This window comes from Ornithinimicrobium cavernae, assembly GCF_003121625.1.
In the GTDB taxonomy this organism is placed as follows: Bacteria; Actinomycetota; Actinomycetes; order Actinomycetales; family Dermatophilaceae; genus Ornithinicoccus; species Ornithinicoccus cavernae.
In genome coordinates, this window is sequence record NZ_QDDJ01000005.1 from 169,809 (window position 1) to 227,479 (window position 57,671).

The 57,671-nt window shown below is 71.8% G+C and carries 48 protein-coding genes (2 of these 48 cut by a window edge); 26 read left to right on the forward strand and 22 right to left on the reverse strand.

The annotated features are described in order from the left end of the window. Positions 1-704, forward strand: the 3' portion of a protein-coding gene (locus DA085_RS07065) for a sensor histidine kinase (protein WP_109472244.1). It extends 346 nt beyond the left edge of the window; 704 of the gene's 1,050 nt are visible here — the last part of the coding sequence; its start codon lies off the left edge, out of view; its stop codon occupies positions 702-704. Positions 705-728: 24 nt separating this feature from the next. Here the strand turns inward: DA085_RS07065 and DA085_RS07070 are convergent, their stop codons facing one another. The 3 genes from DA085_RS07070 to DA085_RS07080 are packed head-to-tail and all read right to left on the reverse strand — an operon-like array spanning position 729 to position 3,451. Then, positions 729-1,973 carry an MFS transporter gene (locus tag DA085_RS07070; RefSeq protein WP_109472245.1) on the reverse strand — a complete coding sequence of 415 codons (1,245 nt, stop codon included), beginning with the start codon at positions 1,971-1,973 and terminating at the stop codon, positions 729-731. Then, the gene (locus DA085_RS07075) at positions 1,970-2,944 is read right to left on the reverse strand and encodes a threo-3-hydroxy-L-aspartate ammonia-lyase (RefSeq protein WP_109472246.1); all 975 of its coding nucleotides are present in this window, start codon (positions 2,942-2,944) and stop codon (positions 1,970-1,972) included. The genes DA085_RS07070 and DA085_RS07075 overlap by 4 nt, the downstream gene beginning before the upstream one ends. Positions 2,945-2,953: 9 nt before the next feature. Beyond that, complete coding sequence (locus tag DA085_RS07080; protein ID WP_237565359.1) at positions 2,954-3,451, reverse strand: GtrA family protein; 498 nt, start codon at positions 3,449-3,451, stop codon at positions 2,954-2,956. 37 nt (positions 3,452-3,488) lie between these two features. On the opposite strand from DA085_RS07080, the gene DA085_RS07085 reads away from it, so the two are divergent. Both DA085_RS07085 and purE read left to right on the forward strand, forming a co-directional pair. Beyond that, positions 3,489-4,697 (forward strand): 5-(carboxyamino)imidazole ribonucleotide synthase, encoded by a 1,209-nt coding sequence (locus DA085_RS07085; protein ID WP_237565360.1) that lies wholly within the window; start codon positions 3,489-3,491, stop codon positions 4,695-4,697. Continuing rightward, positions 4,694-5,230, forward strand: coding sequence for a 5-(carboxyamino)imidazole ribonucleotide mutase (gene purE / locus DA085_RS07090; protein WP_109472248.1), 537 nt, complete (start codon positions 4,694-4,696; stop codon positions 5,228-5,230). The genes DA085_RS07085 and purE overlap by 4 nt, the downstream gene beginning before the upstream one ends. Before the next feature lie 58 nt (positions 5,231-5,288). Here purE and DA085_RS07095 read toward each other — a convergent pair whose 3' ends face one another. Then, positions 5,289-6,605, reverse strand: a complete 1,317-nt coding sequence (locus DA085_RS07095; RefSeq protein WP_161958439.1) for an aminotransferase class V-fold PLP-dependent enzyme — start codon at positions 6,603-6,605, stop codon at positions 5,289-5,291. 62 nt (positions 6,606-6,667) lie between these two features. Further along, positions 6,668-7,144 carry a Rid family detoxifying hydrolase gene (locus DA085_RS07100; protein ID WP_237565361.1) on the reverse strand — a complete coding sequence of 159 codons (477 nt, stop codon included), beginning with the start codon at positions 7,142-7,144 and terminating at the stop codon, positions 6,668-6,670. 556 nt (positions 7,145-7,700) lie between these two features. Between DA085_RS07100 and DA085_RS07105 the strand changes: the two genes are divergently transcribed. The 4 genes from DA085_RS07105 (at position 7,701) to leuS (ending at position 15,818) form a co-directional block, all read left to right on the forward strand. Further along, positions 7,701-9,530, forward strand: coding sequence for a methylmalonyl-CoA mutase family protein (locus DA085_RS07105; RefSeq protein ID WP_109472250.1), 1,830 nt, complete (start codon positions 7,701-7,703; stop codon positions 9,528-9,530). Between the two features lie 116 nt (positions 9,531-9,646). Then, positions 9,647-11,710: a methylmalonyl-CoA mutase gene (gene scpA / locus DA085_RS07110; protein ID WP_237565373.1), complete on the forward strand. Its 2,064-nt coding sequence runs from the start codon at positions 9,647-9,649 to the stop codon at positions 11,708-11,710. Beyond that, positions 11,710-12,687: a methylmalonyl Co-A mutase-associated GTPase MeaB gene (gene meaB / locus DA085_RS07115; RefSeq protein WP_109472252.1), complete on the forward strand. Its 978-nt coding sequence runs from the start codon at positions 11,710-11,712 to the stop codon at positions 12,685-12,687. The genes scpA and meaB overlap by 1 nt, the downstream gene beginning before the upstream one ends. Before the next feature lie 254 nt (positions 12,688-12,941). Beyond that, complete coding sequence (gene leuS / locus DA085_RS07120; protein WP_109472253.1) at positions 12,942-15,818, forward strand: leucine--tRNA ligase; 2,877 nt, start codon at positions 12,942-12,944, stop codon at positions 15,816-15,818. Positions 15,819-15,864: 46 nt separating this feature from the next. On the opposite strand, the gene DA085_RS07125 is transcribed toward leuS, so the two are convergent. Then, positions 15,865-16,731: a DegV family protein gene (locus DA085_RS07125; RefSeq protein ID WP_109472254.1), complete on the reverse strand. Its 867-nt coding sequence runs from the start codon at positions 16,729-16,731 to the stop codon at positions 15,865-15,867. Positions 16,732-16,922: 191 nt separating this feature from the next. Between DA085_RS07125 and DA085_RS07130 the strand changes: the two genes are divergently transcribed. After that, on the forward strand, positions 16,923-18,008 hold the full coding sequence (locus DA085_RS07130) for a ComEA family DNA-binding protein (protein WP_161958440.1): 1,086 nt from the start codon (positions 16,923-16,925) through the stop codon (positions 18,006-18,008). Positions 18,009-18,202: 194 nt separating this feature from the next. Continuing rightward, positions 18,203-20,596 carry a ComEC/Rec2 family competence protein gene (locus DA085_RS07135; protein WP_237565362.1) on the forward strand — a complete coding sequence of 798 codons (2,394 nt, stop codon included), beginning with the start codon at positions 18,203-18,205 and terminating at the stop codon, positions 20,594-20,596. A gap of 80 nt (positions 20,597-20,676) precedes the next feature. On the opposite strand, the gene DA085_RS07140 is transcribed toward DA085_RS07135, so the two are convergent. Further along, positions 20,677-21,546: an NAD-dependent protein deacetylase gene (locus DA085_RS07140; protein WP_237565363.1), complete on the reverse strand. Its 870-nt coding sequence runs from the start codon at positions 21,544-21,546 to the stop codon at positions 20,677-20,679. Between the two features lie 10 nt (positions 21,547-21,556). Continuing rightward, positions 21,557-22,501, reverse strand: a complete 945-nt coding sequence (locus tag DA085_RS07145; protein WP_109472257.1) for a LysR family transcriptional regulator — start codon at positions 22,499-22,501, stop codon at positions 21,557-21,559. Positions 22,502-22,650: 149 nt separating this feature from the next. Here DA085_RS07145 and DA085_RS07150 point away from each other — a divergent pair, with 149 nt between their 5' ends. After that, positions 22,651-23,718, forward strand: coding sequence for a pyridoxal-phosphate dependent enzyme (locus DA085_RS07150; protein ID WP_109472372.1), 1,068 nt, complete (start codon positions 22,651-22,653; stop codon positions 23,716-23,718). A gap of 194 nt (positions 23,719-23,912) precedes the next feature. Further along, on the forward strand, positions 23,913-24,689 hold the full coding sequence (locus DA085_RS21930; RefSeq protein ID WP_109472258.1) for a VOC family protein: 777 nt from the start codon (positions 23,913-23,915) through the stop codon (positions 24,687-24,689). Between the two features lie 30 nt (positions 24,690-24,719). Here the strand turns inward: DA085_RS21930 and DA085_RS21305 are convergent, their stop codons facing one another. Next, positions 24,720-25,142 carry a hypothetical protein gene (locus DA085_RS21305; protein ID WP_109472259.1) on the reverse strand — a complete coding sequence of 141 codons (423 nt, stop codon included), beginning with the start codon at positions 25,140-25,142 and terminating at the stop codon, positions 24,720-24,722. A 107-nt stretch (positions 25,143-25,249) separates the two neighbouring features. Between DA085_RS21305 and DA085_RS07165 the strand changes: the two genes are divergently transcribed. The 5 genes from DA085_RS07165 to DA085_RS21560 all read left to right on the forward strand — a co-directional run bounded on the left by DA085_RS07165 (position 25,250) and on the right by DA085_RS21560 (position 31,441). After that, entirely contained in the window at positions 25,250-25,960 is a 711-nt protein-coding gene (locus DA085_RS07165; protein WP_109472260.1) for an AIM24 family protein, read from the forward strand. Positions 25,961-26,036: 76 nt separating this feature from the next. Next, positions 26,037-27,101: an aminotransferase class V-fold PLP-dependent enzyme gene (locus tag DA085_RS07170; RefSeq protein ID WP_109472261.1), complete on the forward strand. Its 1,065-nt coding sequence runs from the start codon at positions 26,037-26,039 to the stop codon at positions 27,099-27,101. A 130-nt stretch (positions 27,102-27,231) separates the two neighbouring features. Next, positions 27,232-28,566, forward strand: a complete 1,335-nt coding sequence (locus DA085_RS07175) for a patatin-like phospholipase family protein (protein ID WP_237565364.1) — start codon at positions 27,232-27,234, stop codon at positions 28,564-28,566. A gap of 138 nt (positions 28,567-28,704) precedes the next feature. After that, positions 28,705-29,481: a helix-turn-helix transcriptional regulator gene (locus tag DA085_RS07180; protein ID WP_154402125.1), complete on the forward strand. Its 777-nt coding sequence runs from the start codon at positions 28,705-28,707 to the stop codon at positions 29,479-29,481. 289 nt (positions 29,482-29,770) lie between these two features. After that, positions 29,771-31,441: a PRC-barrel domain-containing protein gene (locus DA085_RS21560; RefSeq protein WP_237565365.1), complete on the forward strand. Its 1,671-nt coding sequence runs from the start codon at positions 29,771-29,773 to the stop codon at positions 31,439-31,441. A 176-nt stretch (positions 31,442-31,617) separates the two neighbouring features. Here the strand turns inward: DA085_RS21560 and lexA are convergent, their stop codons facing one another. After that, complete coding sequence (gene lexA, locus DA085_RS07190) at positions 31,618-32,373, reverse strand: transcriptional repressor LexA (RefSeq protein WP_109472263.1); 756 nt, start codon at positions 32,371-32,373, stop codon at positions 31,618-31,620. Positions 32,374-32,605: 232 nt separating this feature from the next. On the opposite strand from lexA, the gene DA085_RS07195 reads away from it, so the two are divergent. After that, positions 32,606-33,025 (forward strand): LysM peptidoglycan-binding domain-containing protein, encoded by a 420-nt coding sequence (locus tag DA085_RS07195; RefSeq protein WP_109472264.1) that lies wholly within the window; start codon positions 32,606-32,608, stop codon positions 33,023-33,025. A gap of 24 nt (positions 33,026-33,049) precedes the next feature. Here DA085_RS07195 and DA085_RS07200 read toward each other — a convergent pair whose 3' ends face one another. The 3 genes from DA085_RS07200 to DA085_RS07210 are packed head-to-tail and all read right to left on the reverse strand — an operon-like array spanning position 33,050 to position 36,880. Next, positions 33,050-33,583 carry a hypothetical protein gene (locus DA085_RS07200; protein WP_109472265.1) on the reverse strand — a complete coding sequence of 178 codons (534 nt, stop codon included), beginning with the start codon at positions 33,581-33,583 and terminating at the stop codon, positions 33,050-33,052. Between the two features lie 49 nt (positions 33,584-33,632). Beyond that, on the reverse strand, positions 33,633-36,161 hold the full coding sequence (locus DA085_RS07205) for a glycoside hydrolase family 65 protein (protein ID WP_109472266.1): 2,529 nt from the start codon (positions 36,159-36,161) through the stop codon (positions 33,633-33,635). Beyond that, positions 36,158-36,880, reverse strand: a complete 723-nt coding sequence (locus DA085_RS07210; protein ID WP_109472267.1) for an HAD family hydrolase — start codon at positions 36,878-36,880, stop codon at positions 36,158-36,160. The genes DA085_RS07205 and DA085_RS07210 overlap by 4 nt, the downstream gene beginning before the upstream one ends. A 123-nt stretch (positions 36,881-37,003) precedes the next feature. Between DA085_RS07210 and DA085_RS07215 the strand changes: the two genes are divergently transcribed. Next, positions 37,004-39,109, forward strand: a complete 2,106-nt coding sequence (locus tag DA085_RS07215) for a RecQ family ATP-dependent DNA helicase (RefSeq protein ID WP_109472268.1) — start codon at positions 37,004-37,006, stop codon at positions 39,107-39,109. 52 nt (positions 39,110-39,161) lie between these two features. On the opposite strand, the gene DA085_RS07220 is transcribed toward DA085_RS07215, so the two are convergent. The 4 genes from DA085_RS07220 to DA085_RS07235 form a co-directional block, all read right to left on the reverse strand. After that, a complete protein-coding gene (locus tag DA085_RS07220) occupies positions 39,162-39,770 on the reverse strand; it encodes a mismatch-specific DNA-glycosylase (protein ID WP_109472269.1) in 609 nt (202 codons plus the stop codon). Between the two features lie 4 nt (positions 39,771-39,774). Beyond that, positions 39,775-41,025 (reverse strand): amidohydrolase family protein, encoded by a 1,251-nt coding sequence (locus DA085_RS07225; RefSeq protein ID WP_109472270.1) that lies wholly within the window; start codon positions 41,023-41,025, stop codon positions 39,775-39,777. A 99-nt stretch (positions 41,026-41,124) separates the two neighbouring features. Further along, positions 41,125-43,152: an AMP-binding protein gene (locus DA085_RS07230; protein WP_109472271.1), complete on the reverse strand. Its 2,028-nt coding sequence runs from the start codon at positions 43,150-43,152 to the stop codon at positions 41,125-41,127. Continuing rightward, positions 43,145-43,930, reverse strand: a complete 786-nt coding sequence (locus DA085_RS07235; protein ID WP_109472272.1) for an IclR family transcriptional regulator — start codon at positions 43,928-43,930, stop codon at positions 43,145-43,147. Before DA085_RS07235 ends, DA085_RS07230 begins: the two co-directional genes overlap by 8 nt. 175 nt (positions 43,931-44,105) lie before the next feature. Between DA085_RS07235 and DA085_RS07240 the strand changes: the two genes are divergently transcribed. The 8 genes from DA085_RS07240 (at position 44,106) to DA085_RS07275 (ending at position 53,241) form a co-directional block, all read left to right on the forward strand. Beyond that, positions 44,106-45,068: an ABC transporter ATP-binding protein gene (locus DA085_RS07240; protein WP_109472273.1), complete on the forward strand. Its 963-nt coding sequence runs from the start codon at positions 44,106-44,108 to the stop codon at positions 45,066-45,068. 175 nt (positions 45,069-45,243) lie between these two features. Then, positions 45,244-47,193: an AMP-binding protein gene (locus tag DA085_RS07245; protein ID WP_109472274.1), complete on the forward strand. Its 1,950-nt coding sequence runs from the start codon at positions 45,244-45,246 to the stop codon at positions 47,191-47,193. Continuing rightward, entirely contained in the window at positions 47,190-48,062 is an 873-nt protein-coding gene (locus DA085_RS07250; RefSeq protein ID WP_109472275.1) for a branched-chain amino acid ABC transporter permease, read from the forward strand. The genes DA085_RS07245 and DA085_RS07250 overlap by 4 nt, the downstream gene beginning before the upstream one ends. Positions 48,063-48,069: 7 nt before the next feature. Continuing rightward, on the forward strand, positions 48,070-49,140 hold the full coding sequence (locus tag DA085_RS07255) for a branched-chain amino acid ABC transporter permease (protein ID WP_109472276.1): 1,071 nt from the start codon (positions 48,070-48,072) through the stop codon (positions 49,138-49,140). A gap of 90 nt (positions 49,141-49,230) precedes the next feature. Then, positions 49,231-50,436: an ABC transporter substrate-binding protein gene (locus DA085_RS07260; protein ID WP_109472277.1), complete on the forward strand. Its 1,206-nt coding sequence runs from the start codon at positions 49,231-49,233 to the stop codon at positions 50,434-50,436. Further along, positions 50,433-51,278: an ABC transporter ATP-binding protein gene (locus tag DA085_RS07265; RefSeq protein WP_337189765.1), complete on the forward strand. Its 846-nt coding sequence runs from the start codon at positions 50,433-50,435 to the stop codon at positions 51,276-51,278. Before DA085_RS07260 ends, DA085_RS07265 begins: the two co-directional genes overlap by 4 nt. Positions 51,279-51,292: 14 nt before the next feature. Beyond that, a complete protein-coding gene (locus tag DA085_RS07270) occupies positions 51,293-52,510 on the forward strand; it encodes a phenylacetate--CoA ligase family protein (protein WP_202619133.1) in 1,218 nt (405 codons plus the stop codon). A gap of 140 nt (positions 52,511-52,650) precedes the next feature. Then, the gene (locus tag DA085_RS07275; protein WP_109472278.1) at positions 52,651-53,241 is read left to right on the forward strand and encodes a CueP family metal-binding protein; all 591 of its coding nucleotides are present in this window, start codon (positions 52,651-52,653) and stop codon (positions 53,239-53,241) included. 20 nt (positions 53,242-53,261) lie between these two features. Here DA085_RS07275 and DA085_RS07280 read toward each other — a convergent pair whose 3' ends face one another. The 5 genes in view from DA085_RS07280 to DA085_RS07300 are tightly spaced (each overlapping or abutting the next) and all read right to left on the reverse strand, a layout consistent with a single transcriptional unit that may run on beyond the window. Beyond that, positions 53,262-54,626, reverse strand: coding sequence for an amidase (locus tag DA085_RS07280; protein WP_109472279.1), 1,365 nt, complete (start codon positions 54,624-54,626; stop codon positions 53,262-53,264). Then, positions 54,623-55,471 (reverse strand): ATP-binding cassette domain-containing protein, encoded by an 849-nt coding sequence (locus tag DA085_RS07285; protein ID WP_109472280.1) that lies wholly within the window; start codon positions 55,469-55,471, stop codon positions 54,623-54,625. Before DA085_RS07285 ends, DA085_RS07280 begins: the two co-directional genes overlap by 4 nt. Continuing rightward, a complete protein-coding gene (locus DA085_RS07290; RefSeq protein ID WP_109472281.1) occupies positions 55,464-56,471 on the reverse strand; it encodes an ABC transporter ATP-binding protein in 1,008 nt (335 codons plus the stop codon). Before DA085_RS07290 ends, DA085_RS07285 begins: the two co-directional genes overlap by 8 nt. After that, positions 56,468-57,340 (reverse strand): ABC transporter permease, encoded by an 873-nt coding sequence (locus DA085_RS07295; protein ID WP_109472282.1) that lies wholly within the window; start codon positions 57,338-57,340, stop codon positions 56,468-56,470. Before DA085_RS07295 ends, DA085_RS07290 begins: the two co-directional genes overlap by 4 nt. Then, positions 57,337-57,671 carry the final stretch of an ABC transporter permease gene (locus DA085_RS07300; protein WP_109472283.1) on the reverse strand. The gene runs 616 nt beyond the window's last position, so only the last 335 of its 951 coding nucleotides appear in the window; the start codon falls outside the window, past its right edge — the gene reads right to left on this strand; it ends in the stop codon at positions 57,337-57,339. Before DA085_RS07300 ends, DA085_RS07295 begins: the two co-directional genes overlap by 4 nt.

Below are 57,671 nucleotides of genomic sequence, written 5' to 3' on the forward strand. Positions count from 1 at the left end.
TGGAGGAGATCGACAGCCTCTCCCGCGTCCTCGACCGCAACCACCACGCGCTCATGCGTGCTCTCACGGCAGAACGCTCCTTCGCGGCCGACGCGTCGCACCAGCTGCGCACCCCTCTCGCCGCCCTCCTGCTGCGGCTGGAGGAGATCAGCGAGTCCGACGACCTGGAGACCGCGCGCCACGAGGCGGACATCGCGATCGGCCAGACCGAGCGCCTGGCCGGGGTCGTGGACGACCTGCTGCACCGCACCCGCGCCGGGCACGCCGACGGCGGCCGGTCGGTGTCCGTGGACACGGTGCTGACCCAGCTGCTCAAGGAGTGGGAGCCGTCGTTCGCCGGGACCGGCCGCGCCCTGCACTCCACGATCGAGCGGGGGATGATCGTCCGCTCCAGCGCCTCCGCGATCTCCCAGATCCTCAACACGCTGGTCGAGAACTCGCTGGCGCACGGGGACGGTGATGTCGACATCCGGGCGCACCGCAGCGGTCCGTCGGCCGTGATCGAGGTGACTGACCAGGGCCCGGGCATCCCGCCGCGCCTGGCCCGGGTGATCTTCGAACGGGGCACCACGACCGGCACCGGCACCGGGCTGGGGCTGGCCGTCGCCCGGGAGACCGCCGAGTCCTTCGGCGGACGCCTGGAGCTCACCCAGGCCGAGCCGGCGGTCTTCACGCTCTATGTCTCGATGTCGCCGGTGCGCTGACCGGACCCCACGCGGGTGCCGGGATCAGTCGCGGGAGGGCGGCGGCGCGTGGTGCACCATCGGCTCGGGCGCCCGGAGCCACGCCATGGCACCGACCAGACAGATCAGCCCGGTCACGGCGAACGCGGTGGCGAACCCGAGCTGGTCGGCGACCAGCCCGACGAGGACCGGGCCCACGATCGCCCCGCCGTCCTGCGACATCTGGAAGGTGGACAGCACGGTCCCACCGTTGTGGTCCTGGCCGACGACGTCCGCCACGGACGCCTGCTGGGCGGGGTTGACCAGACCGGCGCCGATCCCCGACGTCAGCGACAGACCGAGGAGCACGGTCAGGCCCGCGGTTGTCGACAGCGCCGGGTGCAACGCCAGCCCGAGGAGCGCGAAGGACGCCGCCATGACCAGCAGACCGGCGATCACCAGGGGCCTGCGGCCCAGGTGGTCCACCCAGCGTCCGGACAGCTGCAGCGTCCCCGCGGTGCCGACCGCGCCCACCGCCAGGACCGCCCCTGCCACCCAGGGCCGGTCCAGCACTGCTGCGGCGAGCAGCGGTAGCACCGCCATCCGGACACCGAAGTTGGTCCAGCCGTTGGCGACGCCGGACACCAGCACGGCCCGGTAGACCGGTGACCCGAGGGCCTGGCGCACCGTCATCGTCGGGCGCGACGCCCGGTCCGGCGCGGGTCGCAACCGCGCCCCACCCAGCCCGACGGCGACGACGCCGGCAGCGATGACGAGCGCCACGCCATACACGATGAAGGGTGCGCGCAGCCCCAGGCCGGCGAGCAGACCGCCCAGCACGGGACCGACCATGCCGCCGATGAGGAAGGCCGACCCGTAGGCCGAGGAGACCCGGCCACGGGCGGTGGGCGGTGCCAGCCGGACGAGCAGTGCCATCGCCGAGACGGTGAACATCGTCGAGCCGATGCCGCCGAGGCCGCGGAAGAGCAGCAGCTGACCGTAGGACTGGGCGAAGGCCGTCGCGAAGGAGGACAGGGCCACGATGAGCAGCCCGAGGAGGTAGACGGGTCGCTCACCCAGCCGCGCGACCAGCATCCCGCCGGCCGGCGCGAAGACGAGCCGGAAGAACGCGAACGCCGAGACGATCACCGAGGCGGCGGCCACCCCGACGTCGAAGGAGCGCGCGTAGGCGGGCAGCACCGGCGCGACGATCCCGAAGCCGATCGCGATGACGAACGCGGCGCCGACCAGGATCCAGATCTCGCGCGGGATGGCCGGTCGGGGGACCCGCTGTGGAGTGGTCCTGGTCAGGGTGCACCCACCAGCTCGGCGAAGCGGTGCAGGTCGACGTTGCCACCGGACAGCACCACACCGACGCGGGCGCCGCGGGTGTCCTGCACCGCGCCCGAGAGCACCGCGGCCAGGGCCAGCACCCCGGTCGGCTCGACGACCTGCTTGAGGTCCGCTGCGACGACGCGCATGGCCTCCACGAGCTCCTCGTCCGTGGCGGTCACGACCCCGGTGACACCGTCCCGGATGATCGGGAAGGTCAGCCGTCCCAGATGGGTGGTCTGCGCGCCGTCGGCGAGGGTGCGCGGGGTCTCGATGGTGACGATCCGCCCCTCGCGCAGTGATCGGAGCCCGTCGTCACCGGCCGCCGGCTCCACGCCGTAGAGGCGCGCCCCCGGTGCCAGGGCACCGGCCGCCAGGATGCTGCCGGCCAGGAGGCCACCGCCGCCGAGCGGGGTCACGATGACGTCCAGCTCCCCTGCGTCCTCGATCAGCTCCCGGACGGCAGTGCCCTGCCCGGCGATCACCTTCGGGTGGTCGTAGGGCGGGATGACGGTCATGCCTCGCGAGGCGGCGAGCTCGTGCGCGAGCTGCTCCTGGTCCTCGGTGTAACGGTCGTAGCGCACGACCTCGGCGCCGTAACCCTGCGTCGCCGCGACCTTGAGGGCCGGGGCGTCGTGCGGCATCACGATGACCGCGGGCAGGCCGAGCTCGCGCGCGGCCAGGGCAACCGCCTGGGCGTGGTTGCCGGAGGAGAACGCGACGACCCCGGCGTGCCGCTGGTCGGCGTCCAGGGACGAGAGGGCGTTGAGGGCGCCACGGAACTTGAAGGCACCGACGCGCTGCAGGTGCTCGGCCTTCAGGTGGACCTCGCACCCGGCGCGCTCGTCCAGCCGACGGGAGCGCAGGACGGGCGTCCGGTGGGCACGGCCCGCGACGACCGCGGCGGCCGCCTCGACGTCGGCGTAGGTGGGCAGGGAGTCACTCGACACGGACTCAGGCTAGGCCAGGGCGTCGCCCTTGAACACGTAGGTGCGGTAGGCCCAGAACCGGAACAGCGTGCCGAGCACCAGTCCGACCCCGTTGGCCGAGACGTTGTCGGCCAGCTGGCTGTCCAGGCCCAGCACGTAGCGGGAGAAGCCCAGGCAGGCCACGGCGATCAGCAGACCGAGGATGTTGAACCAGATGAAGAGCAGGAACTCGTGCGCCACCGCGGCCCTGCGCCGGTGTCGGAAGGTCCAGTAGCGGTTGCCCAGCCAGGAGAAGACCATCGCGATCGAGGTGGCCAGGATCTTGGCCCGCAGCGGGATGTCGTGCAGCGGACCCATGGCCTCGGCCCCGGGGACGCCGAACACGAAGTAGTTGTAGAGCGTGGTGTCGAGGATGAAGGCGAGCAGCCCGATGGTGCCGAACTTGGCGACCTCGCGGGCCAGCACCTCATAGGCCCCCCGGATCCGCCCGACGAGCCCGGTCTCGCTCGTCGAACGGGTTTGGGTCACCACGGGAGTGTACGGCCCATCCCTTAGGGTGACGTGCGTGACGAAGGCATCTGGACCGCTGCGCGCGGAGGGCGGGTTCCCGGTCGTGGGCATCATCGGCGGCGGTCAGCTCGCCCGGATGAGCCAGCAACCGGCGATCGCCCTCTCCCTCACCCTCTCGGTGCTGGCCGAGTCCGAGACGGCCTCGGCGGCACTCGTCGTGCCGCACGCGCCGGTCGGTGACCACACCGACCTGGAGACGGTCCGGTCCTTCGCGAGCGACGTGGACGTGGTGACCTTCGACCACGAGCACGTGCCGCCGGAGGTCATCTCCGCGCTCCTCGCGGACGGTCACCCGGTCCACCCCGGCCCCGACGCGTTGCTGCACGCCCAGGACAAGATCGTCATGCGCCGGCGGCTCACCGACCTGGGCATCCCCTGCCCCCGGTGGACCGCCGCCACGACCGCCGAGGAGGTCACGGCGTTCGGTGACGAGGTGGGTTGGCCGGTCATCGCCAAGACCCCCCGGGGCGGGTATGACGGCAAGGGCGTCCGGCGGATCGGCTCGGCGGGGGAGGTGGCTGAGTGGCTCGAGGCCGTCGGCCAGGACGGCCCGATGCGGGAAGGGGTCCTGCTCGAGGAGGCGGTCGCCTTCACCCGCGAGCTGGCCGTGATGGTGGCGCGCAGCCCCAGCGGGCAGGCGGCCACCTGGCCGGTCGTGGAGACCGTGCAGACCGACGGCGTCTGCACCGAGGTGCTGGCCCCGGCCCCGGGGCTGGACGACGACCTGGCGACCACCATCGGGGAGGCCGCCCTCCGGGTCGCCGGAGAGCTCGGCGTCACCGGCGTCATGGCGGTCGAGCTGTTCGAGGTGACGGACCCGCGGACCGGCGCCCCCGCATACCTCGTCAACGAGCTCGCGATGCGGCCGCACAACTCCGGGCACTGGAGCATCGACGGCGCCGTCACCAGCCAGTTCGAGCAGCACCTGCGCGCCGTGCTCGACCTGCCGCTGGGTGACCCGTCGGCCCGGCAGGAGTGGACGGTGATGGCCAACGTGCTCGGCGGGGAGCACCCGGACCTCTACCCGACCTACCGGCACCTCATGGCGCGCGACCCCGGGCTGAAGATCCACCTCTACGGCAAGGGCGTCCGGCCCGGCCGCAAGCTCGGGCACGTCACCGTCACCGGTGACGGCGACCTCGAGGCGCTGCGCGAGCGTGCCCGGCACGCCGCCGACTACCTGCAGGGAGTGATCGACGAATGAGCGACGCCACAGCGACCCCGGCCCCCGCGCCCGTCGTCGGGCTGGTCATGGGCAGCGACAGCGACTGGCCGGTCATGGAGGCCGCCGCCCAGGTGCTGGAGGAGTTCGGCGTGGCCTACGAGGCGGACGTCGTCTCGGCGCACCGGATGCCGACCGAGATGATCGACTACGGCCGCTCCGCCGAGGAGCGCGGGCTGCGGGTCATCATCGCCGGGGCGGGGGGAGCGGCGCACCTGCCCGGGATGCTCGCCTCCGTCACGGTGCTGCCGGTCATCGGCGTGCCGGTGCCGCTGAAGCACCTGGACGGCATGGACTCGTTGCTCTCGATCGTGCAGATGCCCGGCGGGATCCCGGTCGCGACCGTGTCGGTCGCTGGAGCCAAGAACGCCGGTCTGCTCGCCGTGCGGGTGCTCGGTGCCGGGGACGGCACCGAGGCGACCCGCCTGCGGGAGGCCCTGTCGGCATACGCGGTGGAGCTGCGCGACCAGGCCCACGCCAAGGGCGAGAAGCTGCGCCAGCGCCGCCACGGCTGAGCGTGAGTTCCTGCGACAGGACCCGCGCCAGCCGCGGCGGCCCGGCACCCGCCCGCGGTCAGGCCACTTGCTGGGAGACCTGCCAGGCGGCCTCGACCACCCGGTCCACGTCGCCCGCGTTGTGGAACAGGTGCGTGGAGACCCGCATCGGGTAGTAGACGTCACCGCTGGGCGCGGGCGTCGTGGTGTTGCGGATGACGATGCCGTGCTGGTCCTTGAGCCGGGCCACGAACTCCACGGACTTCTCCTGGTTCATGACGTCGGTCGCGTCCTGGAACGGGTTGAACGAGGTCAGCGCGCACCGCAGCCGCTCGTCGGAGACGGGGGAGTACAGCGCCTGGCGACCCCACCGTTCCACGATCTGCTCCTTGAGTGTGGTGCTGAGACCGACGACATAGTCCTGGATCCGCTCCCGACCGATCTCCTCCCACATCCGGTGCGCCGCCAGGAAGCCGTCGTAGACGACACGCTGGCCGTTGCCGCAGCTCTGGAGGGTCTTGCCGATGTCGTAGGAGCCGGGCGCGTCCGCGGTGCGCGCACCCTGTCCGGAGTACCCGGACGAGATCGTCGGCCAGAAGGTCGGCAGCGGGTTGGGGTTGGCCGCCGTGACACGGTTGCGGACGTAGAGGACTCCCGAGCCCGCCGGACCGCACTGCCACTTGGCTCCGGCTCCGGCGATGAAGTCCGCCCCCAGGTCGCGGAAGTTGTAGGCCATCATCCCGGGCACGTGCGCTGCGTCCACGAGGGTGGGGATGCCGTGCTGCTGCGCCAGCTCGCACAACAACCGGATCGGGAGCATCGTGCCCGTCAGGTAGGTCGGTGCCGAGAACATGATCAGCTTGGTCCTCGAGGTGATCCTCTCCTCGAAGAGCGCGACATAGTCCTCGGCGGTCTGGTCGTCGCCCACCGGGAGCGTGACCCGGACCGTGGTCACCCCGTGCCGGTCCTCGGCCACCCGCAGGGGAGAGTTGCCGCCGCTGTGCTCATGGTTGGTCGTCAGCACCTCGTCTCCGGGCCCCAGGTTGAGACCGGCGAAGATCTTTGCCATCCCGTCGGAGGTGTTGTCGCTGATCGCGAACTCATCCGTGTCGACGCCGTAGGCCATCGCCAGCTCGGCGCGGATCTCGTCGAACGAGCCGTAGCCGGAGATCGCGTCGCGGGAGACCTCCTCGGCCCGCACCTGCAGCTCGCGCAGGACGTCCTTCGGAGGTGAGCCCACCGTGCCGACATTCATGAACAGGACGTTCTTGTCCAGGATGAACTCGCGCCGGACCGCCCGCCAGAAGTTGGCGTCCCGGGCCGGGGCGGTGAAGGCAGGAGCGGTCTGCGCGGCAGCGGGTGAGGCGACCGCGAGGGAGGCCGCACCCACCCCCATGGCCTGCAGAATGCCGCGACGGGAAAGCTTTGTTGACGAAAGTGTCATGATCAGCCTACTCCTTACTTGATGGCGATTACTGAGATCTCAACCAGGGCGTCCTTGGGCAGTCGTGCGACTTCCACGGTGGCCCGGGCAGGGGCGGCGTCCTCACCGAAGTGGCGGGCGTACTCCTCATTGAACGCGGCGAAATCATCCATGTCCGCGAGGTAGACATTGCTCATGACGACATGGTCCAGGTCGATGTTTTCAGCGGCCAGAACGGCCTTGATGTTCTCGATGGAGAGGTTGGTCTGCTCCGTGATGCCGTGGGAGGGGTCGATGTCACCGACCTCCGGGTCGATCGGCAGCTGACCTGACACATAGATGGTCTGACCTGCCCGAATTCCCTGGGAGTAGGGGCCGATCGCCGCAGGCGCGTCCTCGCTGTGGATCACCTTCTTGGCCGGAGCCCCCGCATCCGCCGTGAGTGGACTCACGGCCATCAGTCCCCCCGCCCCGAGTGCCAGTCCCGCGGCGAGAGCCACGACCGGCGTCATTTTTTGTTGCTTAGGCATACGCATAGAAAGTCCTTCCGGAGGGAGGCGGTTTTGTGAAGCGTAGTGACGGACATCCTCTTTTCTCAACGCCTAACTGGTATACCTTCGGGGTGCGACGGGTCATCGGGCTGTAAAGAGTGCATGCGTCATCTAAAATACGCGCCAGTAATTGCGATGGCATTACCCGTCGTTACTGCCGTGAGGGCGCCAGCCACGCCGCCGTGAGGCCGCGACGGCGCCAGCCACACCGCCGTGAGGCCGAGACGGCGGAACAACTCGGCGTCAGGACCGGGACCGTCAACCGACTCGGTGCCCTCCCGGGTCGACAGCGAGAGCATCCGACCGACGGCTGGGCCGGTCCGGTCTCCCAGAAGGCGCGGGGGCCGGGCCGATCTTCCCCAAAGAGGCGCGAGGGCCGGTCCGGTCTTCCCCAAGAAGGCGCGAGGGCCGGTCCGGTCTTCCCCAAGAAGGCGCGAGGGCCGGTCCGATCCTCCCCAAGAAGGCGCGAGGGCCGGTCCGATCCTCCCCAAGAATTGGGGGGAACTACGATCGGGGCATGTCGACCCCTCCCACTGCCGAGTCCCTGCCGCTGGCTCCGGGTGAGGGCGCGTCCCAGGAGGTCTGGGAAGCCGCTGTCGCCGCGGTGCTCCGCAAGAGCGGTCGACTCACGGGCGCGGATCCGGACTCCGCGGCCTGGGGCGCCCTGACGCGGACCACGCTGGACGGCATCCCCGTGCTGCCGCTGGGCACCCCACAGACCGCCGCCGAGGTGCCCGACACCGGCTTTCCGGGTCAGGCCCCGTTCACCCGCGGTGCCACGGCGACCAGGCCGTTCGGCGCGTGGGACATCCGGGCCAGGTTCGAGGACCCGGACGCCGAGCTGACGGCGCAGCACGTGACCGAGGACCTCGAGAACGGCGTCACGTCCCTCTGGCTCGTGCTCGGTGAGGCGGGCATCGCCATCGAGTCCCTCGACACCGTGCTCGAGCCGGTGCTGCTCGACCTCGCGCCGGTCGTGCTGGACGCCCCCGAGCAGCCTGTGCGCGCGGCCTCGGAGTTCGTCCGGCACCTGGTCCACCGGGGTGTCCAACCCGCCCCCGGCACCAACCTCGGCGCCAACCCGATCGGCCACCGCGACAAGCGCCCGATGGCCAAGGAGGTCGTGCGCGACGTCGCCGACCTGGCCGTGCGTGAGGGTCTGCGGGCGATCACGGTCGACGGCACCGCCGTCCACGACCGGGGCGGCTCCGACCTGCAGGAGCTGGCCTACACGATCGCGGCCGGCGCGGAGTACCTGCGCCTGCTGGCCCAGGCGGGACACGACCCCAGCACTGCTGCCGGACTGATCGAGTTCCGGTATGCCGCAACGGCGGAGCAGTTCCCGACCATCGCCAAGTTCCGGGCCGCACGACGGCTCTGGGCGCGGGTGCTCGAGCTGAGCCACGTCGAGCCGGAGCTCCGCGGGCAGTCCCAGCACGCGGTCACGTCGCGGCCGATGATGACCCGCTACGACCCCTACGTGAACATGCTGCGCACCACGGTCGCGGCCTTCTCCGCCGGCGTCGGGGGAGCCGCGGCAGTGACCGTGCTGCCGTTCGACGAGCCGCTCGGCCTGCCCGAGTCGTTCAGCCGCCGGATCGCCCGCAACACCTCCAGCCTGCTGGTCTCGGAGTCGCACGTCGCAGAGGTCACCGACCCGGCCGGGGGGTCGCACGCCGTCGAGCGACTCACCGAGGACCTGGCGGTGGCCGCCTGGGACCTGTTCACCCGGGTCGAGGAGACCGGCGGCCTGATCCACGACCTGAAGGACGGCAGCTGGGACCGGGCCATCGCCGAGGTCGTCAGCAGGCGCCGGGCGCAGGTGGCCCGGCGCGAGCGTCCCCTCACCGGCCTCAGCGAGTTCCCCCAGGTCGCCGAGACGCTGCCGCAGCGCCGCGCCTACCCGGTCCCCCGGGACGTGGTGCGCAACGGTGCCGACTTCGAGGCCATGCGTGACCAGCCCGCGACGACCCCGGTCCTCGTGGCCACGATGGGGACTGTCGCCCAGCACACCGCCCGAGCCACCTTCCTGACCAACCTGCTGACCGCGGGCGGCATCACCGCCCGCACCATCGGTGCCACGGCGGACGTCGAGGAGGTGCTCGCCGCCTATCGCGGTGAGGCCGTCGTCGCGCTGGCCGGGGCGGACAGGGCCTATGCGGACTGGGGCGCCGACCTGGTGACGGCCCTGCGGGCAGCGGGTGCCCAGCACGTCGTCCTGGCCGGCGCACCGGTCGACGGCGTCGAGGTCGACGACCACGCGGCCCTGGGCCTGGACGCCCTGGCGTTCCTGCACCGCACCCGGGAGCGACTCGGCGTCGGCACGAGCACGGAGGTGGCGCAGTGAGCATCCCGAAGTCTTTCGCCGGGTTCCCCCTGAACAGTCAGCACCCCACCCCACCCGACCCCGCGGCATACCACCAGGCTGTCGCCGACACCCAGCCGTGGGCCGCCCCGGAGGGGATCGACGTCAAGCCCCTCTACACCGCTGCAGACCTGGCCGGGTTGGATGCGCTCGACACCTACCCGGGTCTCGCGCCGTTCCTGCGCGGACCCTACCCGGGGATGTACGCCACCCAGCCGTGGACGGTCCGGCAGTATGCCGGGTTCTCCACCGCCGAGGAGTCCAACGCCTTCTACCGCCGCAACCTGGCCGCCGGGCAGAAGGGGCTGTCGGTCGCCTTCGACCTGGCCACCCACCGCGGCTACGACTCCGACCACCCGCAGGTGCGCGGCGACGTCGGCATGGCCGGGGTGGCGATCGACTCGATCTATGACACCCGCACCCTGTTCGACGGCATCCCGCTGGACCAGATGAGCGTGTCGATGACGATGAACGGTGCCGTGCTGCCGGTGCTGGCGCTCTATATCGTCGCGGGCGAGGAGCAGGGCGTCGCGCCGGAGCAGCTGTCCGGGACCATCCAGAACGACATCCTCAAGGAGTTCATGGTCCGCAACACCTACATCTACCCGCCGGCGCCGTCGATGCGCATCATCGGCGACATCTTCCAGTACACCGCCGCGAGGATGCCGCGGTTCAACTCGATCTCGATCTCCGGCTACCACATCCAGGAGGCCGGCGCCACGAACGACCTCGAGCTGGCCTACACGCTGGCCGACGGGGTCGAGTACCTCCGCGCCGGGCTGGACGCCGGGCTCGACATCGACGCCTTCGCCCCGCGGCTGTCCTTCTTCTGGGCGATCGGGATGAACTTCTTCATGGAGGTCGCCAAGATGCGGGCGGCCCGGGCGCTGTGGGCGCGGTTGGTCAACGACTTCAACCCACAGAACCCCAGGTCGCGCTCGCTGCGCACGCACAGCCAGACCTCCGGCTGGTCCCTGACCGCGCAGGACGCCTACAACAACGTGCAGCGCACGGCGATCGAGGCCATGGCAGCGACCCAGGGACACACCCAGTCCCTGCACACCAACGCCCTGGACGAGGCGATCGCCCTGCCGACCGACTTCTCCGCGCGGATCGCCCGCAACACCCAGCTGCTGATCCAGCAGGAGACCGGGACCACCGAGATCATCGACCCGTGGGGCGGCTCCTACTACGTCGAGCGGCTCACCCACGACCTGGCCGCCCGCGCCTGGGCGCACATCCAGGAGGTCGAGGCCGCCGGCGGCATGACCAAGGCCATCGAGGAGGGCATCCCCAAGATGCGCATCGAGGAGTCGGCCGCGCGCACCCAGGCGCGCATCGACTCCGGCCAGCAGGCCGTCATCGGCGTCAACACCTACCAGGTGAGCGACGAGGAGCCCTTCGAGGTGCTCAGGGTGGACAACGACGCGGTGTATGCCGCTCAGCTGGCCAAGCTGGAGCGGTTGCGTGCCGAGCGGGACCAGTCCGCGGTGGACACCGCGCTGCACGCGCTGCGCGCGAGCGCCGAGCAGGGCGGCGGCACGGACGGCTCGCTCGACGGCAACCTGCTGGCGCTCTCCGTGGACGCCGCCCGGGCCAAGGCCACGGTCGGGGAGATCTCGCACGCGCTGGAGCAGGCCTACGGTCGGCACCGCGCGGTGATCCGTACCATCTCGGGCGTGTACCGCCAGGAGGCCGGGGGAGCCGGCAACGTCGAGCAGGTCGTCGCCGCGACCGAACGGTTCGAGGCCGCCGAGGGTCGCCGTCCGCGCATCCTGGTCGCCAAGATGGGCCAGGACGGGCACGACCGCGGCCAGAAGGTCATCGTCACCGCGTTCGCCGACATGGGCTTCGACGTCGACGTGGGTCCGCTGTTCTCCACGCCGGAGGAGGTCGCCCAGCAGGCGGTCGACGCCGACGTGCACGTGGTCGGTGTCTCCTCCCTGGCCGCCGGGCACCTGACGCTGCTGCCCGCCCTGCGCCGGTCCCTGGCCGACCTGGGCCGGGAGGGCATCATGGTCGTCATCGGTGGGGTGATCCCGCCGGACGACGTGGCGTCCCTGCGCGAGATGGGGGCGGCCGAGGTGTTCCTGCCCGGGACGGTCATCGCGGACAGTGCGCTGTCGTTGCTGGAACGGCTCAGCGCGAACCTCGGGCACTGATGGCCATCGACGCCGCAGCGCTGGCGCGCGAGGTGGTCGCGGGCAACCGCACCGCGCTCGCCCGGGCGATCACCCTGGTGGAGTCCCGCCGGCCCGACCACCGTGACAGCGCGCGTGAGCTGATGGCCGGGCTCGCCCCGCACGCCGGCGGCGCGGTCCGGGTCGGCATCTCCGGGGTGCCGGGCGTCGGCAAGTCGACCTTCATCGAGGCGCTCGGCACCTGGCTCATCGGTCAGGGCAAGCGCGTCGGGGTGCTCGCCGTCGACCCCTCCAGCGTCCGTACCGGAGGCTCGGTCCTGGGCGACAAGACCCGGATGGGGCAGCTCTCAGCCAGCCCCTCGGCATACATCCGTCCCTCGCCGAGCGCCGGGACCCTGGGTGGCGTCGCGCGAGCCACGGCGCAGTCGATCACCGTCCTGGAGGCCGCCGGGTTCGACGTGGTCCTGGTCGAGACGGTCGGCGTCGGGCAGTCCGAGGTCACCGTCGCCGGGATGGTCGACACCTTCCTCTTCCTGACCATCGCGCGCACCGGCGACCAGCTGCAGGGCATCAAGAAGGGGATCCTCGAGCTGGCCGACGTCGTCGCCGTCAACAAGGCCGACGGCGACCGGGTCCGCGAGGCCGAGGTGACCGCCAAGGACCTGGCCGGGACGCTGCGCCTGGTCTACGCCGGCACCCACTCGTGGGTGCCGCCCGTGCTGACCTGCTCGGCGGTGGAGCAGACCGGGGTCGACACCGTCTGGCACCGGATCCTGCGGCACCGCGAGTTCCTGGGCCGTCGTGGCCTGGCGGACAAGCGGGCCAGCCAGCAGATGGAGTTCACCTGGGCGCTGGTGCGCGACGAGCTGGCCACGCGGCTGGCCGCGAGTGAGTCGGTGGCGCGCGTGCGCGACGAGGTGCGGGAGCAGGTGATCGCCGGCGAGCTGACCGCGGTGAGCGCCGCCGACCTGATCCTGGCCGCCTACGACCGCGGCTGAGTCCCGGCCGCTCCGCGAGGCGTGACACGTGCCCGGGGTCTACCCACGATCCGGGCCTGCGATGGGTAGACGTCGTGCACGTGCCGGCGACTGTCCCGGCCTGGCCGGCCTGCGGTAACCTGACCACATGCGCTGTATGACGCTCCTTCTTATGCAGCCGCGCTGAGCGCCCGACACGAGCCAGCGCGGCTGACCCCTCCTGGGCGAGGGGCTTTTTTGTGTCAGCAGCCAGCAGGCACCTACCCGAGGACGAGATGACGACCGACAGCACGAGCGACACGAGGGCCAGCGAGACCCCGCACCGTTACACGGCGGAGCTGGCCAACCAGATCGAGGACGCGTGGCAGGACCGGTGGGAGCGCGAGGGGACCTTCCACTCGGCCAACCCGGCCGGACCCTGGGCCGAGCCCGACGACCCGCGCCTGGGCCGTGGCCACGTCATGGTGATGGACATGTTCCCCTACCCCTCGGGTGCGGGACTGCACGTGGGGCACCCGCTGGGGTTCATCGCCACCGACGTCTTCAGCCGCTACCAGCGCACCACCGGGCGCAACGTCCTGCACACCATGGGCTTTGACGCCTTCGGCCTGCCGGCCGAGCAGTATGCCGTGCAGACCGGTCAGCACCCTCGCGTCACCACCGAGGCCAACATGGTGACGTACCGCCGGCAGCTGCGGGCCCTGGGGATGGGGCACGAGCAGCGCCGCTCCATCGAGACGATCGACCCGGACTTCTACCGGTGGACCCAGTGGATCTTCCTGCAGATCTTCAACTCCTGGTATGACGAGTCGGCAGTCCGCGCGGACGGCCAGCTGGGTGCGGCGCGGCCGATCAGCGAGCTGGTGGCCCAGTTCGCCGCGGGCGACCGCCTGACGCCGACGGGGCAGCCGTGGGCCCAGCTGACCCCGACCGAGCGCGAGCAGGTGCTGGCCGAGCACCGGCTGGCCTACGTCTCCTCGGCGCCGGTCAACTGGTGCCCCGGGCTGGGCACCGTGCTGTCCAACGAGGAGGTCACCAACGAGGGCAAGTCCGAGCGCGGCGACTTCCCGGTCTTCAAGCGCAACCTGAGCCAGTGGAAGATGCGGATCACCGCCTACGCCGACCGGCTGATCGACGACCTGGACCGGTTGGACTGGCCCGAGAAGATCAAGATCCAGCAGCGCAACTGGATCGGGCGCAGCCAGGGCGCCAACGTCTCGTTCCCGGTCGTGGGCCACGACGAGCAGATCATGGTCTTCACCACCCGCCCGGACACCATCTTCGGTGCGACCTTCATGGTCCTCGCTCCCGAGCACCCGCTGCTGGAGCACATCGTCCCGGAGACCCACCGCGAGGATGTGGCGGCCTACCGCCGCCAGGCCTCGACCAAGTCCGACCTGGAGCGGCAGGCCGACACCAAGGCCAAGACCGGTGTGTTCACCGGTGCGCACGCGATCAACCCGGCCACCGGCGAGGCCATCCAGGTCTGGGTCGCCGACTACGTCCTGATGGGCTACGGCACCGGCGCGATCATGGCCGTCCCCGGACAGGACGAGCGCGACTGGGCCTTCGCCACGGCATACGACCTGCCCAGGATCCGCACCGTGCACCCGCCCGAGGGCCACCCCGAGGACGAGGCCTTCACGGGTGAGGGCCCGGCGATCAACTCGGCCAACGAGGAGATCGACCTCAACGGCCTCCCGGTGGACGAGGCCAAGGCCGCAATCATCGAGTGGCTGGCGGACCGTGGCCTGGGCGAGGGCACCATCACCTACCGCCTGCGCGACTGGCTGTTCAGCCGGCAACGCTACTGGGGCGAGCCGTTCCCGATCGTCTGGGACGAGGACGGTGTCGCGCACGCGCTGCCGGACGACCAGCTGCCGCTGACGCTGCCGGACGTGCCGGACTACAGCCCGCGCACCTTCGACCCGCAGGACGCCGAGTCGATGCCCGAGGCGCCGTTGGCCCGCGCCACCGAGTGGGTCGAGGTCGAGCTGGACCTGGGCGACGGCCCCCGGCGGTATCGCCGCGACACCAACACGATGCCCAACTGGGCCGGATCCTGCTGGTACCACCTGCGCTACCAGGACCCCGAGAACAAGGAGGCCCCGGTCGACCCGGACGTCGAGGCCTACTGGATCGGGGCGCGCGAGCAGCCGGTCGCCGGTGCTCCCGAGGGGTCCCGCGACCCCGGCGGTGTCGACCTGTACATCGGCGGTGCCGAGCACGCGGTGCTGCACCTGCTGTACTCCCGGTTCTGGCACAAGATCCTGCACGACCTGGGCTACGTCAGCAGCGAGGAGCCGTTCCGCCGACTGATCAACCAGGGCATGATCGAGGCCTACGTCTACCGCGACCACCGCGGGCAGCCGGTCCCGGCCGAGGAGGTCGAGGAGGTCATCTCCGAGACGGGCGACCCGGCATACACCTGGAACGGCCAGCCGGTCGTCAAGGAGCACGGCAAGATGGGCAAGTCCCTGAAGAACGTCGTGACCCCGGACGAGATGCGCGCCCAGTACGGCTCGGACACCTTCCGGGTGTACGAGATGTCGATGGGCCCGCTGGAGCAGTACCGCCCCTGGGAGACCCGCGCGGTCGTCGGCTCACAGCGCTTCCTGCAGCGGCTGTGGCGCAACGTGGTCGACGAGGAGACCGGCGAGGTGACGGTCTCCGACGAGCCGCTGGACGAGCCGACCGCGCGGCTGCTGGCCAGGACGGCGGACGGTGTCAGGACCGACTTCGAGAACCTGCGGGTGAACACGGCCGTCGCGAAGATGATCGAGTTCAACAACCACCTGACCAAGCTGGACCGGGTGCCCCGCGCGGCGATCGAGCCGCTGGTGCAGATGGTCGCGCCGGTCGCCCCGCACCTGGGTGAGGAGCTGTGGTCCCGGCTGGGCCACGAGGGGTCGCTGGCCTACGAGCCGTTCCCGGAGGCCGACCCGGCCCTGCTGGTCGAGGAGACCGTCACCTGCGTGGTGCAGGTCAAGGGAAAGGTGCGCGACCGGCTCGAGGTGGCCCCGGACATCGGTGAGGACGAGCTGCGCGAGCTGGCGCTGGGCACCGTGCGGATCCGGGAGCTGCTCGGTGACGCGGAGCTGCGGACCGTGATCGTCCGGGCCCCGAAGCTGGTCAACATCGTGCCGGCCTGAGGGCTGGCACCGAGCTGAGGGGCTCCGTCGGACCTGAGGGCGTCCGTCAGAGTCTGGGGGCCACGGTCACGGCCAGCGTGCCCGGGCCGGTGTGCACGCCGGCGACCGCACCCAGCTCCACCAGGTCGACGCGTCCGCCCGCGGGCACGGCCTCGCGGAGCCGGTCCCGCAGGCCCTCGGCCTGAGCGGCCCACGCCAGGTGGTGCACGGCGATGTCGACGGCGTGGTCGGCCGGGACGGCTGCGACCGCCTCCAGGCACTTCTCCTCCAGCCGTGCCAGCGCCTTGGCCCGGGTGCGCACGCGCTCGGCGAGCTGCACCTCGCCGTCGGCCAGGGTGAGTAACGGCTTGATGGCCAGCGCCGAGCCGAGGAGCGCCTGGGCCGTCCCGACCCGACCGCCGCGCCGCAGGTGCTCGAGGGTGTCCACATAGAAGTAGGTCGACGCCGCAGCACACCGGGTCCGCGCGACCTCCGCGGCCTGCTCGGCGGAGGCGCCCGCGCGGGCGGCGTCGGCGGCAGCGGCAGCGGCGTAGCCCATCCCCATCCCCAGGATCCGCGAGTCGACCACGTGCACGGACACCTCGTCCCGCACCGCCTCGGCGGCCAGCTGGGCAGCCTCGACGGTGCCGGAGATCTCCGCCGAGATCAGCACCGCGACGATCGAGTCGCAGCCGGTGCGCTCGGCGAGCTGCCGGAAGGCCACCACGAACTCGCCGGGGGCCGGACGGGAGGTGCCGACCTTCTCCTTCCCCGCCCGGAGCAGGTCGACAACCTCGTCCACGCTGATGTCGACGCCCTCGGCGAGCGTCCGCCTGCCGACCTGGACGTGGAGCGGGATCACCGTGACACCGGCCTCGTCGGCCAGCTCCGGGGTGAGGCAGGCGGTCGAGTCGGTCAGGACGGCAGTGGGCACGGGTCCAGTCTCCCAGGAAGCAGGTCACCGGCTGACCAGGGGCGACCGGCTCTCCCGGGAGCAGCACATGCGCACTGCCACAGGTATGCCGTGGGCATGGGTGTCCACAGACCGAGCGGGCCGGGCAACGGTGTCCACAGCGGAGCCCGGTGGGCGTGGGCGCCGGGGTGATGCTGCCTAGCGTTGCCGTCATGTCGGAGCAGGATCGGTTGGCTGCGCTGCTCGAGCGCACCACGCGGGAGCGCCGAGGAGGGGACGGCGTTGCCGGTGGAGGCTTGCGCGCGGGTGCGGAGATGTCCGCCGGTGAGGGGACGCCCGCTGGTGAGGGCATGCCCGCCCGTGCGGGGGTGCCATCCGAGGAGGACCGGGTCCCTTCCGGACGGGGGGAGGATCATCCGTCCGACCCCGCCGTCGTCACCGGCGGTGACTGGCTGCCGCCCGATCCCGGCCGCCACCGCTGCGAGCGGAGCAGCCCTCGGCTGCTCACCCTGCCGGGTCCGCTGCGTTCGGTGAACCTCTCTGTGCGTCCGGCGGCCGTCGTGGCCCTGATCGTCGTGGTGCTGGTCGCGGCCGCGGTCTTCGGGTTCCGCTGGTGGCGCGCCGAGCAGGGTAGCGAGCCGGTGCCGGTCGCCCCGCTGGCGGCGAGCGGGACACCACGGCCGGTCGCAGAGCCCGGGGGAGCGGGCGCGGGCGGGACCGCGGCAGGTTCGGCCGACAGCGCGGTCGTCTCCGCGGAGCCGTCCGCAGGAGTCGGTGCTGGGGCCGGATTGCCTCCCACGGCGGGTGCGACCACGGCCGCGGAGCAGGACCTGCTGGTGCACGTGGCTGGTGAGGTGGAGCGTCCCGGGGTGGTCCGGCTCGGCGGCGGAGCGCGTGTCCAGGACGCGGTGGACGCGGCGGGTGGTCTCGCGGCCGGTGCGGACACGAGCCGTCTCAACCTGGCTCGCCCGGTGGCAGACGGCGAGCGGATCTGGGTGCCGCGCCCCGGGGAGGAGGTGCCGGAGGTGGCCGACCCGGGAGGCGTGCCGGGAGCGTCGACCGGCGGACCGGCCGCGGCCGGCGACGACGCGGGCGGGGGCGGTGCTGCACCCATCAACATCAACACGGCCGACCAGGCCGTGCTCGAGGAGCTCCCGGGTGTGGGGCCGGTGACTGCCGCCGCCATCGTGCAGTGGCGCACGGAGCACGGTCAGTTCAGCACGGCGGACGAGTTGTTGGAGGTGAGTGGGATCGGGGAGGCGACCCTGGAGAAGCTGCGGCCGCACGTCACGCTGTGAGGCCGCCAGCGGCGGGTCAGGCACGAGCCATCGACCGGCCTCGGGCAGAGGCCACGCTCCAGGGCGCAGCACCAGCGGTAACGGACGCGGGTGCGGGTACGGGCACGGATACGACGTCTGGCGAGGCGGCGGGCGCGGCGCCGCGGCTCGATCTGCGCCTGCTAGTACCGGCCCTGACGGCGTGGGCGGCGCTGGTGGGCCTGGTCGTCCACAGCGCCCGCACCCAGCTGGTCGTGGGCGTCGGCTGCCTGCTCGCGGCGGCAGTCGTCCTTCGAGTGCTCCGCGCCCGCGACGCCCCGGGGCGGCGTCAGGTCACGGGGGAGCGTCGCGTGACGGGGTGGCGTCGCGGACGCTGGCGCGGGCTCGGCGAGATCCTCGCGCTGAGTCTGGTGGCGGTCTCGCTCGCGCTGCTCTCGGGCGCGGCGCACCGCGCCACCGACGAGGCGGGCACCGTCCCGCAACTGGCGGTGGAGCGCGCCGTGGTCACGCTCACCGGCACCGTGCTCACCGAGCCGCGGGTGATCGACCGGGGCGACGAACGGCCGGATCTCGTCGTCCTGGAGCTGCGCATCCGGCGGGTCGAGGGGCGGGGAGAGGCGAGCCGGGTCAGCACACCCGTCGTCGTCTTCGCCGACACGACCTGGCAGCACGTCCCGTGGCGGGGCACGGTCACGACCCGCGCACGCCTCGGACCACCGGACGCGGGCGACTCCGCCGTCGCGGTGGCGACGCCGCTGGACCGTCCCACCGTGCTGACCAGCACCGGGCCGGTCCTCGCGGGAGCAGAGCACGTGCGTGACCGGCTGCGGCAGGCGGTCGACCCGCTGCCGGTCGACGCCCGGGCGCTGATCCCCGGCCTGGTCATCGGGGACACGTCTCTCACGCCGAGCGACCTGTCGGATGCCATGTTGGCGACGGGCATGTCGCACCTCAGTGCCGTCAGCGGATCAAACGTGGCGATCGTCCTCGGGGCCGCGGTCCTGCTGTGCGGGTGGACCGGGGTGCCCCGCCGGTGGCGGCCGGCCGTGGCGCTGCTGTGCCTCATCGGATTCGTCCTGCTCTGCCGTCCGGAGCCCAGCGTGCTCCGCGCCGGCGCGATGGGCGTGGTCGGCCTCATCGGGCTGAGCTCCTCGCGCCGGGCAGCGAGCCTGCCGGCGCTCGCGACAGCGGTGCTGGTCCTCCTCTGCTGGGACCCGTGGCTGGCCCGGTCCCACGGTTTCGCCCTGTCGACCCTGGCCACGCTCGGGCTGGTCGTCTTCGCCCGTCCCTGGGGCGACGCGATCGCCGGCCACCTGCCTCGGCGACTGTCCCTGCTCGGGGACGCGATCGCCATACCGCTGGCGGCCCAGGTGGTCTGTGCACCCGTCATCGTGCTGCTCCAGGGCACGGTCAGCACGGTGGCCGTGCTGACCAACCTGCTGGCCGCACCCCTGGTCGCGCCCACCACGATCGCCGGGATCGGCGCGGCCCTGGCCGGGGCGCTCTGGTTGCCGGCCGGTGTCGTCGTCGCCTGGCTCGCAGCGCTGCCCGCCTGGCTGATCGGCGCGGTGGCCCGCTGGGGGGCGACCGTGCCGATGGGGTCGATCGGGTGGGTCGAGGGTGTGGTCGGTGCCTGGCTGCTGACGGCGCTCACCGTGGCAGTGCTGGCGGCCGGCCCCTGGCTGCGCTGGCACGCCGCGCGCCGCCCGCGGCTGGCGTGGTCGGCGGTCCTGCTGTGCCTCGCTGTCCTGTGGCCGACTCCCGGACGGCACGGCTGGCCACCGGACGGGTGGGTGGTCGCCGGCTGTGACGTCGGCCAGGGCGACGCCTTCGCCGTGCCCACCGGGCCGGGCCGGGTCGTCCTGGTCGACACCGGTCCCGACCCGCAACTGCTCTCCGCGTGCCTGGACCTGCTCGGCGTCCGGCAGGTGGACGCGCTCGTGCTGAGCCACTTCCACGCCGATCACATCGGGGGCCTGGAAGCCGTGGTCGGGCGGATCCCGGTCGCCGCCGCCTACGTGACGCCGGTGCGCGACCCACCTGCCGAGGCGGCGGACGTGCTGGAGCAGCTGGCCGGGGCGGGCATTCCGACGTATGCCGTCGCCGCCGGCGACCGACTCGTCTGGGGCGACTCGGGCCAGGTGAGTGCGGACGTGGTGTGGCCACCGGCCGAGGAGGCCGGTGGTCTGTCGCTCGGCGCCAATGACGGCAGCATCGTCCTGGACCTGACCGTCGCGGCACCACCAGGGACATCGGCGGCCGGGATCGCTCCCGGCGGCGGCGGGCTGGACCGCGTGCGGGTGCTCTTCACCGGCGACATCGAGCCCGCTGCCGCACGGGGCGTCCGTCGGGCGCTCACCGGGCAACGCTTCGATGTGCTCAAGGTCGCCCACCACGGCAGCGCCGCGCAGGACGAGGCACTGGTCACCGGTGCCGCAGCGGCGGTGGCGCTGATCGGCGTGGGCGAGGACAACACGTTCGGGCACCCGAGCCGCACCGCCCTGGCGATGCTCGCCGAGACGGGCACCGTGGTGCTGCGCACCGACCGGGACGGGAGCTACGCGCTGGTGCTGGACGAGGCGGGACTGGGTGTGACGACGCTGAAGTAGCGACAGGAATGCGGGGATCCTCGCCTGCAGACAGGGACATTCATAGAGACGAGGTCTCAGCCGCTCCATGTCGGAGCGCCTTAGGCCAGCTGTAGGCAGTCCGCCCGCAGCCGGGGGAGGACGTCCTGGAGCAGGCCGTCGATGCGCAGGGAGGCCCACGCGTCCCCGCGGGTCGGCCACCGGGTGACCAGGGCGACCGGTAGGCCGAGGGCGTGGGCGCGCTTGACGAAGCGCAGCCCGCTCATCACCTGCAGCGAGGAGCCCAGGACCAGGAGGGCGTCGGCCGACTCGACGGCGGCGTAGGCCCGCTCCACGAGCGGCTTGGCGACCGAGCCCCCGAAGAAGACGACGTCCGGCTTGAGCAGGTCCGAGCCGCAGGTGACACACCGGACGAGGCGGAAGTCCGCGAAGTCCTGGGCCGCCAGGACGATGTCGCCGTCGGGGCGGATCTCCTCGCTCTCGGCGCTGAACCCGGGGTTGGCCTCCGCGATCCACCGGTGCACCTCGACGCGGTCGAAACGCTCCTCGCACGTGAGGCAGACGATGACGTTGAGGTTGCCGTGCAGCTCGATGACATCGCGTGACCCGGCCGCCTGGTGGAGGCCGTCCACGTTCTGGGTGATCAGCTCCTCGACCTGGCCACCGCGCTGCAGGTCCGCGACCACGTGGTGCGCCTCGTTGGGCCCGGCCGCCCGGAACCTGGCCCAGCCGACATAGCTGCGCGCCCAGTAACGGCGACGGTTCTCCGCAGAACCCAGGAACTCGGCATACTGCATCGGCTGGACCCGACGGGACCCGTCCGGCCCCCGGTAGTCAGGGATTCCCGAGGCCGTCGACATGCCGGCACCGGTGAGCACGGTGACGCCACCGGCGGCCACCAGGTCACGGAGGCGGCGGTAGTCCGCCTCGTCCACCGGGACGGGCGGCGGCAGCACGGTCGCGAGAGCCACGACACCGATCCTAGGAGCGGGCCCGCGGGCCCACGGGCTCAGCCAGGTCCAGGTCCCGTGCGCTGGCGCACAGTGCGTCCACGGTCGCCCGGACGGCGGGGACCCGGAGCAGGTCGGAGGTGGTGACCACCTGGACCGAGCGGCTGGACCGCGGCTCGAGCGCCAGGGTGCGGACCTCGGGGTGGGAGACCGAGGCGAGGATCAGCCGGGGAACCAGGGCCACCCCGAGCCCCGCCGCCACCAGCCCCAGCACCGCGACGTAGTCCTCGGTCTCGAAGCTGACCTCCGGGTGGAAACCGACGTCGTCGCACAGCGCGAGCAGGTGACCGCGACAGCGCGGGCAGCCGGCGATCCACTGCTCGTCACGCAGGTCGGTGAGGCGGACGACCTCACGGTCGGCGAGCGGGTGACCGGCGGGGAGCGCGACGGTCACCGGGTCGTCGAGGACGTCGATGACCTCCAGCCCCTCCAGGTCGTCCTCGCCCCGGCCGGCGTCCGTGCCGTCGTAGGTGAAGGCGACGGCGAGGTCACAGAGGCCGGCCCGCAGGGCCGCCAGGGACTCCGGCGGCTCGCCCTCGGAGAACTGGACCGTCACGCCGGGGTGGGCCGCCTTGACCCGCGCCAGGGCGGTCGGGACCAGCGTGGCGGAGGAGGACGGGAACGCCATGAGGCGGACCCGGCCGCTCTCCAGACCCGCGATGGCCGCCACCTCGGCCTCGGCGTTGTCCAGCGCCGCCAGCACCTGCACGGCGTGGCGCGCCAGCACGGAGCCGGCCTCGGTGAGGCGCACGGTCCGACCGGACCGCTCCACCAGGACCGTGCCGGTCCGCTGCTCGAGGCGGCGCACCATCTGGGAGATCGCCGGCTGGGTGTACCCCAGCGACCGTGCGGCGGCGGTGAAGCTGCCCTCGGCGGCGATCGCACGCATCACGCGTAAACCTGCGACGTCAAACATGCAGACAAGGATAACCGCACCTTATGCAGCAGTCCTCACTACGACGGTGGGTCGAGCACTGTGCCTTCCGTGACGATCCGGACACTCGCCACGGTGATCACCGACTCCAGGCGCTGGACCCGAACGGTCTCAGTGCGGACACTGGCGGCATGACGTCGTGGTTCAGCAGTCCCGCCGCCCGCCGGTGGTCCCTCGCGGCCGGCAGGAGCGCCGCCCGCGAGTTCCACCGCACCCTGCCCGGCTTCGCACCCACCCCGCTCGTGGACCTCCCTGCGCTGGCCGTCGAGCTCGGAGTGGGCCGCGTGCTCGTCAAGGACGAGTCCGCCCGGCTCGGTCTGCCCGCCTTCAAGGTGCTCGGCGCCTCCTGGGCCTGCCACCAGGTGGTGACGCGCACCCCGGGGGCCGCGCTGGTGACCGCCACCGACGGCAACCACGGGCGGGCGGTCGCGCGCACGGCCCGGGAACTGGGCACGACGGCCACGATCTTCGTGCCCGAGGTGATGCCCGAGAGCACCGCCGCGCACATCGCAGCCGAGGGCGCGGAGGTCGTCCGCGTCGACGGTGACTACGACCAGGCGGTCCGCGCCGCCGCCGACTACGCCGCCGACTACGCCGCCGCGGACCCGGAGCGCGAGCTGGTGCAGGACACCGCCTGGGAGGGCTTCGAGCAGGTGCCGCAGTGGATCGTCGAGGGCTACCAGACCCTCATCGAGGAGGTGGACGAACAGCTCGGGCGACAGCCCGACCTCGTCGCCGTCCCCGTGGGTGTGGGGTCCCTCGCCCAGGCGGTCGTCGCCCACTACCGGCGCGAGCTCCCCGGTAGCGAGGTGGGGGTCCCCGCCGCGGCGCCCACCCGGGTGCTCTCCGTCGAGCCGGACACCGCCGCGTGCGTCCTCGCCAGCCTGCACCACGGCATACCGTCCTCCGTCCCGACCGCCGACACCGTGATGGCCGGCCTCAACTGCGGCACGGTCTCCGGCCTGGCCTGGCCCGTGCTGCGCGACGGCTGCGACGCCGCCGTGACCGTCGCCGACGCGGAGGCGCTCGCCGCCTCCCGGGAGCTGGAGGACCTCGGCGTCTCGTCCGGGCCCTGCGGTGCCGCGACCCTGGCCGGCGTGCGCGCCGCGCTGAGCGACCCGTCGCGCCGGGCCGATCTCGACCTGCCGAAGGACGCCGTCGTCGTCCTGCTGTCCACCGAGGGTCTGGACTCCGCGTGACCAGCACCCCGCTGCACAGCGCCGACTACGACTTCAACGACGACATCCTCACGGCCGGGGTCGCCTCCTATGTGCACGCGGTGCGGGCGGAGCTCCCGGTCGCCTGAGAGCACCGGTGCGACGGCAGGCGGACTCCGAGGGTCGGGAACGGTCGGTGCCGATGAGTTCGCGGGCGGCCGGCGGTCGGCACAGGTATGGACACCACACTCGGAAGCCTGATGCTCGGCACCACCGACCCCGACCGCCTGCACCGCTGGTACACCACCGTGCTCCCGCCGAAGCGGGACGAGCGGCAGGACAACTACCGGATCCTGGAGTACGCCGGGTTCTGGCTCTTCCTGGACGCGCGCGACGACGTGCAGGCCACCCACCCCGACCCGGCCCGGACGCTCATCAACTTCGACGTCGAGGACGCGCGCGCCGTCGTGGCCCGGATGGAGGACGCCGGCACCACGTGGGTCGCGCCGCTGGAGGACCGGGACGGCAGCCTGTTCGCCACGGCGCAGGACCCCGACGGCAACTACGTGCAGATCATCCAGCTCAGTCCCCAGCACCGTGCCGAGATGACGGACCAGCCCGCGGCCACGGCCGCCGGCCTGGGGACCGACGACGCCTTCTCGGGCTTCTCCGTCAACGACCTGGATGCCGCCGAGGAGTTCTACGGGCGGGTGCTCGGGATCCCGGTGGAGCGCCAGGGCGGCCCGATGGACATGCTGACCCTGAAGCTGGGTGATCGCGGCGTGCTGCTCTACCCCAAGCCGAACCACACCCCCGCGACCTACACGGTCCTCAACTTCCCCAGTGACGACGTGGCCGCGAGCGTGCGCGCCCTCACCGAGCGCGGCGTGACCTTCGAGCGCTACGAGGACATGGAGCAGGACGAGCTCGGCATCCACACCGGCGGCGGACCGCTCATCGCGTGGTTCACCGACCCGGCCGGCAACGTGCTCTCGGTGATCGCGCGCGACTGACGACCCGGTCCGCGCAAACGCAGGGTCAGGTCAGAAGCCTGGCGGAGGAGGGGGTGGTGGTGGCGAGGAGAACCCACCCGGAGGCGGCGGTGCCGAGGGCCCACCGGGCGGCGGAGCCGAGGGCCCACCGGGCGGCGAGGGCGAGGAGAACCCACCGGGCGGCGGAGGCGCCGAGGCCCCGCCGGGAGGCGGCGGGGGAGGCGCGGTCTGCAGCTGCAGGCCCGCGAGCCGCCCCTCCTGCTCCAGTGCCTGCAGGCCGCCGCGGACCCGGGCGAGGTCGGCCGGGTCCACCGGCTGCCCGTGCTGCTCGCGCCAGGCAAGCAGACCGTAGTCACGCAGCAGGCGCTCGGCGTCCCCTGCGCCGCTCCAGCTCGCCGATGCCTGGCTCAGCGCCGTGTCCGCCTTGGTGGCCAGATCACTCGCTGCGGCCCGGGCCTTGTCCAGGAATCCCATGACTGGGAGCATAGCCCCCGCAGAACAACCCGTGACGGTTCTGTCAGGGGTCATCGGGAGCCGGACGGCGCGGCGCGCCCCGGCCTGAGCGAGGGAGCAGACGACAGATGGCGATTCACGGCAAGCTGTTCAGTGAGCACGCGGAGAACCAGGCGACCGACCCGTTCGTCCAGCAGAACAAGAAGCTGCTGAAGGTCTCGATGGGCTACGGCCCGGTCTGGGCGCGCACCGGATCCATGGTGGCCTACCAGGGCTCCATCACCTTCAGGAACCGCGGCTCCGGCGGTCTGAACAAGCTGCTCAAGTCGGCCGTGACCGGTGAGGGTGTGGACCTCATGGAGTGCACCGGCCAGGGCGAGCTGTTCCTGGCGCACGACGCCGCGGACATCCAGGTCTTCTACCTCGAGAACGACTCCGTGTCGGTCAACGGCAACAGCGTGCTCGCCTTCTCGGCCTCGATCGAGTGGGACATCCACCGGATCCAGGCACGCGGCGGCATGATGACCGGTGGCCTCTACAACGTGACGCTGCGCGGGACCGGTTACGTCGCCGTCACCACGCACGGTGAGCCGGTCGCGCTGGACGTCGCGAGCGCCCCGACCTTCGGTGACGCGCAGGCGGTCGTCCTGTGGACCTCCGGGGTGACGATGGACATCAGGGTCGACACCGGCGGTCTGAAGTCCCTCGTCCGCGGCGGCACGGGCGAGATGCTGCAGATGGCCTTCGGCGGTCAGGGCCACGTCCTGGTCCAGCCGTCCGAGGGGGTCGTCACCGGCGCCACGGAGAAGACCAGCAGCGGCGGACTCTTCGGAGGGTGACGGGATAACGCGCTGTTAGTCATTCTGCAACAAGTATGGCGTTGTGTAACCGACCGCTGTCCGTCACAGTGGGGGAATGACCACTGTGGCGGACCGTTCTCCCCTGACCGACCGGGTGCACACGCTCTGGCAGCCGGTGCCCGGCTACCTCAACGCGGCAACCCTCGGCCTCCCCCCGCGCGCGGTCGTCAGTGCGCTGCAGGAGGCGTTGGGGAAGTGGCAGTCGGGGCAGGCCAGTGCGGTCGAGTACGGCCAGCTGGCCGAGACGGCACGGGCGCAGTATGCCGAGCTCGTGGGCGTCCCGACCGGCACCGTCGCCATCGGCTCGCAGACCTCCGTCCTCGTCGGTACGGTCGCCGCCTCGGTGCCCGACGGCGCAGAGATCCTCTGTGTCACAGGCGACTTCACCTCAGTCACCTACCCCTTCATGGTGCAGGCGCACCGCGGAGTGACGGTCCGCCACGTGCCGCTGTCGGCGCTGGCCGCCGAGATCCGCCCCTCCACCCACCTCGTGGCCTTCAGCCTCGCCCAGAGCAGCACGGGAGAGCTGGCCGACGTCGCCGCCGTGACTGCCGCCGCGGCCGCGCACGGCGTGCTGACCCTGTGCGACCTGACCCAGGCGGCAGGCTGGATGCCGGTCGACGCGGGAGCGTTCGACCTCACTGTGTGCGCGGGCTACAAGTGGCTGTGCCAGCCGCGCGGCACGGCCTACCTCACCGTGCGGCTGGAGGTGGCGGAGGCGATCGTCCCGAACAACGCGGGCTGGTATGCCGGGGCGTCGGTCTGGGACAGCGTCTACGGCCCGGACATGACACTGGCCGGGGACGCGCGTCGCTTCGACGTCTCGCCGGCCTGGCTCTGCTGGCTGGGCGCTGCCGCGGCGGGGGAGGTGTTCGCCGGGCTCGACCTCGCGCAGGTGCGTGACCACGACGTCCGGCTCGCCAACCTGCTGCGCGACCGCATCGGCGCGGAGCCGTGCGCCCGACCCGTGGTGTGCCTGGAGGACCCGGACGGCACCCGCGCCGACCGTCTGCAGGCCGCGGGCGTCGTCTGTGCCACCCGTGCCGAACGGGTGCGACTGGCCTTCCACCTGTGGAACACCGAGGACGACGTGGACCTGGTGTCCACCGCGATCGCCTGAGCAGCGAGGCACGGTGCCGTGTCTCGCTAGGGCGCCACTCCGGGTCGCACCCCGGACGATCGCCCGGTGGACACCTGACGGTCAGCGTGGTGTTCACCATCTGGTCACGCGACAACGGTTGCCTGGGGCCGTGCTGCACCACCAGCCCCAGCCTCCCCTCACCCCGGGGGACCCTCAGGCCGCGCAGATGGACGCCGCGCGGGCCACGGCACACCACGGCCCGTCGGCGCCCGGCCCACGCCACGGAACGGCCCTGTGTCTCTCCGGCGGCGGGTTCCGGGCGGCCCTGTTCCACCTCGGGGCCACCCGTCGGCTCAACGAGCTCGGCATCCTCGGCCGGCTCCGGACGATCAGTGCGGTCTCGGGCGGCGCGATCGTGGCCAACCTGCTCGCGGACCCCCGACTGCAGTGGCCGGACCCGGACGGACCGGCGGCACCGGTCGTCGGCTTCGAGGAGTGCGTGGCCGAGCCGCTGCGCCGGCTGACCGGGCGCAACGTCCGCACGCCGGCGCTGCTCTCGCGGATCAGGCCCAGCGGCTGGGCCCGGCCCGACGCGAGCGTCGGGAACCTGGCCGAGCAGATGGCCGCGATCGTGCCCTGGTGGTCGACCGACCTGCGCTACAACGACCGCTCTGGCCCGGTGATCCTGACCTCCGCCACCGAGATCGGCTACGGCGTGAGCTGGGTCTTCGCGGACTCCCGCTCGGTGGCACCCCGCGGGCGCATCGGGGACCACCGCCTCGGGTATGCCGCTCCGCCGCCGGGTCTGCGCATCGCCGACGCGGTGGCCGCCTCGTGCGCCTACCCTCCGTTCTTCCCACCGATGGAGCTGGACGGGCGCACGCTCGCCCTGCAGGGTGGCGTGCCCGACCCCGCGGAGGCGCCGCAGGTGGCGCACGGCCTCCTCTCGCGGATCCAGCTGGCCGACGGTGGCATCTACGACAACCTCGGCGTCGAGCCGGTGTGGTCCGACCACGCCGCCGTGCTCGTCAGCGACGGCGGGGCGGTGTTCCGCTCCCGCCCGGCAGGCTCCCTGGTGGGCCGGCTCTGGCACACGCTCTCGATCGCCGGCTCGGGACAGCAGACGACCCGGCTGCGCTGGTTGCGCGCCAGCTTCTCCGCCGGTCTGCTGCAGGGTGCCACCTGGTCACTGGAGTCCACCAACACCGTCTCCCGGGTCCCCGGGCACGGCCCCCTCCCAGGTGAGCGCGCCAGCTACCCGGCAGACCTGGTTGACCAGATCAACCAGGTGCGCACCGACCTGGACGCCTTCCGGCCGGCCGAGCAGCACATCCTGGAGCGGCACGGGTACGCGGTGGCCGACGCCTCCGTGCACCGGCACAGCCCCCAGCTCGTCGCCCGTCCCGCCGGGTTCGAGCTCCCGCACCCCGAGGTGGCCGACCCCGTCACCGTGCGCCGGGTGCTGCGCGACTCGGGCCAGCTGCGTCCGCTGGGTCGGCGCTGAGACACCACGCCGACGCCTGCTCCGGGCCCCGCCGAGGCTGGACGCCGACTCCGGTGCCGGGCCGCGGCCGGCCCCATGGCGCTTCGTCCGGAAGGATAGTCGTTTACATCGCGCGTGATCTGCGCCACAATCAAGGTTGTGCTGAGCACCCGTGACCCGCTCGCGGTCGTGGTGGAGATGGTGACAGCGGTATCCCTGGCGCCGGAGCACCTCGAAGACCGTGTCGATGCCATCGTGGACATCCTGATCCCCGAGCTGCACGCCAGCCTGGGGCTCCTCATCCGCGCCGACGTGACGCACCTGGACATCCAGGTGCTGGGTCGCCGACTGACCCCGGGCACGCAGGGCCACATGCGTCAGCAGGTCCGCAACCAGCTCGCCGACCCGCTCCTGGCCCCGGTGCTCCTGGGCGACCTGACGCCCACCACCGCCGCCCGTGCCTTCGGCGCGGACGCCTGGCGACAGTCCGGCACCCGCGCCAGCGTCATGGTCACCTTCGGGATCGACCAGGTCGCCACCCTCCCCGTCCACGGAGGCTCGGACGTGGTCGTCTTCATGGTGGGCCGCGCCGGCCCGGACTTCACCGAGGAGGACCTGGCGCTGCTGCGCGCCGTCCAGCCCGTCGTCACGGGGCTCGGCATGCTCCTGCGGTTGCCACGGCATACCCAGCAGGTCGCCGAGCCGGACGCCGTCCACGGTGCCGGGCTCACCAGTCGGGAGGTCGAGGTGCTGGAGCTGCTGGCGCACGGCTACAAGGCGACGGTGATCGCCCGCAAGGCGGGCTGCTCCACCCGCACCGTGCACCGTCACCTCGGCAACATCTACGACAAGCTCGGTGTGAGTGACCGGCTCAGCGCCGTCAACCGTGCCCACACCCTCGGTGTGATCGCCGGTGCCCCGGTCGATCTGTCCTGACACCCGTCCCCGGCCGTCGTCCCTGAGGCGGTCAAGGTTCATTCCTGAGGATGATGCGGGAAGTGGGTAGGCAGGGCAGGGTGGTACCCGGGAGACCGGGACCCGCGACGGGGAACGGGCCGGATCCCGAGCCCGTGGAAGTGCCGGGCGGTGCCTCTTCCCGGGGCAGCACCGTCCGGCACTTCTCCGAGGTGCACCAGCTCCGACTCCGGTGGCGCCCACCGTCACCGGGGGCTACGTTCGGAATGATCCTGGCGCCATGGCCGGGACCCGAGCAAGGAGAGTGCACGTGCCCATCAACAGCGAACACCTTGCAAGTCTCACTGACGCCGACGTCATCGACCAGAACGGCGACAAGGTCGGCGGAGTGGGTCAGATCTACCTGGACGACGCCACCGGTCAACCGGCGTGGGTGAGCGTGAAGAGCGGGCTGTTCGGCCTGCGCGAGTCCTTCGTCCCGCTCAGCGGCGCGGACGTCGCAGGCGGCAACATCCGGGTGCCCTACACCAAGGACTTCATCAAGGACGCTCCGCGGGTCGATGCCGAGAACCACCTCGACGACAGCCAGCAGTCCACGCTGTACAGCTACTACGGGGCGGAGCGGCCCACAGCGGCCGGGGGAGAGTCGACCGGTGAGGCCGACCCGACGGCTACCTTCGGAAGCGAGCAGACGGCCGAGGACCTGTATGACGCGCGCTCGGAGAGCGAGCCGGCGCGAGTGACCTCCAGTGACCAGGAGGGGGAGCTCACCACCGACTACCAGGAGGGGGCGGTCACCAGTGAGTACACGACGCCCGGCGGTAGCGACGAGATGAGCGCGCCCGGTGCAGGCATGGGAGCAGCGACGGGTGGGCTGCCCCGGAGTGACGAGGCCGCGGCGCCCGACAGCGCTCCGGTGGCGGGAGGCTCCGACCCGGCTGCGGGTCTGCCCGCGACCGACACGGCGGCCGGTGCGGAGCCCGTCGGCTCTGACGCCGGTGCGGGCACGACACCCGGGGGCCAGCACACGCCCAGCCCGCGCGACCCCGACTGGGACGAGACGCAGCACGCGACCTACCAGCAGGAGAACCCGGCTGCCCAGGAGGACTGGTCGGCCGAGGAGGCACCCGAGGAGCCGGTCTCCACCACCTGGTCGGTGCCGCCGAGCGACCCGGCCGACGAGGAGCCCACCCGGGTCGCCCGGTCCGGGTACGCCTCCGACCGTCCGGCCGCGCACTCCTCGGCCTACGAGGGCCACCACGCGACGACGGCCCCCGCGGGTGAGGGTGTCGCAGCCGGAGCGGAGGGTGAGCCGGTGATCGACCAGACCGTGGAGGAGGAGGCCGTCTACACCGCCGACGCCGATGCCGCGGCTGGCGATGCGGACGCGTTCGGCACGGTGGAGCCGGTCGGCAGCGAGGCACCGCCGGAGCCGGGCTCGACAGCGGGCGAGTACAGCCCCTACGAGAACGTCGAGCCCACGGCCGGCGCCGGGACGGCGACCGACGACGCAGTGACCGGCGCCCCCGGTCAGACGGGCACGGGCTACCCCGAGGATGTTGAGGAGGACTCCGGCGCAGGACTCGGCGGCGCCGCCCTCGGGGGCGCGGTGGCCGGTGGTGCCGTGGCCGGCGGCGCGGCGGCCGGCTACGCGGCCAGTGAGACCGGCACCACGGCCTACGAGGTGCCCGGCGCAGAGACCGGGTCGCCGATCACGGATGCCGAGCCCGGTGCGGAGCTCGCCGCCGACCGGGAGGTTCCCTACGACGCCGGGACGGCCCCCGCGGACGAGACCCTGGAGGCAGGGGCCGACACCGGTGACGCGCCCTCGGACGCGACCCTGGAGTCCGGGACCGACACCGGTGACGGCGACGGCGAGCCGGAGGCCTTCGGCGCCCAGGGCTACCGCCCGGACCGCGACGGCACCGAGATGACGGACGAGGAGCGGGAGCGTCTCAACCAGGCGCGCGGCGCGCTCTGACGCACTGACCGGCTGCCCCTGACGCACGACAGCGCCGCCCGACCGATGGGGTCGGGCGGCGTTGTCGTGGCATAGGTGCCGCCCGCCGGGAGGGGGGAGGACCGGCAGGCGGCACCAGCTCAGAGGACGCACTCCGGGCACCCGCACCGCGTCGGTGCGGGGAGGCGCCGCGTGGCTCAGACCCGGCGCAGGACCGCCGTCACCTTGCCCAGGACCACGGCGTCGTCGCCGTCGATGGGGTCGTAGGCCTCGTTGTGCGGCAGCAACCACAGCTTGCCGTTGGTGCGCTTGAACGTCTTGACGGTGGCCTCGTTGTCCAGCATGGCCGCGACGATGTCACCGTTGATCGCGTCCTGCTGACGGCGGACCACGACCCAGTCGCCGTCACAGATGGCGGCATCGATCATCGAGTCACCGACCACCTTGAGCAGGAACAGCTCACCGTCCCCGACGATCTGCCTGGGCAGGGGGAAGACGTCCTCGATGGCCTCCTCGGCCAGGATCGGGCCACCGGCGGCGATGCGGCCGACCACCGGGACGTAGGACGCCTCCGGACGGGCGTCGCCGATCCCGGTCTCGTCGTAGTCCATCCGGGCGCCCCCGGCGTCTGCGGCGGACTGGTCCGCCTGCTGCTGGGCGGGAGCGTGCCGGCGATAGCCCGGCGCGGTGCTTTCCTCGCCGCCGGGCAGCACCACCTCGATGGCGCGCGGTCGGTTGGGGTCGCGGCGGAGGTAGCCCTTGCGCTCCAGCATCCGCAGCTGGTAGGCGACGGAGGACGGTGAGGCCAGCTGCACGGCCTCACCGATCTCGCGCAGGCTCGGCGGATAGCCGCGCTGGTCCACGGAGTCGCGGATGACCTGCAGCACCGTCGCCTGTCGAACGGTCAGGTCCGCGCGTCCGTCGCGCTCTGGTAGGTCGTGAATGTCAGCCATCGTCGTCCTGCCCCTCTCGCTGCCGGAACCCTCGCGTTGCACTGAACCAGCAGGTCAGAGCTTTGTCAGTGGTCCCTGGTTAGGTATTTCACGTGGTCACATCGTACGAGCTTTCGAATGGGCAGGCAAACACCCGTTCGATATGGCGTGTCGACAAGTTCGTACGACTGTGCTACACATGGAACATGCGTCCGATCGCACAGGCGTTCGGACCGGCAGAGACGGAGGGACCATGAGCGCCATCGCACTGCACGACATCCTGCAGGACCTCGAGCCCGTGCCGGCGGGTCGGTCGCCGCGCCGCCGCAACCACCTGCGGGTGGTGGCTCCCGGTGAGACCGCGCCCGTGTCGGCACGTGCCGCCCGGCCCTCGCGCGGGCTGGTGCTCACCCGCCGCGGTCGGCTGACGGTGACCCTGACCGTGGCGACGGTTCTGGTGCTCGCGGTGGTGGCCGCGCTCGGGATGTTCCCGGCCGCGGCCGACGGCGGGCAGACGGTCGTGGTGCAGCCCGGACAGACCCTGTCGCAGATCGCGGTGACAGAGCTGCCCGAGCTGCCGGTCGACCGGGCGATCGTGCAGATCCAGCTGGCGAACGGCCTGAACTCGTTGCACATCCAGGCCGGTGCTGAGCTGGAGATCCCGCGGCCCTGACCGGGTGGGGACCCGTCGGGTGGGCTACTCGGAGGCGCGGGTGCTGGTCACCGCGTCCCACACGATGGGCAGCTGTTCGCTGGGGATGAAGAAGCCGCTGATGTGGGGGTCGAACATGAGGCCGTGGATCCCGGCGCTGCTGTAGGCCGCACTGGACTGGACCACCTCGGCCGGGGGGAGTGCGATCGCATTGAGGTCGTCGGCGGGGCCGATCATCTCCTGCTTGACGGCGAAGTCACGTGCCCGCTCCGATGTCGTGAACGTCAGCAGCATGAGCTGGCCGTCGATCTCGGCGGCGGCTGGCGACTCCGCACCCTCATCGCCGACGGCGATGAACCACCAGTGGTCCAGCCCCATGGTGAGGCGCCACAGGGCAGCCATCCCGACCTGGTCCTCTGGTCCCGTGACCTGTGCGGCCAGCCGATCGGTCTCGCTCGGCGCGGGCGACGCGGGGACGGCATCCGCGGCCGATTCCGGCGAGGCGCCGAGGGACTCTTCAGGGGCAGGCTCCGGGGTGGCGGCGGCCCCCTCGAAGGCACTGTCGTTCTGTTCGGTCATGGGTCCAGTCGACCACACCACGATGCAAAACGCCCCACGCGCCCCTCGCTCAGTCGCGAGGCGCTGCCGAGATGAGTCGCTGTCCTTCCTGCGTGTGAGCACCCACGACGGGGGTCGGCGGGAGGATGCCGTCGATGCGTGGTCCCATGCCGTCCAGCGGCACCACGACGTCCTCGGCGCCCACCTGCACGGTCTCGCCCCGCACGTCGACCTCGATGGGCACGCCGTCGGTCACCCGCAGGCGGAGGTCCGTCGCGCGGACCACGACCTCCAGCCGGGACCCCTGCCAGCACAGCCCGAAGCCGAGCTCTGCCCAGTCGTCCGGCAGCCGCGGGTCGAACCGGAGCATGCCGTCGTGGTCCCGCATGCCCCCGAAACCGCCGACGAGGCTGCCCCACGCGCCACCGGTGGACGCCACGTGGACGCCGTCCGCGGTGTTGCCGTGGCGGTCCGCCAGGTCGACGAAGAGGCTGTCATAGAAGTAGCGCAGAGCCATCTCGTGGTAGCCGACCTCGGCGGCCATGATCGACTGGACCACGGCCGACAGGCTGGAGTCGCCGGTGGTGATCGGGTCGTAGTACTCGAAGTTCGCCCGCTTCTCCTCGGGCGTGAAGGACTGCCCGGCGAGGTACATCGCCAGCACCACGTCGGCCTGCTTGATGACCTGGAAGCGATAGATCACCAGCGGGTGGAAGTGCAGCAGCAGCGGCCGCTTGTCGGCCGGGGTCTGCGGCAGGTCCCAGACCTCGTGCTCCAGGAAGTGCTTGTCCTGCGGGTGCACCCCCAGTGCCTCGTCGAACGGGATGAACATGCCATCGGCGGCGCGCTGCCACGCGGTCACCTCCCCGTCGGTCAGGCCCAGCCGCTGGACCGCTCGGGCGTAGTCCCGCGGGTCCGAGGCGCGCAGCTCGGTGACCGCCTCGACGGCGCTGACCAGGTTCGCCCGGGCCATCACGTTGGTGAACAGGTTGTCGTCCACGACGGTCGTGTACTCGTCCGGGCCGGTGACCCCGTGGATGTGGAAGGCCGCGTCACCGTTGGTGCCCCAGAACCCCAGGTCGGCCCACATCCGGGCCGTCTCGACCAGGATGTCCAGACCCTCCTCCAGGCGGAACCGGCGGTCACCGGTCGCATTGACGTACTGCACCAGGGCGTGGGCCACGTCGGCGTTGATGTGGTACTGCGCCGTGCCGGCGGCAAAGTAGGCCGAGGCCTCCGCGCCGTTGATCGTGCGCCACGGGAACAGTGCCCCCTCCTGGGACATGTCCCGCGCGCGGCTACGTGCCGCGTCGAGCATGTTGTGCCGGAACCGCAGGGCGTTGCGCGCGGTCTGGGGGGAGGTGTAGGTCAGGAACGGCATGACGTAGACCTCGGTGTCCCAGAAGTAGTGGCCGCCGTAGCCCGAACCGGTCACGCCCTTGGCCGCGATCCCGGCGGTGTCGGCCCGTGCGGACGCCTGCGCGAGCTGGAAGAGGTTCCAGCGGATCGCCTGCTGCACGGCCGGCTGACCCGGGACGCGCACGTCCGCGCGGGACCAGAAGTCCTCCAGCCAGTCCCGCTGCTCCTGCTGCAGGTGCTCCAGGCCGTCGGCGCGCACCCGGTCCAGGGTGCGGCGGCAGCGGTCGATCAGCTCGCGCACCGGCACGCCCCGGGAGGTGTGGTAGACGGCGAACTTCTCCAGGTGGATCGGGTGGCCCTGGCGGGCCTCGATCCGGAAGACCTGCTTGGCGCTGTCCGGCTCGGCGAGCACCTCGGTGGTGTACGGGTTCTCGGTTTCCATCACGTGGTCGACCGCCACGGCCAGGGTCATCCGTGACTCGGCACAGACGTAGCCGAGCTCGGCGCGTCCGTCCTGGGTCGAGTGGTGCTGCGGGTCCAGGACACGCCGGTCGAAGCCCTCGGCCTTGCGCGGGTCCACGCCCTCGCCCATCGCGGCAGAGGGCACGTGGTACTCGTCGAAGCCGTCCTGGCGGTTGAGGAGCTGGCTGGAGATGACGATCGGAGCGTCCCCGTCGAGCAGCTCCAGATCCATCGACATCAGGCCCAGGTGCCGCTCGGCGAAGGAGACCATCCGGCTGGTGGTCACCCGCACGCGCTTGCCGGACGAGGTGCGCCAGATGAGGGAGCGACGCAGCTGACCGTCACGGAAGTCCAGGGAGCGCTCGTACTCCTCGAGGTCGGCGTCGGCCAGCAGCAGCGGCTCGTCCTCGACATAGAGCTTGATGACCTTCGGGTCCGGCACGTGCACGATCGTCTGGCCGACGCGGGCCAGCCCATAGGCCTCCTCCGCGTGCTGGATGCGCCAGGTCTCGTGGAAGCCGTTGATGAAGGTGCCGTGGGTGTGGGTGTCGCGGCCCTCCTCCACGTTGCCGCGCATCCCCAGGTAGCCGTTGCCGACCGCGAAGATCGTCTCGGTCACGCCCAGGTCGGCGTTGTCGTAGGCGCGTTCGACCAGTCGCCACTCCTCGGCCGGGAAACGGGTCCGGTCCAGGGGGTCGACAGGGGCTTCGAGCAGCGGCCGCTCGTGCTGCCCGACGGGGGCGTCGCTCTCGTCGGCCCGGTGACGGGTCTGCGTCATGAGCGCTCTCCGATCAGCTCGGCGAGATCCTGGACGACCACCTCGGCACCGTTCTCCCGCAGCGGCTCGGCACCCGCGCCGCGGTCCACGCCGACGACCAGTCCGAAGTCACCCGCGGCGCCCGCCTGCACCCCGCTGATCGCGTCCTCGAGCACCACGGACCGGGACGTGGGCACACCCAGCTGCTCCGCCGCATACGCATAGGTGTCCGGGCGGGGCTTGCCCGCCAGCTGCTGCTCCTGGGCGACCCCACCGTGCACGACGACCGGGAACCGGTCGGCGATCCCGGCCGCCTCCAGCACCTCCGGCGCGTTCCTGGAGGAGGAGACGACTGCCATCCGCACCCCCACCTGCTCGAGGTGGTCCAGCAGGGCCAGCGACCCGGCATACGCCTGGATGCCGTCGCTGCGCAGGACCTCCGTGAACAGCTCGTTCTTGCGGTTGCCGAGGCCACACACGGTCTCGGCGGTCGGCGGGTCCTCGGCAGAGCCCTCCGGCAGCTCGATCCCGCGGGACTCCAGCAGGGCGGCCACACCCTCGTAGCGTGGACGGCCGTCGATGTGCGCGAAGTAGTCGTCCTCGGTGTAGGGCTCGCTCACCCCCCGCGCGGTCAGGAAGTCGGTGAACATCCGGGCCCAGGCGCTCATGTGCACCTCGGCGGTCGGCGTCAGGACTCCGTCCAGGTCAAACAGGGCTGCGTCGTAGTTGTCCCACTGCACGCGGCCCAGCCTAGGTGAGAGCAGGAGCAGGAGCGGTGCCCACCGAACCGCCGCGCGTGGCCCGGCGGGTGCCCTGTGGACGGGGCGCCGCTCGTGTCGGCGGGGGACCGTAGCGTGGGGTGCATGAGAGAACAGGCGCTGCAGGCACTCCGGCGGCTCGTCGGGCGCGACGACGCCGACTTCCGCGATGGTCAGCTCGAGGCGGTCGAGGCGCTGGTGGACCGGCGGGAGCGCGTCCTGGTGGTCCAGCGCACCGGGTGGGGCAAGTCCGCCGTCTACTTCGTGGCCACCGCCCTGCGGCGTCAGCAGGGGGCCGGGCCGACGATCATCGTCTCGCCGCTGCTCGCCCTGATGCGCGACCAGATCGAGGCGGCCCGACGTGCCGGGATCACGGCGGTGTCGATGAACTCGGCCAACGCGGAGGAGTGGGGCGCGGTGCGGCAGCAGCTCGCCGAGGACTCCGTGGACGTGCTCCTGGTCAGCCCGGAGCGGCTGAACAACCCCCGCTTCCGCGAGGAGCAGCTGCCCGACCTCGCGGCGCGCTGCGGGCTGCTGGTCGTCGACGAGGCCCACTGCATCAGCGACTGGGGTCACGACTTCCGTCCGGACTACCGCCGGATCCGGACCCTGCTGGCCGGGCTGCCGGCCGACACCCCGGTGCTGGCCACCACGGCCACCGCCAACGAGCGGGTGGTGCACGACGTCGTCGAGCAGCTCTCGGTGGGGGCCGACGGCTCGGCGCGGCAGGTCAGCACGATCCGCGGGCCGCTGGCCCGGGCCTCGCTGCGCCTGGGCGTGCTGGAGCTGGAGACGCCGGAGCGACGGATCGCCTGGCTGGTCGCGCACCTGGGAGACCTGCCCGGCAGCGGCATCGTCTATGCCCTGACGGTGTCGGCGGCCGAGGACCTGGCGGCGACGCTGACCCGCGCCGGCCACACCGTGGCGGCCTACACGGGGCGGACCGACCCGGCCGACCGGCTCGAGCTGGAGCGACGGCTGCGGGACAACGAGGTCAAGGCCCTCGTGGCCACGAGTGCCCTCGGGATGGGCTTCGACAAGCCCGACCTGGGGTTCGTCGTGCACCTGGGGGCGCCGAGCTCCCCGGTCGCCTACTACCAGCAGGTCGGCCGCGCGGGGCGCGCCACGGAGCGGGCGGACGTCCTGCTGCTGCCGGGCGTCGAGGACCGCAACATCTGGGCCTACTTCGCCTCCGCCGCCATGCCCCGCCAGGAGCAGGCCGACGCGGTGCTCACCGCGCTCGCGGCCGCCTCCCGGCCGCTGTCGACCGCTGCCCTGGAGACCCAGGTCGACGTGCGCCGCACCCGGCTGGAGCTGCTGCTCAAGGTGCTCGACGTCGAGGGCGCCGTGGAGAAGGTCCAGGGCGGCTGGGTGGCCACCGGGCAGCCGTGGACCTACGACGCGGTGCGCTACGAGCGGGTCGCAGAGGCTCGTGACCGGGAGCAGCAGCTGATGCTCGACTACCAGCGAGGCCGGACCTGCCGGATGGCCTTCCTCCAGCAGTGCCTCGACGACGCGACCGCCGCACCCTGCGGCCGGTGCGACGTGTGCGCCGGCGTCTGGTGCCCCACGGACGTCCCGGCCGAGGCCGTTGACCTGGCGATGGGCCAGCTGGCGCGGGTCGGTGTGCCGGTCGAGCCGCGCGCCCAGTGGCCCACGGGGATGGACCGGCTCGGGGTGCCGGTCCGCGGCAAGATCGCGGCCGGCGAGGCCATGGCCATAGGTCGGGCGCTGGCCAGGGTGTCCGACCTCGGGTGGGGGCAGCGGGTCCGCGAGCTGGTCCAGGGGCCCGACACCACGGTGCCGGACCAGATCGTCAACGCGGTCACCAAGGTGCTGGCCGACTGGGACTGGGCCCAGCGACCCGTCGCGATCGTGTCCGTGCCGTCCCGGCAGCGCCCGCAGCTGGTCGGTTCCCTCGCCGGGCGGATCGGCGAGCTCGGTCGGCTGCCCTATCTGGGTGAGCTCACCGCCACCAACGGCGGGCCGACGGGGGAGTCGGGCGGCAACAGCGCCTTCCGCCTCGCCGCCGTCTGGGACCAGTTCGCCGTCGGCCCCGAGCTCGCGCAGCAGCTCGGCGGTCTGCGGGGTCCGGTGCTGCTGGTCGATGACCTGGTCGACTCGCGCTGGACGATGACGGTCGCCGCCCGGACGCTGCGGCTGGCCGGTGCCGAGCAGGTGCTGCCGCTGGTCCTGGCGCAGGCGGGGTGAGCTCTCACCGGCACCTCAGGTGCACAGGGATCGGGCCGCCGCAGGTGGCTGCTCAGATCACGCCGGCCGCGCGGGCGGGCTCGGCGTAGGCCACCGCCAGCGAGGCCACGGTCTCGTGGGCGTTCAGGCCGCTGGGGTTGGGCACCACCCAGAGCCGGGCACCCTCCAGGTCGCCCGGCTGCTCACCGGCCGCCGCCCGGCGCACCCCGAACGCAGCGCGGTAGGCCGTGACGCCGGCGACGGCGACCACGTCGGGCCGCACCCGGCGCACGGTCGCTCTCAGCCGCGCCGCGCCCTCGCGCAGCTCCTCGGCGGTCAGCTCGTCGGCGCGCGCGGTGGCCCGGCGGACCAGGTTGGTGATGCCGACACCCCGGGCCAGCACCTGCGCCCGGTCCTCGTCGGTCATCCCCGCCGAGGGGTCGATGCGCCGCGTGAGGATGCCCGCGGTGAGGAGTGCCGGATAGAACCGGTTGCCCGGGTGGGCGAAGTGCGTCTGCGTCGCGGCGGTCCACAGTCCCGGGTTGATGCCCACGAACATCAGTCGCACCGGCGGTGCGGCCGCACCGGTGCCGCGCGGGAGCAGGTCGGGCACCTCGCGGCCCCGGAACGACTCGAGCTCGTCCCGGGTGAAGCGCCGGGTCGGCGGTCGGGAGGTGGGCACGGTCTCAGACCAGCTCGAGCCCGTCGGCGACGACGTGCCCGGCCCGGAGGACGGTGCGGTCGCTGGGCCGGTCCATGACCGCCGAGGTGACCGTCTCGCCCGCGACCAGGACCAGGTCGGCCGGGTCGCCGACCGCCACCCCGGGCCGGTCGTCGGTGCCCGCCAGGCGCGGCACCGTGGGGTCGACGATCGAGCGGCCGCCGCGCGTCGCGACGGCGACCGCGTGCTCGATCAGGTCGTCCGCCCGGTGGCCCATCGTGAAGGCCAGCTGCCACGTGCGGTCGAGCATGTCGCCGTTGCCGTAGGGCGACCAGTAGTCGCGCTGCCCGTCCTGGCCGAGCCCGACGCGCACCCCCGCCCCGGTCAGCTGGTCGACGGGCACGCGTGACTTCCCGCCCGGGGCGACCGAGGCCATCGCGATGTCCGCCTCGGCCAGCCGCTCCAGCAGGCCCCCGACCTTCGTCGGGTCGTCGAACAGCGCGTAGCCGTGCGAGATCAGCACGTTGCCCTGCATGCCCAGCGCCAGGGTCCGTTCGACGATGAGGTCGGCGCTGAACAGGCCGAGGTCGCCCGGTTCGTGCAGGTGGATGTCGACGGGACGGCCGTACTTCTCGGCCAGGCCGAAGACGATGTCCAGGTGGCGCACCGGGTCGCGGTCCAGCGTGCACGGGTCGATGCCACCGACCACGTCGGCGCCGGCACGCAGGGCGTCCTCCAGCACCTGCGCCGACCCCTCCTCGCGCAGCAGACCCGCCTGCGGGAAGGCGACGACCTGCACGCTCGCCCGGTCCCGGTGGGTCTCCCGGGCGGACAGGACGGCCTCGAGCCGCTCCAGGCCGGCGTCCACGTCGACCTGGGCGAAGGAGCGGACGGTCGTCGCGCCGTGCGCGATCTCCAGCCCGAGCAGGTTCGTCACCCGCTCGGTGAGACCGACCTCCGCCTCCCGCCAGTGCGCGCGGTCGTTGAGCATCATCGTCCACACCCCGGGGCCACCGGTGTGCGGGCGGAACGGCAGCCCGACCCGGTTGGAGTCCAGGTGGCAGTGCGCGTCGGTGAAGGCGGGCAGGACCAGCCGTCCCCGCCCCTCCACCACCGTGGCCGGCGCACCGGCAGGGCCGCCCGGCTCCTCGGCATACGGCGCGGTGGGGGACGCACCGGTGATCACCCCGTCCGTCACGGTCAGGTCCACCGGGGGGCCGCCCCACGGTCGGACGTCGCGGACGAGGGTCGGTGCGGGGGTGCTCGGGGCTGTCATCTGACCGACGTTAGCGCCCTGCGCGGCGGCCCGCCGTCACCGGCTGCCGGCAGGGCCCAGTGCCGGGACTGACGGAGTCTGTATGCCGAGGGGCGCGGGCTACTGGCCGGCGGCGGCGAGGATCTGGGCCCAGGTGACCTGGCGGGGGGAGCCGGCGCGGTCGGGGGTGGCCAGGGTCGCGATGGCGCGGGCCCGCTCGGTGCGGCCGAGCTCGTCGCCGAACCGGTCGACGACCAGGAGCGCGCGCGGCCGGGCAAGGCCGCCCATCACCTCGCGGACCGCGTCCATCAGCTCCACCGCCACGGCATCCAGGTCGGGCGAGGGGCCGACCTGCTCGCTCAGCGCGACGGCGGCCACGAGGGCCCGACCGAGCTCGGGGTCCTTGCGCCAGGTGACCTCGGCCCCCGCGACGAAGGGGTGCTCGGCGAGGACCTCCCGCACCTCGCGCAGGGAGACGAGCTGTCCCGAGATCGAGACGACGTCGTCGGTGCGTCCCAGGAAGGCCACGTCGCCGGCACCGTCGCGGACCGCGAGGTCACCGGTCGAGTAGCTGCCTGGGTGGCGGGTCCAGTGGGCGTCGGCCACGGCCGCCGCCGACCCCTCGACGCCGACCATGGTCCCGGCCCACGGCAGGCGCAGCACCGCCTCACCGATCTCGCCGTCGGGCACCGACCGTCCGTCCGGGTCGACGATGTCCAGGCCGCAGTCGGGCAGGGTGCCCGGGATCTGGTCCGCGCCCACGCGCTGGGTCCCGGCCGACTCGGTGACCCGGACGACGCCGCCGAGCTCGAGCTGCCCCCAGGCGTCCGAGACCCTCAGGTGCCGGGCGGCGAACGCCTCGCTCAACCACTGCGCCAGCTCCTGCTCGACCGGTTCGCCCGCCGTCGTGACCCGCCGCAGCGAGGGCAGGGCGGAGACCTCGGGCAGCTCGCGTGCCCAGCCGCGGACCGTGCGCACGACCGAGGGGCTGGTGACCATGCTCTCCACGCCGTAGCGCGCGATGATGTCCCAGGCGCGGGTCTGGCTGGGCACGTCGAGGGTGCCCTCGTACATCACGGTCGTGTCGCCGTAGGCCAGCGGTCCGTAGATCCCGTGGAACTGGGTGACCGCCCACGCGATGTCGCCGGCGCACCAGAAGACCCCGCCGGTGCGCAGCTCACGGTGCACGGCGAGGGCACCCGCCAGCATCGTCGCGGTGCCGTGGACGACCGAGACCGGGTGGCCGCCCCGGTTGGCCAGCGGCACCGTCGCGACGGGATGGTCCGGCGCCAGGGCGACGGGCGCGGACGGGTCTCCGGTCCCCTCGCTCGCGGAGGGACCGGGGCGGGTCGCGGCGACCAGGTCGTGGTACCACCGGTCGCCCTCGAACCAGGCGACGTCCATGCCGGTGCGCCGCACCACGATCGTGTGCTGCACCGAACCGCCGGCCAGGAGCGCCTCGTCGGCGCGCGCCTTGAGCGGCAGTACCGTCCCGTGCCGCCAGGCCCCGTCCTGGGTGAACAGCACCTTCAGGTCGAGCAGGTCGAGACGGTCGGCCAGCGGCTCGACGGGCAGCGGCGCGGGCAGGATCGTGTGCACGGCCCCGATCCGGGCGCAGGCCAGCATCGCCACGACGGTCTCCGGCAGCCAGCCCAGGTGCAGACCGACCCGGTCACCCTCGCCCACGCCCATGCCGCGCAGCGCCCGGGCGAGCGCGCACACCTGCTCGTGCAGCTCGGCATACGTCATCGACCGGCGGTCGCCCGGCTCGCCCTCCCAGTGCACCGCCACCCGGTCACCGCGCTCCGGCAGGTGCCGGTCCAGGCAGTTGACCGAGAGGTTCAGCGTGCCGCCCGTGAACCAGCGGCCCGAGCGGTCGCCGGGCTCCCACAGCTGGGTGTATGCCGTGTCCCAGGTGATCAGCTCGGCCACCTCGGCCCAGTCGCCGGGTGGGGGAGTGCGCAGTCCCGTGCCCTCGGTGGGGGTGTTCTCCCGGGCCACCGCGCGCTCGGTGGGGGTGTTCTCCCGGGCCACCGCGCGCTCGGTGGGGGTGTTCTCCCGGGCCACCGCGCGCTCGGTGGGGCTGTTCTCCGGGTCACCGTGCGCTCGGTCGAAGGAGGAGGAGGAGGGGGTGGGGTCCTCAGGCATGCCCCAGGGTCCTTCCTGCCGCGCGGGCCGCCCGGGCGAGGTGGCCCGCGACGCGGCCGACGGCCTCGGCGTCGTCGGGTCGGTCGAGGTTGGCGGCCAGCGCCGCCACGGTCACACCCTGACCGTCGACCAGCGGCACCGCAACCTCGGCCGGCAGCGTCGGGTCGTCCGGCTCGTGGGCCAGGTGGTCGGCCGCCGCCCAGGTCGCGCGGGCACCCGACTCGTCGGCGGCGGTCCGGTCGGTCTCCTCGGCCCGGTCCAGGGCGCGGAGCCACTCCTCGTCCGTGGCGCGGGCGGCCAGCAGGCGCCCCCCGGCGCAGCTCAGGGCCGGTCCGACCCGGTGCGTGTCACGGTAGGGGCCGCGGTCGGTGCCGTCGACGCGGTCGACGTAGACGACCTCACCGTGGACCAGCGTCTCGACATGGATCGTGTTGCCGATCTGGTCCCGCAGCTGGGACAGATAGGGACCGAGCGCGCCCAGCAGGGGCAGGCGCGACAGGTAGTGGTTGGACAGGCGGGTCAGCTCCGGTCCCAGGCCGTACCTCGAGGAGCGAGGGTCCTGCACGACCAGGTCCGCGAGCACCAGCGAGCGCAGCAGCCGGTGGACGGTGGGGATCGACATCTGCGAGCGCTCGGCCAGGTCGGTGAGCTGCTGGTAGGCCGGTCCCTCGCCCAGCAGCTCCAGGAGCCGGACCGCGTTGCGCACCGTCCCGAGGCCCCCGCGGCCCCCGGCGCCGGCCTCGTCCACGCGCGGTGTCTCGGCCCGTCCCGTGCTCATTGCCCCACCTCCTCTTCCGTCTGCTGCGGCAAGTGAACCATACTCCGTTATAACTTTCCGGTGAAGGTGCTTGCTTTTCAGATAGTGAAAATCTAGAGTCAGCACCGGCGAGTAACCGGGTCTGATCCGGAAACCGTCACCTCCGAGGCTCAACGACGAACATCAGGAGCGGCCAGTGCTCACCAGGGCGTACCAGCACTCACTGCGCGGCAGCCACCTCCCGGCCGGGCAGCCACTGCTCGAGGTCGACAACATCTCCCTGCGCTTCGGTGGGGTGAAGGCGCTGCGCGACATCTCGCTCACCGTCACCGAGGGCGACGTCCACGCGATCATCGGCCCCAACGGCGCCGGCAAGTCCTCGCTGCTCAACTGCATCAGCGGGCTCTACCACCCGCAGGAGGGTGAGATCCGGTTGCACACGGTGCCCGGCTCCCGGGGCGGGCACCGCCAGGACGCCGACCGGACCACGGGGGAGGTCCGGACGCACACGCTCACCAGCCTCGCGCCCTACAAGATCGCGCGGTTGGGGGTGGCCCGCTCCTTCCAGAACATCGAGCTGTTCTCCGCGATGACCGTCCTGGAGAACCTCATGCTGGGCCGCCACATCCACATGAGGAAGGGCGTCCTGTCCTCGATGCTGTGGCTGGGCCCGGCGCGGCGGCAGGAGATCGAGCACCGGCAGCTGGTGGAGGAGGTCATCGACCTGCTGCAGCTGCAGGCGGTGCGCAACAAGCACGTCGGCGCCCTGGCCTACGGCGTGCAGAAGCGCGTCGAGCTGGGCCGGGCGCTGTGCCTGCAGCCGGCGCTGCTGCTGCTCGACGAGCCGATGGCCGGCATGAACGCCGAGGAGAAGGAGGACATGGCGCGCTACATCCTCGACGTCCACGAGCTGGCGCAGGTCTCGGTGGTGCTGATCGAGCACGACATGAACGTCGTGATGGACATCTCCGACCGGGTCACCGTGCTCGACTTCGGCGCCAAGATCGCTGACGGCACCCCGGACGAGGTCAAGGCGGACCCGGCGGTGATCGAGGCCTACCTCGGCGCTGAGGAGGAGGACCAGGCCGTGCGGGAGGCGGTCGCCCACATGGAGCAGCAGGTCGCTCAGGAGACCGCGAAGGAGGGTGACCGTGGCTGAGGACGTGCGAGACCACGACGAAAATCCGGGTGGGGCTGACGACACCACTACGAGAACTGGGGGGAGCGAGGCTGGGGGATCCACAGGAGGCGGAGCCCCCCGTGCAAGAGAGGTCGGGGGGTCCACGGGGGGCGGAGCCCCCCGTGGAGGGACGTTCCCGCGGCTGCTGCTGGAGATGGCGGCCACGCGCCCGGACGACGTGGCGATGCAGGAGAAGCAGTACGGCATCTGGCAGCCGATCACCTGGGCCGGCTACGCACAGCGTGTCAAGGACACCGCGCACGGGCTCGCGGCGCTCGGGATCGAGCGGGGCGAGATCATCGCCGTGCTCGGTGACAACCGGCCCGAGTGGCTGATCGCCGAGCTCGCCGCCCAGAGCATGGGCTGCGCCGTCGTCGGCATCTATCCCACCTCGATCGGTGAGGAGCTGCGGCACATCCTGGCCACCGCCCGCGCCCGGATCGTGGTCGCCGAGGACCAGGAGCAGGTCGACAAGCTGCTGCGACTCCTTGAGGAGGAGACGCCGGCCGACACCGAGCCGGTGCTCGTCGAGCGGATCGTCTACTACGACCCCCACGGCCTGGAGCAGTACGACGACGCCGTCCTGCTCGAGTTCACCGACCTGGAGGCGCTGGGCCGGCAGCGCGCGAGCGAGCACCCGACCTGGTTCGAGGACCAGGTCGCGGCCGGCTCGGCCGACGACATCGCGGTCATCTGCACCACCTCGGGCACCACGTCCAAGCCCAAGCTGGGCGAGCTGTCCCACCACAACCTGCTCACCATGGGCGAGCACCTGACGCAGATCGACCCGATCCGCTCCAAGGACCGTTATGTCTCGTTCCTGCCGTTCGCCTGGATCGGCGAGCAGATGCTCGCCGTGGCGTGCGGCCTCTCCAACGGACTGACCATCAGCTTCCCCGAGGACAGCTCGACCCAGCGCAGCGACCTGCGGGAGATCGGGCCGGACCTGATGTTCTCCCCGCCGCGGATCTGGGAGTCGATGCTGTCGGAGGTCCAGGTCCGCATCGACGAGGCAGGTTGGCTGAAGCGCCGCGTCTTCGGCTGGGGTTATGACGTCGGGGACAAGGTCGCCGCGATGCGGGTCACCGGCAAGAAGCCGGGCGCCGTGCTGAGCCTGAGCCACAGGCTGGCCGACGCCGTGGCCACCCGCCCCGTCCGGGACCAGCTCGGGCTGGCCCGTATCCGCCGCTGTTACACCGGTGGAGCCCCGCTGGGGCCGGACGTGTTCCGGTTCTTCCACGCGATCGGGGTGAACCTCAAGCAGATCTACGGCCAGACCGAGATCTGCGGCATCGCCGTCGTGCACCGCGACGACGACGTGCCGTTCAACACCGTCGGCACCCCGATCCCGGGCACCGACCTGCGGATCACCGACGAGGGCGAGATCCTGCTGCGCTCGGCCTCGGTGTTCCGCGGCTACCACCGTCAGCCGGAGGAGACGGCCAAGACGGTCGACGCCGAGGGCTGGCTGCACACCGGTGACGCGGGCTACCTGGACGACAACCGTCACCTGGTCGTCATCGACCGCGCCAAGGACGTGCTCACCGCGGCCGACGGCACCCGCTACTCCAGCGCGTTCATCGAGAACAAGCTGAAGTTCAGCCCGTATGTCGAGGAGGCGGTCGTCTTCGCCCCCAGCGACTCGCCCGCGGACAAGGGCGGCATGACCGCGATGATCACCCTCGACCCGGCAACCGTCGGGTCCTGGGCCGAGCACGAACGGCTCAGCTACACGACCTACACGGACCTGGCCGCCAAGTCCGAGGTCTACGACCTCGTCGCCGAGGAGACCACCCGGGCCAACGAGGACCTTCCGGAGACGATCCGGGTCACCCGGTTCGTCCTGCTGCACAAGCAGCTGGACCCGGACGACGACGAGATCACCCGCACCCGCAAGGTGCGGCGCAACGTCATCGCGGAGCGGTACGCCGACATCATCGCGGCGCTGCAGCGGGGCGATGACCAGGTGAGCATCCGCAGCCGGGTCACCTACCAGGACGGCTCCAGCGTCGAGCGGGAGCTGGACCTGAGGATCTTTGACCTGACCACCTACACGATCCCGGAGGGCCGGGGCCGTCGACCCGTCTGGAGTGGTCGCCGATGAGTACCTTCCTGAGCCTGCTGGCCTACGGGTTGGCGGACGGGGCGATCCTGGCCCTGGCCGCGCTCGGCTTCGTCCTGATCTACAAGGCCACCGGCGTCATCAACTTCGCCCAGGGCGAGTTCCTGCTGGTCGGTGCCTACATGTTCTACACGGGTTTCGTCGTGATGGGGCTGCCGCTGGTGGGTGCGGCGCTCTTCGGCGTCGTGGTCGCCACCGTCATCGGTGTCCTGGTCGAGCGGGTGATCCTGCGCCCGATGGTCGGGGAGAACCCGATCAGCATCATCATGGTGACCATCGGGCTCTCGATGTTCCTCAAGGCCGTGGTCCAGGCCTTCTACGGCACGACGCCCAAGAGCCAGCCGGCGATCCTGCCGCGCAGCTCGGTGGAGATCTTCGGCGCGATGATCCCGCTGAACCGGCTCTCGGCGATCCTCATCGCTGCGGTGGTGCTCACCGCGTTCACGATCTTCTTCCGCAGGTCCCGGCACGGCATCGCGATGCGGGCGGTGGCAGACGACCAGCAGGCAGCGATGACGATGGGCATCTCGGTGCGCCGGATCTTCGCCATGGCCTGGGCGCTGGCCGCAGTGAGCGCGCTGATCGCCGGTGTGCTGCTCGGCGACATCTCGGCCGTCGACCAGAACATCGCCTCCTTCGGCCTGCTGGTCTTCCCGGTCGTCATCCTCGGTGGTCTGGACTCGGTGCCCGGCACGATCGTCGGTGGCCTGACGATCGGCCTGCTGCACCAGTTCACCGCCGGCTACCTGGACTCCGGCCTGGCCAACGTCATCCCGTACATCGCTCTCGTCCTGATCCTGCTCGTGCGTCCGTACGGCATCTTCGGCGAGACCCGGATCGAGAGGGTGTGAGCTGACGATGGCTGCCACCGCCACCGGTATCCACCACCGGAGCTACACCTCAGAGCTGCGCCTGCGCGCGACCCGGGCCGAGTACTTCCGGCTCGGCCTGATGACGGTCCTGCTGCTGGTCCTGCCGTTCGTCCTGGACAACTACTGGCTCTCGATCGCGAACACCATCCTGATCGCCGTCATCGGCGCGGTCGGGCTGAACATCCTGGTCGGCTACACGGGGCAGATCTCGCTCGGCCAGGGCGGCTTCATGGCCGTAGGTGCCTACAGCTCGGCGATCCTGTCCGACCGGATCGGACTGCCGACCCCGCTGGCGATCCTGCTGGCGGTCCTCCTCACCGCGGCGGTCGGCGTCTTCTTCGGTCTGCCGGGTCTGCGACTCAAGGGTCTCTACCTGGCGATCGCCACCCTGGCCAGCCAGGTGATCATCGAGTTCCTGGTGCGCCGCGACATCGGCGACTTCCTCACCGAGGGCCTGGGCTACATCAACGTCGACCGGCTCGCCTTTCTCGGCTTCGAGATCGGCGGTCGCGACGTCTTCGAGCAGCAGTGGTACTGGATACTGCTGGTCCTGGCGGTCCTCACCGTGATCTCGGCGCGCAACATCTTCCGCACCGGGCTGGGGCGCTCGTTCATGGCGGTCCGTGACCAGGACATCGCCGCCGAGGCGATCGGTGTCAACCTGACCCGCGCCAAGCTCACGGCGTTCGCCGTCAGCTCCGGCTTCGTCGGGCTGGCCGGTTCGCTGACCGCCCACTACAGCGAGGTCGTGTCGTGGGAGAAGTTCACCCTCGACGTCTCGATCCTCTACCTGGCGATGATCATCGTCGGTGGCCTGGGCAGCATTGCCGGTGCGGTCTACGGAGCGGTCTTCATGACGCTGCTGCCCGAGCTGATCCGCCGCTTGGCCAACGCCCTGGAGTCCACGATGCCGTTCCTGGGAGACCAGCTCCCGGCCGTGCGCAACGCGACCTTCGGTGCCGTCATCATCGCCTTCCTCATCTTCGAGCCGCGCGGCCTGGACCGCATCTGGCAACGGATGAAGGACTACGTCAGATTCTGGCCGTTCCGCTACTAGCCGGCCGAACTGCATACCCGTGACCCCTCCGGACCACCCGGTCCCGAGACCCAGGTCAAAGAGTCACACACCCCTATGAAGGAGACAGAAATGTTCGGAAAGTCCCGCAGTGTGGCGGTGGCTCTGGCAGCCGCGTCCGCGCTCGTCCTGTCCGCGTGCGGTGGCGACGACGGGGGCGGCGGCGACGCCGACTCCGACGAGCCGATCAGCATCGGCATCATCGCAGACCTGAGTGGGGCCACCGGTGACGTGGGCACGCCCTACAACCAGGGCATGCTCGCCTACATCAAGTGGCGCAACGGCGACGGAGGCATCGAGGGCCGGCAGATCGCGGCCGAGTCCAACGACTACGCCTACGAGGTGCCGCAGGCCGAGTCGCTCTACAAGCAGTACGTCAACGACGGGGTCGTGGCCATCCAGGGCTGGGGCACCGGCGACACCGAGGCACTGTCGGGGAGCGTCGGCAAGGACGAGCTGCCGTTCATGTCCGGCTCCTTCGCCGAGCCGCTGACCGACCCGGCGGAGGCGCCCTACAACTTCGTCGTGGCGCCGACCTACTCCGACCAGATGCGCGTCGCGCTCAACTGGATCAACGAGGACTCCGGTGGCAGTGGTGAGGTCGCCGTCTTCCACAACGACAGCCCGTTCGGCCAGGCTCCGGTGCAGGACGGTGAGGACTGGGTCGCCGAGAAGGGCTACGACCTGGGCTACCAGGCCTACGCCATGCCGGCCGGCTCCCAGAACTACGTCGGCCTGCTCTCCCAGGCACAGGCCCAGGGCGCGAAGTACATCGTGATCCAGAACGTCGCCTCCCCGGCCGCGCTGGTCGCCAAGGACATCGCGGCGCAGGGCCTGGACATGAAGATCGTCTGCCTCAACTGGTGCGCCAACGAGCTGTTCATCGACTCCGCAGGTGCCGACGTCGCCGAGGGCCACATCCTGATCCAGCCGTTCGCGCCCATGAGTGTCGAGAAGCCGGGCCACGAGCCGATCAACGAGTACCTCGAGGCGGAGGGCACCGACCCCGAGACCATCGGCACGTCCTGGGTGCAGGGCTGGTACGCCATGCACGCCATGGCCGAGGGCATCGAGCACACGCTGGTGGAGGGCAACGAGCTGACTGGTGCCAACATCCGCGAGTCACTGGAGACCATGGGTCCGATCGACACCGGTGAGGTCATCGGTGGGGGTCCGCTCGAGTTCTCCGCGGACAGCCACCGCGGCTCCACCTCGACCGGCATCTACCAGGCGCAGGACGGCATGATGGTCGAGCTCGAGGCCGGCGCGACGCCGTGACCTCACGCACCGACACCACCGCACCGGGGGCGGCGCCCGCCGCCCCCGGGGCGGGGTCCATGCTGGCCCTGAACAACGTCGAGGTCATCTACGACGACGTGATCCTGGTGCTGCGCGGTCTCTCGCTGGCGGTGCCGGAGGGCAAGATCGTGGCGCTGCTCGGCTCCAACGGCGCCGGCAAGTCCACCACGCTCAAGGCGGTCTCCGGGCTGCTGCCGAGCGAGCACGGCGAGGTGACCGACGGCAGCGTCACCTTCCAGGGGCAGGACATCACCCGGATGGACGCCGCGGAGCGGGTCAAGCTCGGGATGAGCCTGTGCATGGAGGGGCGCCACGTCTTCGAGCACCTCACCATCGCCGAGAACCTCACGGCCGGCGCCTACACCCAGAAGGGGTCGGGGGAGGACCTGGACCTGGTCTACTCCTACTTCCCCAAGCTGGCCGACATGCGCAGCCGGGTCGCCGGCTACCTGTCCGGCGGTGAGCAGCAGATGCTCGCCATCGGGCGGGCGCTGATGGCCCGGCCCAAGCTGCTGATGCTGGACGAGCCGTCGCTCGGCCTGGCGCCGCTGCTGGTGCAGGAGATCTTCGGCTACATCAAGCGGCTCAACGAGGAGCGCGGTCTGACCGTGCTCGTCATCGAGCAGAACGCCCGCCGGGCCCTGGAGGTGGCCGACCACGGCTACATCATGGAGCAGGGGCGGATCGTCCTCGAGGGCAGCGCCGCGGACCTGCGGGAGAACCCGGACGTCAAGGAGTTCTACCTCGGCCTCGGCGAGGAGGGCGACCGCAGGAGCTACCGCGACGTCAAGCACTACAAGCGCCGCAAGCGCTGGTTGTGACACAAGGAGCCGGGATGAGTGTTGAGGCAGCCCTGCGTGGGCACCTGCAGGAGCATGGCCTGGACCGGGCGGTGGCCGACCTCATGGGGCGGGCCGCGGCGGTGCCGGGGCTGGCCGACCGTTGCGCGGAGGCCGGCGTGGACCCGACCGCCGTGACGTCGGTGGCGGCCCTGTCCGAGCTGCCGGTCCTGCCCAAGGACGCGGTCGTGGACCTGCAGAAGGAGCGGCCACCGTTCGGCGGGATGCTGGCCGAGGGTGCGGACGTGGTCCGGGTCTTCCAGTCGCCCGGCCCGTTGTACGAGCCGCAGCTGGCCGGCGCCGACAGCTGGCGCTGGGGGCAGGTCTTCGCCGACCTCGGGGTCGGGGACGGCGACACGGTGCTCAACTGCTTCGGCTACCACCTGTCACCGGCCGGCGCCATGCTGGAGGCCGGCGCGCTGGCCACCGGTGCCCGGGTGCTGCCCGGCGGCATCGGCAACCAGGACCTCCAGGTGCGGGCCATCGCCGACCTGGGCGTCACGGCATACGCCGGTCTGCCCAGCTATCTCAAGGCCCTGGTGGAGCGGTATGACGAGGCTCGCCTGCCGCGTGAACGGTGGCGGTTGGACCGGGCACTGGTCACCGCCGAGCCGTTGCCGGACTCCCTGCGCGAGCTGCTGGGGGAGCGGGTGCCGACTGTCCGGATGGCCTACGGCACCGGCGAGACCGGCCTGCTGGCCTACGAGAACGGCGACGGCGCGGGTCTGGTGCTGGCCGACGGCGTGCTGGTGCAGGTGTGCGCCCTCGGGACAGGGGAGCCGATCACCGACGAGACCGAGGGCGAGGTCGTGGTGACCGTGCTGCGGCCGGACTACCCGCTGGTGCGCTTCGGCACCGGCGACCTGTCCGGCTGGATGCTCGGCCCGGACGGGTCCCTGCGGCTGCGTGGGGTGCTCGGGCGGACCGGTGCGGCGGTGAAGGTGAAGGGCATGTTCCTGCACCCGGCGCAGATCGCCACCGTGATGGGTGCGGTGACCGGCGTGGCCGACTACCGCTTCGTCGTCGGCCGCGCCGACCACGTGGACACCCTGCGGTGCGAGGTCGTGCCCGAGCCGGGTGTCGACGCCGCCGCGCTGGTGGCCCAGATCGGCCCCCGCGTGCGGGACGGCCTGCGGTTCCGGGCCGACGTGGTGGCGGTCGCCACGCTCACCGAGGGTGCGGGACCGATCCTGGACACCCGCGACTGGGCCTGACCCGGCCCCCCGAGACCGGGTGTGTGCGGTGCGCCGGCCCTGAGCGTCGCACCGCGCGCACCTGCTCCCGCAGGTGGTGAGACCATGGGCTGAGCGGCCCCGTGAGCCGCCGTCCACGCCCCCGACCCGGGAGTCTGACCATGCGCCTGCCCGCCGCCCTCGGCCTCACCGTCCTCGTTCTCGCCGTTGCCGGCTGCAGCAGCGACCCGGCCGGGGACGCCGTGGGAGGGGCCGGTGACTCGGTCGCGACTGCGGACGCCGCGCTCCTGGCCGCTCACGGCCTCGAGGGGTTGAGCGCGACCCAGATCGTGGACACGCTGGACTCCTCGACCGACGCGCGTCCGCTGCCGTTCGGCGCCTCGGTCACCCCGACCCAGGTCACCCTGACCGACGGTGAGCAGGAGGTCGCGCTCGCACTGCCCGAGGACTCCTTCTATCTGTCGGTCGCCCCGTTCGTCACCAGCACCCACGAGTGCTACTTCCACAGCCTGGCCGGGTGCCAGGGGGAGCTGGTCGACACGCAGGTGGACGTGAGGATCACTGGCACCGACGGCGCGACGCTGGTGGACGAGCGGGTCACCACCGGGACCAACGGGTTCGCCGGCTTCTGGTTGCCGCGTGACATCACCGGCACCATCAGGATCGAGCACGAGGGACGCACCGGCGCCGCCGAGTTTGCCACCGACGCCGACAGCCCCACCTGCCTCACCACGCTCCAGCTCTCCGCCTGAGCCGCGGTCCGGGTGGCCCCTCAGGTGAGTGTCGGGTCGGCGCCCAGGGGCGGCACCGCGAGGTGCCAGTCAGTGAGCTGCTGGTACGCGTCTCCGACGGCCACCAGGACGCGCTCCTCCCAGGGTGCCGCGGTCAGCTGCAGACCCACGGGGAAGCCGTCCGCGATCCCGCAGGGCAGGGTGAGGGTCGGCACATCCGCCAGCGACCAGGCGTAGGTGTTGCGGGACACGGCTCGCGTCGCGGAGATCATGTCTGCCCCACCGGTCACCGGCGGTGCGACGGGCACGGTCGGGGTGGCGATCAGGTCGATGCCCTCGAAGGCCGAGGCCAGGGTCCGCTTCCACTCGTTGCGCCGGCGCAGGGCGTCGACATACTCCACCGCGGACGTGGCGGCACCGATCTGCAGGCGGCTGAGGACCTGCGCGCCGAAGGTCTCGGGTGCCGCGTCGAAGCGACCGTTCGTGGCCGAGACGTACTGCGGCAGCACCATCGTGGTCTGGGTCTCGTGCGTGCGCCGGGAGCCGGGGAGATCGATGTCCTGGAGGACCACACCCCGTGACTCCAGGACAGCGAGGGCATCGTGCACGGCCTCGGCGAAGCCCGGATCGCAGTCGTCGAAGAACCAGTCGCTCGGGATCCCGATGCGCAGACCCGACACGTTGCCCCCGAGCGCGTCCAGGAGGTTGTCCCTGGCATGGGGGACCGAGGAGGGGTCGTCCGGGACATGCGCGTCAACGGCCACGACCGCGCGCGCGATGTCGCCGATGCGGCGCGCCATGGGACCGACCGTCGAGAAGTCGGGCATCGCCGGGGGCACTCCGTCGCCGCGGCCGTTGGGCAGGCGCCCGGTCGTCGGGCGGAGGCCGGTGACTCCGTTGATCGCTGCGGGTATGCGCACCGAGCCGCCGGCGTCGGTGCCGTAGGCGATCACGGACATCCCGGACGCGACCGACACCGCGGAACCCCCGCTGGAGCCACCAGGGATGCGGCTCAGGTCCCAGGGGTTCAGGCAGTCACCGAAGAACTCGTTCTCGTTGGTCGCGCCGCAGCTGAGCTCGGACAGGTTGTCCTTGGCGTGCACCAGCCCGCCGGAGCGACGGATCGCGCGGATCAGGGGCGCGTCGGAGGCGGCGACCGCGTCACGGTAGTAGGAGGTGCCGTTGGTCGTCGGGGTGGACTCCACCGCGAAGACGTCCTTCACGCTGACCGGGACACCGTCCAACAGGCCACCCCACCGCCCCGGATCCCCTCGCTCGGCCGCCCGGCGCCCGGCGACGTCCTCGCGCAGGTCGAGGACCACCGAGTTGAGGGTGGGGTTGAACTGGTCGATGTTGGCCGTGCAGGCGTCCAGCAGTCGGTCGCGGTCGGTGGTGTGGACTGTCATGGCTGATCTGCTCCTGTCGGTGCCGCGAGGTCGGCTGCCCCGGACCCAGCGAGGGCCTTGTCCAGGGTGGGGACGGCAGCGATGAGCTCTCGCGTGTAGGGGTGCTGGGGGTTCTCGTAGACCTCGTCGACCGGGCCCATCTCGACGATCTGTCCCTCGTTCATCACCGCGACCCGGTCGCAGACGTGCCGGACCACCGAGAGGTCGTGGGAGACGAACACCAGCGTCAGGGCCAGCTCGTCGACGAGGTCGGCAATCAGGTTGAGCACCTGTGCCCGCACGGAGACGTCGAGCGCGCTCACCGGTTCGTCCGCGACCAGGATCTGCGGCTTCACCGAGAGCGCCCGTGCGATCGAGATCCGCTGACGCTGACCACCGGAGAACTGGTGGGGGAAGCGGGTGGCGGCCTCGGGGGACAGGCCGACGGCCTGGAGGAGCTCCTCGACCCGACCCGGGGAGATGGGGTGGCGGAGCCCCACCATCGGCTCGGCGATGATGTCGGCCACCCGCATGCGGGGATCCAGGGAGCTCATCGGGTCCTGGAAGATCAGCTGGAGACGCTCCCTGAGGAAACCCAGCCGCCGGGTGGACAGGTGAGTGATCTCCCGCCCCTCGATCTCGATGCTCCCGCTCGTGGCGCGGTCCAGGCCGGACACGAGGCGGAGGAGCGTGGACTTGCCGCAGCCCGACTCGCCCACGATCCCGAAGCGCTCCCCGGGGGCGACGTCGAAGCTCACCCCGCGCAGGGCGTGCACCGGTGGGCTCGCGCGCAGCAGGGAGCGCCGCGGTCGGTGGTAGTCACGGGTGAGGTCGCGCACCCGGATCGCCGGCGACTGCTCAGCCATGTCCGACCTCGCTCGCAGGGGCGGGATGGTGGCACGCGAAACCGTCGCTCGCGTCCTGGCCGGTCCACGCTGGGGTGCTGGCACAGACGTCCGTCGCGTGGCCGCAACGGTTGCGGAAGACGCACCCGGCAGGGAACTGTCCGGCGGCCGGCACGGTGCCGGGCACCGTGGCCAGCCGACCCCGGTCGTCGACCACGGAGAGGTCGGAGGCGGCCAACAGGCCCTGCGTGTAGCGGTGGCGGGGTCGGGTGAACACCTGCTGCACGGGGCCCGCCTCGACGATCCGCCCGCCGTACATCACCAGGACCCGCTCGCACACCGTGGCCACCACGGCGAGGTCGTGGGTGATGAACAGCATCGCGGCACCGCGGTCGATCACCCCACGGACGATGAGGTCGAGCACGAGCGCCTGCACGGTGACGTCCAGGGCTGTGGTCGGCTCGTCACAGATGAGCAGGGCGGGGTCGTTGGCCAGTGCCAGCGCGACGACGACGCGCTGTCGCTGACCACCGGAGAGCTGGTGGGGATAGGACCTGGCGGTGCCCGGTGGGTCGGGCAGGCCGACCTGCTCCAGCAGGTCGACCGCGGCCGACATCGCGGCCCGCCTGGTGGGTCGCGTGCCGTGGATCAGCATGGCCTCCGCGACCTGGGCGCCGACGCGCATCGTCGGGTTGAGCGCGGTCATCGGCTCCTGGAAGACCATGGCGATGTCGTTGCCGCGCACCCGCGACAGCTGGTTCTCGTCGGCTCCCACGATGTCGTGGTGCACGTCAGCGACCCGCACCGACCCGGTGGCGGCCAGCCCCTCGGGGAGCAGCCCCATGAGCGCCAGGGCAGTCAGCGACTTGCCGGACCCCGACTCGCCGATCAGCCCGACGCGCTCGCCGGGCCGGATCGTCAGGTCCAGGTTGTCCACCAGCGACCGGTCCCCGACAGACACGCCGAGACCCGTGACGGTCAGGACGTCCTGCGCGAGCGGCGGTGCCGCGTGTGTCGTCATCGTCGATCCTCCAGCTTGGGGTCGAAGCGGTCCCGCAGGCCATCGCCCAGAAGGTTGAAACCGAGGACGGCCACCGCGATCGCCGCGCCGGGGAACAGCGCGAGTCGGGGTGCCGACCAGAGCATCTCCTGGCTCTCCTGCAGCATCCGGCCCCAGGAAGGGGTCGGCGGCGGCGTGCCGAAACCGAGGAAGGACAGGGCGGCCTCGGCCAGCACCGCGATGGCGAAGGACACCGAGGCCTGGACGATGATCAGGCTGCTGACGTTGGGCAGCACGTGGCGCAGCCCGATCGCGAACGGGCCGCGACCGCTGGCGCGGGCCGCCAGGATGTACTCCGTCTTGAGCACCTGCAGCGTGCCGCTGCGGATGAGTCGGGCGAAGTTGGGGATGGTGGCGATGCCGATCGCGATCATCGCCACCAGGGTGCTCGACCCGAAGACAGCGGTGAACATGATGGCCAGCAGGAGGGCCGGGAAGGCCAGCAGCAGGTCGTTGCACCGCATGACGAGCTCACCGAACCAGTTCGGCGCCATGGCCGACACGATGCCCAGCGGCACCCCGATCACTCCGGCCACGCCGACCGCCACGATGCCGACGAACAGGGTCGTCCGGGAGCCGACCAGGATCTGGCTGAACACGTCCCGCCCGAACTTGTCCGTGCCGAACCAGTACTCGGCGGACGGCAGCTGCAGCCGAGCGGCGGGGTTCACCAGGGTGGGGTTGTGCGGTGTCCAGACAAAGGAGAGCAGGCCCATGACGATGACCAGGCACACCAGGGCCGCGCCGATCAACAGGCTGTGGTTGCGCAGGCCCCGCCGCCGGGCGCCGGTCTGCCCGGTCGGCAGCACCTCAGGGATCTCGGCGCTCATCGGGCACCTGCCCGGAGTCGGGGGTCGATGATCAGGTAGAGCACGTCGACCAGGAAGTTCATCGCCAGGACGGCGACGACCAGAACCATCACGACGTCCTGCACCATGATCAGGTCCCGCTGCGAGACGCTGTCGAGCAGGAGACTGCCCAGCCCCGGGATCACGAAGACGCGCTCGATGACGACGGCGCCGACCAGCAGCGTGGAGAGCTGGAGGCCGAGCACCGTGACGACCGGCACGGCGGCGTTGCGCAGCCCGTGCCGCACCAGGGCCTGCATCGGCTTGAGGCCCTTGGCCCGCGCCGTGCGCAGGTAGTCCTCCCGCAGCACCT

Coding starts and splice junctions, on each gene's coding strand:
- DA085_RS07250 (WP_109472275.1), top strand. CDS start 47,190: ATGAGTACCTTCCTGAGCCTGCTGGCCTACGGGTTGGCGGACGGGGCG.
- DA085_RS07170 (WP_109472261.1), top strand. CDS start 26,037: ATGACCACTGTGGCGGACCGTTCTCCCCTGACCGACCGGGTGCACACG.
- DA085_RS07195 (WP_109472264.1), top strand. CDS start 32,606: ATGAGCGCCATCGCACTGCACGACATCCTGCAGGACCTCGAGCCCGTG.
- leuS (WP_109472253.1), top strand. CDS start 12,942: ATGACGACCGACAGCACGAGCGACACGAGGGCCAGCGAGACCCCGCAC.
- DA085_RS07225 (WP_109472270.1), bottom strand. CDS start 41,025: ATGACAGCCCCGAGCACCCCCGCACCGACCCTCGTCCGCGACGTCCGA.
- DA085_RS07230 (WP_109472271.1), bottom strand. CDS start 43,152: ATGCCTGAGGACCCCACCCCCTCCTCCTCCTCCTTCGACCGAGCGCAC.
- DA085_RS07235 (WP_109472272.1), bottom strand. CDS start 43,930: ATGAGCACGGGACGGGCCGAGACACCGCGCGTGGACGAGGCCGGCGCC.
- DA085_RS07215 (WP_109472268.1), top strand. CDS start 37,004: ATGAGAGAACAGGCGCTGCAGGCACTCCGGCGGCTCGTCGGGCGCGAC.
- DA085_RS07270 (WP_202619133.1), top strand. CDS start 51,293: ATGAGTGTTGAGGCAGCCCTGCGTGGGCACCTGCAGGAGCATGGCCTG.
- DA085_RS07255 (WP_109472276.1), top strand. CDS start 48,070: ATGGCTGCCACCGCCACCGGTATCCACCACCGGAGCTACACCTCAGAG.
- DA085_RS07280 (WP_109472279.1), bottom strand. CDS start 54,626: ATGACAGTCCACACCACCGACCGCGACCGACTGCTGGACGCCTGCACG.
- DA085_RS07150 (WP_109472372.1), top strand. CDS start 22,651: ATGACGTCGTGGTTCAGCAGTCCCGCCGCCCGCCGGTGGTCCCTCGCG.
- DA085_RS07245 (WP_109472274.1), top strand. CDS start 45,244: ATGGCGGCCACGCGCCCGGACGACGTGGCGATGCAGGAGAAGCAGTAC.
- DA085_RS07200 (WP_109472265.1), bottom strand. CDS start 33,583: ATGACCGAACAGAACGACAGTGCCTTCGAGGGGGCCGCCGCCACCCCG.
- DA085_RS21305 (WP_109472259.1), bottom strand. CDS start 25,142: ATGGGATTCCTGGACAAGGCCCGGGCCGCAGCGAGTGATCTGGCCACC.
- DA085_RS07145 (WP_109472257.1), bottom strand. CDS start 22,501: ATGTTTGACGTCGCAGGTTTACGCGTGATGCGTGCGATCGCCGCCGAG.
- DA085_RS07275 (WP_109472278.1), top strand. CDS start 52,651: ATGCGCCTGCCCGCCGCCCTCGGCCTCACCGTCCTCGTTCTCGCCGTT.
- DA085_RS07290 (WP_109472281.1), bottom strand. CDS start 56,471: ATGACGACACACGCGGCACCGCCGCTCGCGCAGGACGTCCTGACCGTC.
- DA085_RS07130 (WP_161958440.1), top strand. CDS start 16,923: ATGTCGGAGCAGGATCGGTTGGCTGCGCTGCTCGAGCGCACCACGCGG.
- purE (WP_109472248.1), top strand. CDS start 4,694: ATGAGCGACGCCACAGCGACCCCGGCCCCCGCGCCCGTCGTCGGGCTG.
- DA085_RS07100 (WP_237565361.1), bottom strand. CDS start 7,144: ATGACGCCGGTCGTGGCTCTCGCCGCGGGACTGGCACTCGGGGCGGGG.
- DA085_RS07260 (WP_109472277.1), top strand. CDS start 49,231: ATGTTCGGAAAGTCCCGCAGTGTGGCGGTGGCTCTGGCAGCCGCGTCC.
- DA085_RS21930 (WP_109472258.1), top strand. CDS start 23,913: ATGGACACCACACTCGGAAGCCTGATGCTCGGCACCACCGACCCCGAC.
- lexA (WP_109472263.1), bottom strand. CDS start 32,373: ATGGCTGACATTCACGACCTACCAGAGCGCGACGGACGCGCGGACCTG.
- DA085_RS07205 (WP_109472266.1), bottom strand. CDS start 36,161: ATGACGCAGACCCGTCACCGGGCCGACGAGAGCGACGCCCCCGTCGGG.
- DA085_RS07165 (WP_109472260.1), top strand. CDS start 25,250: ATGGCGATTCACGGCAAGCTGTTCAGTGAGCACGCGGAGAACCAGGCG.
- meaB (WP_109472252.1), top strand. CDS start 11,710: ATGGCCATCGACGCCGCAGCGCTGGCGCGCGAGGTGGTCGCGGGCAAC.
- DA085_RS07095 (WP_161958439.1), bottom strand. CDS start 6,605: ATGGGGGTGGGTGCGGCCTCCCTCGCGGTCGCCTCACCCGCTGCCGCG.
- DA085_RS07295 (WP_109472282.1), bottom strand. CDS start 57,340: ATGAGCGCCGAGATCCCTGAGGTGCTGCCGACCGGGCAGACCGGCGCC.
- DA085_RS07285 (WP_109472280.1), bottom strand. CDS start 55,471: ATGGCTGAGCAGTCGCCGGCGATCCGGGTGCGCGACCTCACCCGTGAC.
- DA085_RS07105 (WP_109472250.1), top strand. CDS start 7,701: ATGTCGACCCCTCCCACTGCCGAGTCCCTGCCGCTGGCTCCGGGTGAG.